Raw genomic sequence first — 54,626 nt, 5'->3', positions numbered from 1 at the left:
CCTGGTGCGGCACCTGCGCGAGCTACCGCGCCACGTTCGAGAACCTGGCCGCGCGCCACCCGGACAAGCACTTCATCTGGATCGACATCGAAGACCAGGCCGCCCTGGTCGGCGACCTCGATGTCGACAACTTCCCGACGCTGCTGCTGCAGCGCGGCGACACCGTGGCGTTCTTCGGCACGATGGTGCCCGATGGCGGCGTGGCCGACCGCCTGATCCAGGCCCAGGCCGATATCACGCCGGCCGAACTGGCGCGCCTGGCGCAATCGAGCGATGAACGCCGCGAATGGCAGCGCGACTGCAATCTGCGGCTGCTGCTGGGCAGCGCAGACTAACCCTGCCCGCCCCAGCGCGCCAGAATCTCATCCGCCGCCACCGGCTTCCCATACAAATACCCCTGCGCCAGATTGCAGCCATGGCGCAGCAGGAACGCCGCCTGGTCCTCACGTTCGACACCTTCAGCAATCACCGACAGGTTCATGCTCTTGCCAAGCTGGATGATGGCAACCGCGATCGCCTCGTCGTCCGGTCCGTGCGAGATATCCTTGATGAAGCTGCGGTCGATCTTGAGCGTCTGCACCGGCAACTGCTTCAGGTACGCCAGCGATGAATAGCCGGTGCCGAAATCGTCGATCGCCAGCCCCACGCCGATCGCATGCAGGTCCTTCACGTACTGCAGCGCGTCGCCCGTGTTCATGATGATCGACTCGGTTACTTCCAGCTGCAGGCGGTGCGGCGCGAGACCGGTCGATTCCAGCACCCCGGTCACGATTGCCGCCATGCCGCCACGCTCGAACTGGCGTACCGACAGGTTCACGGCGATCTTCGGCATGATCAAACCCTGCGCTTTCCACGCCATCATCTGGCGGCACGCTTCCTGCAGCACCCACTGGCCAAGCTGGCCGATAAAACCGGTGTCTTCTGCCAGCGGAATGAACTGGCACGGGCCGATCTGACCCAGCTCGGCACTGTGCCAGCGCACCAGCGCTTCTACGCCGGTCAGGCGGCCGGTGTCCATCTCGACCTGAGGCTGATACGCCAGATAAATCTCGTGCTTGTCGATCGCGCGGCGCAGCAGGCCTTCCATGCGCAGGCGCTCGACGCCGTCGCCGCTCATCGACGCCGCATAGAACTGGTAGCCGTTGCGCCCGCGCGCCTTGGCCTGGTACATCGCCACGTCGGCATTCCGGATCAGCATGTGCATGTCCTGCGCGTCTTGCGGATACAGGCTGATACCGACGCTGCCGGTGACGAACAGCTCGTAGCCGGACACCATGAACGGCTGCTCGAACATCGCAATCAGCTTGGCCGCCACACGGGTCGCGCCGGCGACGCCGCCAATATCCTCGAGCAACACGATGAATTCGTCGCCGCCCAGGCGCGCCAGCGTGTCGCCTTCGCGCAGGCAGCGGGCCAGCGCGAAGGCCGCCTGCTTGAGCAGTTCGTCGCCGACGTGGTGCCCCAGCGTGTCGTTGACGTTCTTGAAGCGATCGAGGTCGATGAACAGCACCGCGAGCTGCTGGCCGTCGCGCTGCGCGCGCGTCATCGCGTGGCGCAGGCGATCGTGGTACAGCAGGCGGTTGGGCAACGCGGTCAGGGGATCGTGGTGCGCAAGGTGATCGAGCTGGTTCTGCGATTCGCGCGCGCGCGTGATGTCGCTGAAGACCGACACATAATGCGTGATCGCGCCAGCGTCGCCCCGCACTGCGGTGACGGTCAGTGACTCAAGATATGCGTCGCCATCCCGGCGCGTGTCCCAGATCTCGCCGCGCCAGAAACCCGTTTCGTCCAGTTCGCGCCACAGCTTGTGATAGAAGGCGTCATCCTGGAGCCGCCCACGCATCATGCTCGATTCGCGCCCCACCGCCTCTTCTTCGCTGTAGCCGGTGATGCAGGTGAAGGCCGGGTTGACGGCGACGATCCGGCCCGACACGTCCAGCACCATCACGCCATCGGCGATGTGCTCGAGCACCGTGGCCGACAGGCGCAGCTTTTCTTCGGCCAGCTTGCGCTCGGTGATGTCGGCGAACACCCAGATGCTGCCTTCGTCCGGGTACGCCGGGTCGAGCGCCGAACCGCTCACCAGGCACCAGAACAGGCTGCCGTCGCGATGGCGCAGCTGGTGCTCCTCGCCCAGGTCCATGCGCCGCGCCAGCAGCGGGTATTGCGTCATGGCGGTCTGCTCGTAATCCTCCCGCGTGGGGTACAGAATCTCGGTCGACTGGCCGACCATCTGGCCCTCGTCATAGCCGAACAGCGTTTCGCCCCGCCGGTTGCTCGAGACGATGCGGCGCTGGCGCACGAACAGCACGCCGAACATCACGTTGTCGAGGATCGCGCCCTGCTCGGTGAGCAGCGCTTCGATGCGCATCTCGTTGTGCTTGCGCTCGCTGATATCCGAGATGATGCCATCGATCCGCACTGCGCCGTCCAGCGCGGCCACGCCCGATAATCCCTGCGGCTGGCCGCTTTCCTGCACCCAGCGCTCCACGCCGTGGGCATCGATGATCCGGTATTCCAGCTGATACGCATCGCCAACACGCGCGGCGTGGCGCACCGTGTGGCTGTACCTGCGCCGGTCTTCCGGATGCACGATATCGCTCCAGTCGTCGGTCGTGGCGCGCATCAGATGCTCTGCCGAGTGGCCGGTGATGTCTTCGATCGCATCACTCACGAATTCGATGGCCCCGCCGGCGCGCACGCGAAACACGGCGCCGGGGACCTGATTCACGATGCTGCGAAATTGCTCTTCACGCCGCGCGATATCGGCGAACAGATCGCGAATGGCCAGGCGCATGTGCTCCATCTGCCGGCCCAGGCGCCCCAGCTCGTCGGCCGCCGACAAGGCCAGCGGCGTATCGAAGTCGGCGCGCGCCAGCCGGTCGGAAAAACCCATCAGGCGGCGCAGCGGCGAGAGCAGCCGGCGCCGCAGCAGCAGCGCGATCAGCAGCAGCGAAACGGCAACCTGCCCCACGACCACCAGCGCGTAGTTGCGCTGCTTGCGGCGCAGCTCCTGCTGGCTGCGGTAGTCGTCCATCTCGAGACGCACGGTGCCGATCGTCTCGCCACGCACCACGACCGGCCGTTCGGCGCTGAACACACGGCCAAGGGGACGCGTGGGCGAGCGCACCCGCAGCACGACCTCGCCCTCCGGACCATGCAGCTCGACCATGACGACGGCCGGATCGCGCAGCATCGCATCGAGCAGCGGCCGCGCCGTGTCGGGATCCAGGTTCCAGAGCGGCTCCTGCACGCCGAGTGCGAGGATCTCTGCATTGCGCTGCAGGGAGTCGTCGAGCGCCGCCGCAACCGCAGCGCGCTCCTGCACCCCGATCAGAAGATAACTGCCCACGGCCGCCGGCCCCGCCAGCCCGACGAACACCACCAGCAACAAGGCGCGGTACAGCGAGCGGCCATACAGGCTGCCCAGGCGCGACAGGATAGTGGGAGTGGCGGATGACGATGTGGACATGGCGTTGGCGCCGCTGGCGCTGGTTTTACTGATTTGGTGTAAAAAACGCGATTATGCGCCGTCGCTTGCTAAGCGTCACTAGCTAACGGCGCATAACCAACCGTCGGCAACGCGCGACCAGACTTGCTATGATGGATTGTCATGAACGCGTTTCCAATCGAGGAGAATCTGATGAGTCATTCCCTGTACGCCGCTTCGGTGCCGGTGTTTCGCCAATTGCTCGACGCCCTGGCCGGCGTGCTCGAAAAAGCCGAGGCCCATGCGCTGGAGCGGCGCATCGAACCGGATGCCCTGCTACAGGCCCGGCTGTTTCCCGACATGTTCCCGCTGGCGCGCCAGATCCAGCTCGCCACGGATTTCGCCAAGGGCGCCGGGGCGCGCCTGGCCGGCATCGAATCGCCGCGCTATGAAGACGGCGAGCGCACCTTCACCGAACTGCAGCAGCGCATCACGCGTACCGTCGGCTTCCTGGACAGCCTGGAACAAGCCGACATCGACGCCGGCGCAACCCGTCCGATTACCCATGGCAGCGGCGAACGCGCACGCCACTTCGACACCGGCGCGGTCTACCTGACCCACTTCGCGATGCCGCAGTTCTGCTTCCACGTGACGACCGCGTACGCGATCCTGCGCCACAACGGTGTGCCGATCGGCAAGCGCGACTTTATTGGCAGCTATTGATAAGGCAATAAACCAGGTAACGGGCCACGGTCACTTGTTCCGGCGCGGGTAACCCTGCGCCAGGATGCGCTGCCAGACGAGCTCTTTGGCGTCGGCGCTCATCGACACCCAGTGGGCGACCTCGGCCACAGTGCGGCCGCAGCCGCGGCAGACTTCGTCGAAGGTGGTCGAGCATACCGCCACGCACGGCGTGTCCGGCCGGCCGGCCGGGGTTCCGGGTGTTACCGGTGTTACTGATGCAGGGCTGGCCCCGCCCGCTTCACGCTGGTCCGACATGGAGCTTGTCCCAACCGTCGTGTCCAAGCTGTTCCATCGTCTCGATATTCTTTTCGAAGATGTCTTCCGCCTGCGGGAAGGCTTCCACGGCGCGCTCGATGCTCTCTTCGCGCAGCAAGTGCAGGATCGGGTATGGCGCGCGGTTCGTGTAATTCGAGATATCGTTGATGTCGGTGTCGGCAAACTGATATAAGGGATGGAAGCTGGCGACCTGCAGCTCGCCATCCAGCTGCATGTCCTCGAGCGCGGCATCGGCCACGTCCAAAAACTCGTTGTAATCCTCGAAATCGCCCAGCACGAACGGGTGAATGATCAGCGTGGTGTCGATCCTGGCGGCATCGGTGTCGGACAGGTGCTGCAGCTCGTCCATTAACGTTTCAAGCAATTGCTCGGGCGTGGTCGCGGTGGCAACGACATAGCGCACCTGCTCCTTGACGTACACGGCCTTGGCAAACGGGCACAGATTCAGGCCGATTACCGCGCGTTCGAGCCAGTTGCGGGTCGCGCCGATGATGGCGTCATCGTCGGCGTTGAGGTTGGGAGTGCTCATAGAAGACTTTCAATAGCAATGCAGACTGCAAAAGCCGGATTGTACGCACTCTTTGCGTGTGCTCATAGATCGACCCCGCCCCGGGGGTAAGGTTGGCCCGATGCGGTCGTATGCGCAGTGGATAACGCCGCCAAATCTTGGTGCTGCTGACCAAAAATACCAGCGGTTCATTAATTTCGATGATCCTGATGGCATCTTCTGTTTTCATGATGTCAACGTACGCGATTCTAGAGGGCATTTTTATTGTAACGAAGGCGTCATACATCTTGACGCGCTCGACAATCCCTACGTACTATGCCTCCTTGTCCTCGGTCCGTTCGTTCCTGAACGCAACACTGGAAAGCTATGCACAACACGAAACGTCCTACCTTCGCACTGGCTGCATTGGCCCTCCTGGCCGCGTCACCCCTCAGTTTCGCGATGGATGCAGCCGCGCTGCCAACCATCCAGTCTGCCGCAATCGGCAGCCGCACCACTGCAGCACCGTCGCAAGTCCAGACCAAACTCGATGAATACCGCGAAACCGACGTCTGGGGCCGCATCCGCAGCGGCTACGCGATTCCCGACCTGAACAACGCGCTCGTCACCCGTCATACCCAGGCCTACGCCAATCATCCCGCCACGCTGTCCCGCATTTCCGGCCGCGCTTCCCCGTACCTGTACCACGTGGTGTCCGAGCTCGAAAAGCGCGGCATGCCGACCGAACTGGCGCTGCTGCCGGTGATCGAATCGGCCTTCAATCCGCAAGCCATGTCGAGCGCCAACGCCGCCGGCCTGTGGCAGTTCGTGCCGGGCACAGGCAAGGATTTCGACCTCAAGCAGAACATGTTCAAGGACGAGCGCCGCGGCGTCGTGACCTCCACCGATGCGGCGCTGACCTATCTGCAGCGCCTGTACACGATGTTCGGCGACTGGCCACTGGCCCTGGCTGCGTATAACTGGGGCGAAGGCAATGTGCAGCGCGCCATCAAGAAAAACCAGGCCGAAGGCAAGCCAACCGATTTCGAAAGCCTGGCCGACCTGATGCCGGCGGAAACGCGCAACTACGTGCCCAAACTGCAGGCGGTCAAGAACGTGATCGCCAATCCGGGCATGTATGGCGTCATGCTGCCAGCCATCGACAACCAGCCCTACTTCACCACGGTCGACAAGACCAGTGACATCGACCTGGCGGTTGCAGCCCAGCTGGCCGAAATGTCGCTCGACGAATTCAAGGCGCTCAATCCGCAGTTCAAGAAGCCGGTCATCATCGGCGGCGCCCAGACCCAGATCCTGCTGCCAAAAGAAAACGCCGAGAAATTCCACCTGAACCTCGCGCAGTGGGGACAGGCGTTGTCGACCTGGACCACGCACAAGATCACCGGTGCGCGCGTGAGCATCGCCTCGCTGGCGTCGAAATTCGGCACCACACCAGAGGTCATCCGCCAGGCCAATAACATCCCGGCGCAGTCGCTCCTGAAAGTGGGTTCGACGATCCTGGTGCCCAAAATCTCGACCTCGAGCCACAGCGACATCGCCGAGAACATCATCGACAATGCCGTTGTCGCGTTCGAAGCCGATCGTGGCATCGTCAAGCGCACTGCTGCGCGCTTCAAGACCAAGGCTGGCGCCAGCAAGAACACCAAGCGCATCGCCCGCAACACGTCGTCCAAGCGCAAACAGCGCTGATTGCGTGCCGGCGCCCTTGTCCGGAGGGCGCCGGCTGCCATCGACAGTCCCCGCAGTTATACGATTTTCAAAGGGTCCGTGCACGAAGGCCGAAAAACCTGTATAGTTCGGTTTGTGCACTGCGACATCGCGCCCTGCTCTGAAAACATTCAGGTCAGGCAGCAGCAAGGCAGTCATCCAAGCAGCACCGCAAACCCCAGGCAGCTCATTAGAGCGCCTTTCTAAAGCCCTCCCGCCCTGTGTGTCGCTTTCAGACACCGTCCCGGCGCAAAGCTTTTGTGCCGAAATTTCTTTCATTCTGAGTCATTTCGTTTGTTGGTTCGCGTTGCATTTTTTCGTTCGCGCCATCCGTGCGAGCGTATTTGATTTATTCCGAAAGTACAGATCACATGAGTTTTGAAGCCCTAGGCCTCCACGCGTCCCTCGTCCAGGCTGTTGCCGATACCGGTTACACCACCCCTACGCCAGTCCAGGCGCAAGCCATTCCTGCCGCGATCGCCGGCCGCGACCTGCTGGTCTCGTCGCAAACCGGTTCGGGCAAGACCGCCGCCTTCATGCTGCCAGCACTGAACAAGCTGGCCAACGCTGAAGAAACGCCAGCCGGCAAGACCGCTGCGCAAGAAGCGCAGGCTGCCCGCGCCAAAGGCGAGCGCGTCCGTTTCAAGGCCGCCCAGCCAAAAATGCTGGTGCTGACCCCGACCCGCGAACTGGCCCTGCAAGTCTCGGCTGCGACCGAACAGTACACGGCCCACATGCGCCGCCTGCGCTGCGTCTCGATCCTGGGCGGCATGCCGTATCCGAAGCAGATGCAACTGCTGGCCAAGAATCCTGAAATCCTGGTTGCTACCCCAGGCCGCCTGATCGACCACATGGAATCGGGCAAGATCGACTTCTCGCAGCTCGAAATCCTTGTGCTCGACGAAGCTGACCGCATGCTGGACATGGGCTTCATCGACGACATCGAGAAAATCGTTGCCGCGACCCCGTCGGCCCGTCAAACCATGCTGTTCTCGGCCACGCTGGATGGCGTCGTCGGCAACATGGCGCGCCGCATCACGACCGATCCGATGACGATCCAGATCGCCAGCGCGACCAATCGCCACGAGAACATCTCGCAGCGCGTCCACTTCGTCGACGACCTGTCGCACAAGAATCGCCTGCTGGACCACCTGCTGCGCGACGAATCGATGGACCAGGCCGTGGTCTTCACCGCCACCAAGCGTGACGCGGACACGATCGCTGACCGCCTGAACATCGCCGGTTTCGCTGCTGCCGCACTGCATGGCGACATGCACCAGGGCGCGCGTAACCGCACGCTGGACAGCATGCGTCGCGGCAGCATCAAGGTGCTGGTCGCAACCGACGTCGCTGCGCGCGGCATCGACGTGCCAAGCATCACGCACGTCGTCAACTACGACCTGCCGAAGTTCCCGGAAGACTACGTCCACCGCATCGGCCGTACCGGTCGCGCTGGCCGTAACGGTGTCGCCGTCTCACTGGTGAACCACGCCGAAAGCATGAACGTGCGCCGCATCGAGCGTTTCACCCGCCAGCCGATCCCGGTCGCTGTCGTGGAAGGTTTCGAGCCAAAGCGCGCTGCAGCACCAGCCCGCGCCGGCTGGAAGCCAGGCGACGGCCGCAGCCCGTCGGCCAAGCCGGCATCGCGCGGTTTTTCGAAGCCATCCGGCGCGCGTGAAGGCTATGCCGACCGCGCACCGAGCGGCGCCCGTGGCGCCCCGTCGGAAAGCCGTTACGCTGACCGTGGCCCGCGTGAGGCCGGCCCTGCGCGCGCACCAGGCGCCGCACCACGTGCGCCAAGCGCGCCACGTGACGGCAACCGTTTCAGCGCCCCGCGTGACGGCCAGCCGGCCCGTCGCGAAGGCGGCTACAAGGGTGCCCACCCACGTTCGGCGGACGGCGTGCGTCGTTCGTTCGGTGAGTAATCACCCTGCGTGAATCAAGAAACGGCTGCTTCGGCAGCCGTTTTTTTATGGGCGCTGTCCACGTGTTCAATCTCGCTTCGTGACATGCAATGGCCGGTTGAACGCGTGGGCGGGAAACCCGCCCACCCTACCCGGCAGCGGGTTTTCATGTGCGCCACTTCCATTTCAGGCACCCTGCCTGGCACGTCCACGCCACATGGTGGATAATCCAAGACGATCAACGATTACCGGACATCCCATGAGCACCAGCGACCAACCCATCAAACTCACTTCGTTCTCGCACGGCGGCGGCTGCGGCTGCAAGATCGCGCCCGGCGTGCTGGCCGAGATCCTGAAGTCGTCGCACGGCTTCCCCGTGCCCAAGGAGCTGATGGTTGGCATCGAGACGGCCGATGACGCCGCGGTCTACAAGCTCAATGATGAACAGGCCCTGATCGCCACCACCGACTTCTTCATGCCGATCGTCGACGACCCGTTCGACTTCGGCCGCATCGCCGCCACCAATGCCATCTCGGACGTGTATGCGATGGGCGGCACGCCGATCATGGCGCTGGCGCTGGTCGGCATGCCGATCAACAAGCTGCCGCTCGACACGATCGGGCAAATCCTGCGCGGCGGCGAGTCGATCTGCGCCGAAGCGGGCATTCCGATTGCCGGCGGCCACACGATCGACTCGGTCGAGCCGATCTATGGCCTGGTCGTGCTGGGCCTCGTGCATCCGTCGAAAGTCAAACGCAATGCCGATGCCCGCGATGGCGACGTGCTCATCCTCGGCAAGCCGCTGGGCGTGGGTGTACTGTCGGCCGCGCTCAAGAAAGACAAGCTGGGCGCCGACGGCTATGCGGCGATGATCGCCAACACGACTAAACTGAACAAGCCCGGGCGCCTGCTGGCCGACATGCCGGGCGTGCACGCGCTGACCGACGTCACCGGCTTTGGCCTCCTGGGTCACCTGCTGGAACTGTCGCGTGGCGCAAAGCTGCATGCCATGCTCGACATGCCGAACATTCCGCTGCTGCCGGGCGTGCTGCAACTGGCGCAGGATGGCTACTTCACGGGTGCTTCCGGGCGCAACTGGGAAGCGTATGGCAAGGACGTGCAGCTCGACGCGGCGATCCTGCCCGAGCAGCGCGCGCTGCTGACCGATCCGCAGACCTCGGGCGGGCTGCTGGTAGCCTGCGACCCGGCAGCCGCCGACGAGGTGCTGGCGCTGTTCGCGCGTGAAGGCTTTGCCGACGCGGCGATCATCGGCCGCATGACTGCCGGCGAGCCGGGTATCAGCGTCAAGCCGTAACCGCTGGAGTCAAACGAACAGCTTGTCGCGCGCCAGCGTACTGATCGCCACTGTCGCCGGATGACTCATCCGGCGCTCGGTGGTGATCGCATACACCTGCTCCACCACCCCATCGATCTGGCCCAGCGCCACCACCTGGTATTGCTGGCTCACCTGCGCCGCAATCACCGTCGGCACGAAGAACACCCCCGCCCCTGACTGGCCAAACGCATTCATCATCGCGCTGTCGTCGAATTCGCCGACGATGTGCGGATGCACCTCGGCCTGCTCCAGCCAGCGCAACAGGCGCTGGTGGATCGCGAAATCCTCGCCCGGCAACAGCATCGGCGCATTGTGCAGGCAGGCCGGAAACGGCTGGTCGAACGTGGCCGCCAGCGCCTGCGTGCACAGCGCCGTCATCGGACTCTGGCCCAGCAGGTGGTTATAGGCGCGCACGCTGAAATGCCCGGGGATCGGCCGGTCGGCAATGACCAGGTCGAGCCGGTGCACGGCGAGGTCGCCGATCAGGCTGTCAAGGCGCCCTTCGCGGCAGATCAGCCGCACCGGCTCCTTGAGCTTCAATGCCGGCTCCACCAGCTGGCAGGCAATGAGCTTCGACACCGAATCGGCGCAGCCAATCCGAAAAGACATCGTCGCAAAGCTTTTGTCGCGCACCAGTTCGAGCAATTCGTCGCCGGTGCTGAAGATCGTCTCGGCGTAGCTGACGATGCGGCGGCCGGTGTCGGTCAGCTCGAGGCTGCGGCCGGACTTGCGAAACAGCGCCACACCCAATACATCGGCGAATTCGGACAGTTGTCCGGAAATCGAATGGGGCGTCAGGTTCAGTTGCGAGGCGGCCTTGGCGATGCTGCCGGTCTTGGCCACCATCCAGAAGTAACGCAGGTGCTTGTAGTTCAGCGCGGACATGGTCTCTCCAATAACATGGACTGTTCAATACATCGTTAAATTCGATGTTATATGAAATTATATTCGATTTGTACGATGCTTCATGGTCCCCTATAGTCGAGTCCTCACCACAAACTATAGGTGCCATACCAATGACACATCCTGTCCACCATTCCTGCGCACGGGCGCAGGACAACCGGCTGCACTCGCTGCGCCATGAAGGGAGCAACCCATGAACGGTCTGGAAACCATTGCAAGCCCCATGATGTGGGCTGGCTTCGTCGGCTTCGTGCTGGTGATGCTGGCGCTCGACCTGTTCGTCTTTGGCGGTAACAAGGCGCACAAGGTCAGCGTCAAGGAAGCGGGTATCTGGTCGCTGGTCTGGGTCAGCATGGCCCTGCTGTTCAATGCCGGCCTCTGGTGGTATCTGAAAGGCAGCGTCGGTTCGGAAATCGCTGACCAGAAAGCGCTGGAGTTCTTCTCCGGCTACCTGATCGAGAAAGCCCTGTCGGTCGATAACGTGTTCGTGTTCCTGCTGATCTTTACCGCGTTCCAGGTGCCGCAGCAATACCAGCGCCGCGTCCTGATCTACGGCGTGCTCGGTGCGATCATCATGCGCGCCATCATGATCAGCGCCGGTGCGTGGGTCGTGAGCGAATTCAGCTGGGTGCTGTACCTGTTCGGCGCGTTCCTGCTGTTCACCGGTATCCGCATGCTGGTGGCCGTCGATGCCGAACCGGACGTGGTCAACAACCCGATCCTGAAGTTCGCCCGCAGGCACCTGAAAGTGTCCGAAGGCGACCACGGCGAGAAGTTCTTCGTGAGGATCAACGGCGTGCGCTATGTCACCCCGCTGTTCCTGGTGCTGATCCTGATCGAAGTGACCGACCTGGTGTTCGCGGTTGACTCGATCCCGGCCATCTTCGCGATCACGACCGATCCGTTCATCGTGTTCACGTCGAACATGTTCGCGATCCTGGGTCTGCGTGCGCTGTACTTCCTGCTGGTCGACGTGGCTGACCGCTTCCACCTGCTCAAGTATGGCCTGGCGATGGTCCTGACCTTCATCGGTGTCAAGATGCTGATCATGCCGTGGTACCACGTGCCAGTGCAGGCTTCGCTGACCGTCGTGGCTGTGCTGATCGCCGGTAGCTGTATCGCCAGCGTGTTCATCACCAAGAAGGACGACAAGTAAGCTAGTCGCCTGCCCGTAGCGTCCCCAACGGCGCCAGGAGCACCCGGAACTTACCGGGCTGCGTCTGGCGCCGTTGTCATTGGGTCTTGCGCCGCATCGTCAGGCACCAAGCCGACCCGCTCGTACTCCGCGATCACCTGCGCACCCAGGAGCAGCAGCGTGGCTGCGATCTCGAGCGAAAACATGACGACGATGGCCGTCGTCATCGAGCCATACACCAGGTTCACCTGCGACAGCGTCGAGAAATACCAGACCAGAATGTGGCGCGCCGCTTCCCACAGCAGTGCTGCCGTCACGCCACCGATGGCGGCGTGCCATATCGACAGCCGGCCCACCGGCATCACCAGGTAGATCGACGTGAGCACGAGAATCTCGCCGATCAGCCCCAGTAGATACAGCAGCGCACCGGACACGCCGTTCAGCGACCACTCATAGTTGAACAGCCACACGCTTTCGCGCCCCATGACCTGCAGCGCGCCCGCCACGAGCGTGACGACCATGATCCCCACGCCCAGCGCCAGGATGTAGCAGTACGGCAGCACGGCCGACACCAGGTAATGCCGGCGCCGGATCGCCACGCGGTGCACGAAGATCACGCTCATCGCGTTTTCCAGCACCGTGAAGGCAAGCGAACTGAAGAACAGCATCGTCACCGCCAGCACCCAGGTGATGAGTTGCCGGTCGTCCAGAAAGTGCGCCACCTCGGCCACGATCGGCGCCGACTGTCCCGGCACCAGCAGTTGCAGATAGCGGCTGAGCGTTTCCAGCAACTCGGCCGGGTTGATGAAATGCGACAGCACCACCATCACCAGCATCAAAAACGGCACGATCGACAGCAGCGCGTAATAGGCCACGGCGCCCGCCAGCAGCAAGCCCTGGTTGGCGCGGAACCCTTTCAGGACTTGCAGCGTGAACTTGAGCGGATGATTCAGGATATAGACATTGGCGCGCTGATCCTTCAGGCGCGCCGTCCAGTCACGCCGACGACTCATCGGGCGAGGCGAATGCCGGAAAATTGCCAGCGCGCGCCTGTCGGGAAGAAGTTGCGGTAGCTGGGCCGTGCGTGACCGCTTGGCGTGGCGCAGGACGAGCCGCGCAGGACATACTGGTTGATCATGAACTTGCCGTTGTATTCGCCGATGGCGCCCGGCGCCGGTGCGAAGCCGGGGTACGGTGCATAGCTGCTGCTGGTCCACTGCCAGCAGGCGCCGAACATCTGTTGCAGGCCGGCGCCGCTGGCAGCGTCCGGATGATGGGCCGGGCCGCTGCCCAGGCAGGCCTGGCGCGCCGCGAATTCCCATTCGAATTCGGTCGGCAGGCGCGCGCCGGACCAGCGCGCGAATGCATCGGCCTCGTACATCGAGACGTGCGTGACCGGCAGCTCGGGGTCCAGCGGCTGCAGGCCGTGCAGCGTGAACTCGTACCAGCCATCGGCCTTTTCTACCCAGTACAGCGGCTGGGTGATCTCGCCACTATTGACGCGGTCCCAGCCTTCGGCCAGCCACAGCGCCGGATCGCGGTAACCGCCGGCCTCGATGAACGCGCGGTATTCGCCGTTGGTCACCAGGCGCGAGGCCAGCGCAAACGGCGCGACATAGGTGCGGTGGCGCGGCAATTCGTTATCGAAGCAAAAGCCCTTGCCGCCATAGCCAGCTTCGGCCAGGCCACCTTCGAAATCGAGCCAGGCCAGCGGCTCGGCCGGTGCGGACGGCGCCATGGCATCCGTCGCATACGCCGGGTACAGCGGATTTTGCGCGAGCAGATGCTTGACGTCGGTGAGCATCAGTTCCTGGTGCTGCTGCTCGTGCTGCAGGCCCAGTTCGATCAGCGTGGCGAGCGTCTCGTCGATGCCGCCCGCCAGCAGGTCGGCGATGCGGCGGTCGACGTTCCCGCGGTAGTCCCTGACGACACTCATGGCCGGGCGCGTCAAGAGCCCGCGCTGGGCGCGCGGATGCTTGTTGCCCACGCCGTTGTAGTACGAGTTGAAGAACACCCGGAACGCCGGATGAAAAGGCGCAAAATTGGCCTCGCGCGGCTCGAGAATGAAGGTTTCAAAGAACCACGTCGTGTGCGCCAGGTGCCATTTCATCGGGCTCGCGTCCGGCATCGACTGCGCGCAGCAGTCTTCGTCGGACAAGCCCTCGGCCAGTTGCAGCGAACGGGTACGTACCTGCGCAAACGCGCGTGGCAGGCTGTCATCGCGCATCATGTTCATGATGCGATCGCCTGTGCGTGAATGACGGCGAACCAGCGCTGCGGATCGGTCCAGACGCGCGTGGCCTCGAAACCGGAGCGCTCCAGCAGGCCGATCGCGTCGGCCTGCTGGTATTTGTAGCTGTTCTCGGTGTGGATGCGCTCGCCGGACTCGAAGCGGCGTTCGCCGCCGCGCCAGTGCACGGTCTGAGCGCCGCGCGCCTCCAGGTGCATCTCGATGCGGCCCATGGCCGCGTTGTACGCACCCCGGTGCTGCCAGCCCTTGATGTCGAAGTCGCCGTCGATCAGGCGGTTCACGTGGCGCAGCAGGTTCAGGTTGAAGGCCGAGGTGACACCCAGCGCGTCATCGTACGCAGCGTCGAGCGTGGCGGCATCCTTGGCCAGGTCGATGCCGATCAGGACACCCCCATCGTTGCCGCACTGCGCGCGCAGGCGCGTGAGAAAACCTTGCGCTTCGTCTGGCGTGAAATTGCCGATCGACGAACCCGGATAAAAGAACAGGCGCCGGCCGGCATTGACCTGCGGCGGCAATTCAAAGCGAGATGAGAAATCCATGCCCAGCGCTTCCATCGCGATCTGCGGGAACCGCTGGCGCAGACGCGTCAGGGCGTCGTGCACGAAGTCGGTGGAGATGTCGATCGCCACGTACTGCGCCGGCTGCAGCAGTGGAAACAGGGCCGCCGCCTTGGCGCAGTTGCCGGCGCCGAGGTCGATCAGCGTCGCGCCCGTGCCGGCAGAGCGGGCGATTTCGGCGCCATAGCGCTCAAAAATCGACGCTTCGGTGCGCGTGGGGTAATACTCTGGCAGTTCGCAGATCGCTTCGAACAATTTCGAGCCGAGTGCGTCATACAGGTATTTGGGGGAGATCCAGGCGGCTGGCGCCTGCAGACCGGTGTGCAGTTCGTCGGCTTCGTGCGCGCTGTGACGGGGCGCCGCGACGTCTTCAGGTGTACAGGATGTCAGCATAGGGTTTATCATTCGTGCCGCCACGACGCACCATGCGAGATGGCCTGTGAGTTTTGCTTCGCGTAGTTCTGGTATTTCTCTGTGTATTGCTGTTTTAGCTATCATAGCGGATTCCCCGGATTCGCCTAGTCTGCCTCACGCCAAGCGTGCTGCCCCTCGGGTCAGCCTCGTTTCATTACTTTTTAGACAAGAGCCACCATGACCCTGTCCTTCCGCCGTCACGTTCTCAAAACCCTGTGCGCCGCCGCTGCCGGCACGATGCTGATCGCGGGCGCCGCCCACGCACAGAGCAACGGCGTGCTGCGCGTTTCGGCCATCCCCGACGAATCGCCGACCGAACTGCAGCGCAAGTTCAAGCCGCTGGGCGACTACCTGGCCAAGGCCACGGGTCTGAAGGTGGAATTCACCCCGGTGACCGACTACGCCGCGTCGGTGGAAGGCCTGGTCAACCGCAAGATCGACATGGTCTGGTTCGGCGGCTTTACGTTTGTCCAGGCGAATGTGCGCAGCAAGGGCCAGGTCACCCCGCTGGTGCAGCGCGTGGAAGACGAGAAATTCCGCTCGGTCTTCATCACCACCGTGCCAACCATCAACAAGCTGGAAGACCTGAAGGGCAAGACCCTGGCCTTCGGTTCGGAATCGTCGACCTCGGGTCACCTGATGCCGCGCTCGTTCCTGCTGGGCGCCAAGATCAATCCGGACACCGACCTCAAGCGCATCGCCTTCTCGGGCGCGCATGACGCAACCGTGGCTGCTGTTGCCGGCGGCAAGGTCGATGCGGGCGCGCTGAACATCTCGGTCTGGGAAAAACTGGTCGAGGCGAAAAAGGTCGATCCGAAGCAGGTGCGCGTGTTCTACACGACCCCTGGCTACTTCGACTACAACTGGACCGTGCGCACCGACATGGACCCGGCCCTCAAAAAGAAAATCACCGACGCTTTCCTGGCGCTGGACGAATCGACCCCACAGGGCAAGGAAATCCTCGAGCTGCAGCGCGCAACCCGCTTCGTGCCGACCAAGACCGCCAACTACGGCGCGATCGAAGCGGCGGCGAAAAACGCCGGTCTGCTGAAGTAATCGCACGATGGCGACCTTTCGCCTGCGCGGTGTGACCGTGCGCCACCTGACCGGCAGCCGCGCGGCTGCCCTGCACGCGCTCGACCTCACGATCGGCGCCGGTGAACAGGTCGCCCTGATCGGCCCATCCGGGGCTGGCAAGACCACGCTGCTGGCCACGCTGGCCTGCGCGCACGAACCCAGTGCGGGTGCGCTGGAGATCCTGGGCCAGGATCCGTGGCACCTGCCGCACGCCGCACGCCACCGGCTGCGCGCGCGCCTGTTTCTGGCGCCGCAGACACCGCCGCTGCCGGCGCGCCAGCGCGTCGTCACGGCCGTGCTGGCGGCGCGCTTGCCGCACTGGACGCTGTGGCAGGCTTTGAGGTCGCTCGTGCGCCCGCAAGACCCCGACGCGGCGCACGCCGCGCTGTCGCGCTTTTCGCTGGGCGACAAGCTGTATGCGCGCGTCGACCGCCTGTCCGGCGGCGAACGCCAGCGCTGCGGCCTGGCGCGCCTGCTGCTGTCCGATGCCCAAGCCTTGCTGGTCGACGAGCCGATTTCGGCGCTCGACCCTGCCCTTGCCCGTCACACACTGGCCACGCTGCGCCAGGAAGCCGCACAGCGCAACGCCACGCTGGTGTGCAGCCTGCACCAGGTGGATCTGGCGCGTGAACAGTTCGGCCGTCTGGTGGGCCTGCGCGACGGGCGCATCGTGTTCGACGCGCCGCGCGAGCAGGTCACCGACACCATGATCGCCGACCTGTACGCCAACGAACACGTCGAGCCGCACGTGGCGCCGCCACACGACACGCCCGCACAAATCGCCGTCGGCGCCTGTTTCTAGGCATGACGAGCAAGACCGTGCTGCATCCCGATCCGGCCTGGCGCGCGCGCCTGATGGGCGCCGTCGTCTTCGTCCTGCTGCTCTATCCGCTGCTGGTCGCGGCGGAATTCAAACCATGGCTGCTGTTCGACGCGCAAAGCCTGCGCGCGGCCGGCGGCTTCCTGCGTGATTTCCTGACGCCCGAAACCGATCCTGCCTTCCTGGCGATGGTGCTGCGCGAGACCTGGCAGACAGTGGCGATTGCTACATCGGGCCTGACGCTGGCGCTGATCGTCGCCATTCCCGCCACCTTCGTCATCAGCGAGCGCCTGTCGATCTCGCGCCTGGGCACCGGCCGCATCCGTCCGCTGGCGGGCGTCGTGCGCCAGGTCCTGCGCTGGATCCTGATGGTGCTGCGCTCCGTGCCCGAGCTGGTGTGGGCGCTGCTGTTCGTGCGCATCGTCGGCCTGGGGCCAACGGCCGGGGTGCTGGCGATCGCGCTGTCGTATTCAGGCATGCTGGCCAAGGTGTATGCCGAAATCCTCGAGTCGTCCGACGCGCATGCGACCGATGTCCTGCTGGCCAATGGCAGCGCACGCCTGCCGGCGCTGCTGTACGGCGCCCTGCCCGATGCGAGCGCCGAACTGGTGTCGTACACCGTGTACCGCTGGGAATGCGCGATTCGCGGCTCGGCCGTGATGGGCTTCGTCGGTGCCGGCGGCCTGGGCCAGCGGCTCGATGAATCGACCAAGATGATGGCTGGCGGTGAAGTGGCGACCATGCTCATCATGTTCGTGTTGCTGGTGGCCAGCGCCGATCTGGTGTCGAAACTGCTGCGCCGGAGGATCGGATGAAGGCAGACACTACGCCGCGCGCCGCGATCCCCGCGCCGCCACCACGCCAGGCCGGCACCTGGCTCATTCTCGGCGGCCTGCTGGCGCTGATCGTCGCCAGCTTTGCCTCGCTGCCGCTGCAGTGGCGCGCATTCTTCACCCGCGAAGCCATCGATTCGGCATCCGAATTCCTTGCCGGCTTCGCGCCGCCCGACACCGCGCCGGCTTTCCTGGCCAAGACGCTCATCGCGTTCTGGGAAACCCTGGCCATGTCGGCCATCGGCACCATCCTGGCGGCGCTCGTTGCCATGCCGCTGGCGCTGGCCGGCGCCGGACGCATGGGCCGCACCGCGCGCGCCGTAACGCGCCTGGTGCTCAATGTACTGCGCTCGATCCCCGAGCTCGTGTGGGCCGCGGTGCTGCTGGTGCTGGCGGGCCTGGGGCCGCTGGCCGGCACGCTGGCGCTGACCGCGCACACGGCCGGCGTGCTGGGGCGCCTGTTTGCCGATGCGCTGGAAAACATCGAGCCGCACGCCGAGCAGAGCCTGCGCACGAACGGCGCGCGGCCGCTGGCGGCATTCCTGTACGCGACGCTGCCCCAGGCGCTGCCGCAGATGCTGTCGTACACGCTGTACCGCTGGGAAAACAATATCCGCGCGGCGGCGGTGCTCGGTGTGGTCGGGGCCGGCGGCCTGGGCCAGATGCTCAAGTACCACCTGTCGCTGTTCCAGATGCCCAGCGCCGCCACGGTCGTGATTGCGATGCTGGTGCTGGTAGCACTGGTCGATGCGGCCAGTTATGCGCTGCGCCGCGCCCTGATGCGTTGATATCGACGCGCTAACCCTACTTGCGGACACCTCACCCGATGCTCGAACTCGACCAGCTCACCAAATCGTATGGCGGCCGCACCGTGCTGGCCGAACTCTCGCACGTGTTCAGGGCCGGCGAATTCGTCGCGATCATGGGCGAATCGGGCGTCGGCAAATCGACGCTGCTGAACCTGATCGCGGGCCTGGACACGCCTGACGGCGGGCGCGTGATCATCGACGGCACGCCGATCTCGAACCTGGACGACGACGCCGCCACCCGGCTGCGCCGCACCCGCATGGGCTTCATCTTCCAGGCCTTCCACGTACTGCCGCACCTGACGCTGCGCCAGAACGTCGCCCTGCCGCTGCTGCTGAACAAGGCGCCGCTCGAGCGTGCCGATGCGATGCTCGATGCGGTCGGGCTGCATGGGCGGGGCGGCGACTTTCCGCGCCAGCTGTCGGGCGGCGAGATGCAGCGCGTGGCGATTGCCCGCGCACTGGTGCACCGCCCGGCCCTGCTGCTGGCCGATGAGCCAACCGGCAACCTCGACCCCGAAACCGCCGGCAGCATCCTGCAACTGCTGCGCGACGAGACGCGCGCGCATGGCGCCGGCGCCATCATGGTCACCCACTCCCACGCTGCGGCTGCCATGGCCGACAAGGTTCTGCTGCTGACCCACGCAGGCCTGAAATTAGCGTAAATTCCGGGAAGAAACGCTCGGTTACGGCGAAATTAGTTAAATGAGCCGACGCGTGCGCGACGCAATCGTAGTAATATCGCAACGACCTGCCGCAAACAGCTGTTAAAACAGGCAAGGATTATCCAGAACGACCGGTCTGTCCTGAATCATGTTTCATCAGGGAGAACCGACATGAGCGTACGCCAGAAAAAACAGGAATTGCTCGATGCGATGCAACGAGCGCGCGAGCTGGAGCCGTCGAGCTTCGTGCCCAACAAGCTGCTCGACACACTGATCGAGCGCATGCAGTTGAAAAATGACGCGGAGCTGTGCCGCGTGCTGGAAGTGCAACCACCGATCATCAGCAAGATCCGCCATCGCAAGCTCAATGTCGGCGCGACGATCCTGTTGCGCATGCACGAAAAATCGAACATCCCGATCCGCGAGCTCAAGGAACTCAGCAGCGCCGCGGCGCTGCACTGACGGTGCACGACGCCCTGGCCGTTACGCCTGCGCCGGTGGCCGTCCGGTCTTGAGCTGCGGCAGCGCCGCCAGCACCCCTTGCAAGGTCGCCACGTCGAGCTGGCCCAGCAGGGCCACGCCAATGCGCAGCAGTTCGCTTTTCTTGACGTCGACACCGGCGCGCAGGCAAGCCTGTTTTACTTCCAGCAGCACGGCATACTCGTTTTCCGGCATCGTGAAGCTGTCGCGCACCAGTGCCGGACGCGCTTCTACTGCGGGAGCACGTTCGACGATCGGCACGACCGGTGATTTGGCGGCGACGCGTGGCGCGGCGGGTTTGCGGGCCGGGCTGCTGGCCAGCGCCTTGGCGGCCGACTTGACCACCGCCTTCACGCTGGTTTTTGCGGCGGGCTTGGCGGGCTTGGCGACAGCCTTCACGGGCTTGGCAACCCTTGTGGTTTTCGCGGCCGCAGGCGCGGCGCGGGATGCTGATTTGGCGGCAGGTGTGCGGGGCATGGGCCGCTCCGTCGTTGAGAAGGCAAACAATATAAACGATTTGGCAGTATGCTGTCGGACAAGAATGCACGCTGGGTAAAGACGCCCCGCCGGCAGCCGACGCCAATCCGGGTGACAATAGGGGCTTCATAGAGCGAGGTTTCTGTTTTTTCGAAGTAAAGCTTCGGCAAACTCCTCTTTTGCAGGAGATACACCTGAATTATCCTGCCAAGGCGACGACTCTGCTGTAAACTTGTCGGCGCCGCGAGCTTTGTCTCGCTGGCCCCTGCGCACCCCAGTAATTTATGAACCCGACCCAGGCCAGTATGCGCACCAAGACTCAATGGATCCTGCCGGTGCTGTTTGCCACCGCGCTGGCCCTGCTGCTCCAGCACTTTCTCGGCTCGATCGCGTGGGCCGGCCTGCTGGCCGTGATCACGTGGCCGCTGCACCAGCGCATGCTGCACCGCGGCTGGCCGCCGCTGGCCAGCGCCACCTTCATGCTCGTGCTGCTGATCGTCAGCTTCGTGGGCCCGTCCGTGCTGCTGTTCCATACACTCAGCAGCGAACTGGCCAGCCTGCAGCGCCTGCTCATCAGCTTCAACCAGACCGGCGTGCCGGTGCCGGCCTGGCTGACGGGCCTGCCGCTGGTGGCCGAACCGGCCGTCACCTGGTGGCTCGAACACCTGGCTGTGCCGGGCGGCCTGAACGCCCTCGTGCGCACGACCCTGGGCGACTTCATGCCGCACCTGACCGATACGGCGCGGGTCTGGGGCTCGACCATCCTGGCCAATGCGCTGTATCTGTTCCTGACGCTCCTGACGCTGTTCGTGCTGTACCTGCACGGCGCGGCCGTGATGCATTACATCGACGGCGCCGGCCAGCGCCTGGCGCCTGTCCAGTATGCCAAGCTGCGCCGCGTGCTGCCGCTGTCGGTGCGCGGCACCGCGCTCGGCCTGGGCTCGATTGCGATCCTCGAAGGCATCGTATTGGGCGTGGCCTACTGGATCGCCGGCGCGCCGGCCCCGGTGCTGCTGGGCGTGATTACCGGCTACCTGGCCCTGATCCCGGGCGGCGCGCCGCTGTCGTTCACGATGGTGTCGCTGCTGCTGTTTGGCCAGGGCAATTCGGCCGAGGCCCTGGGCCTGTTCACCTGGGGTGCGGTCGAGCTGTTCCTGGTCGATAAATTCATCCGCCCGAAGCTGATCGGCAAGCGCGTGAACCTGCCGTTCCTGGCGGTGCTGTTCGGCCTGCTGGGCGGCGTGTCCACGTTGGGCGTGATTGGCCTGTTCGTCGGCCCGTTGATGATGGCGATCCTGTTCGGCTGGCTGCGTGACAGCACGCCCGTGACGCCACTGATCGTCGATCCGGCGGCCGCCGACGCGTCAGGCGAGATTCAGCGGATCGGCTAGCCGGCCATTGAGCGCATCGGCACGCTGGCGCAGATCCCACAGCGCGCCGACGCGCAGGCCGGCAACCACCGGCGTGACTGCCGCAATCTCGAGTTCCTCCATCAAGCCACACAGCAGCGCCAGTCCGCCCGCCAGATGCACGTCCTGGCGGGTGGCGATGAAGGCATCGCGCAGACCCGCGAGATCGGCCCGTGTCAGCGGCGTGTCCACGTTCCGGCCCCGGTGCGCGTGGCCGGCCAGCGCGCGCACCGTCCCGCACGCCCCATACGCCATGTCCCAGCCGCGCGCGCCGAACCCCGCTTCGGCAAAGCGGCTGCGGCTCGAACGCACGGCGGCGTCGAAGCCCGCCGCGTCGATCCGCCCGTTCGCGAAAAAGGTCAGGCTCTGGCGCACCGCACCGAGCGCGAACGATTCGATGCGCCGGATCGTGGCGCCCTCCCCGATCACCAGCTCAGTCGACACGCTGCCGATGTCCAGCACGAGGCGCGGCGCAGGGTCGGCCGCGCCCAGTGTGTTGGCAACGCCCAGGTAGACCAGGCGCCCGGCTTCGTCGCCCGCGATGATGTCGACCGGGTGACCGAGCGCGCGCCCGGCTGCGGGCAAGAACAAGGCCGCGTTGCGCGCCATGCGCAGGGCCGCGGTGGCGACGACGCGCACGGCGTGCGGCTTCCATGCGTCGAGTGCGCCCCGAAACTGGGCCAGGCACGCCAGGGCACGCCGGAGCGCCGCGCTGTCGAGCATGCCGTCTTCGTCGAGCGACGCCGACAGCTCGACCTTCTCGCACATGGTCGCGACGAGCTCGAGCACGCCATCATTGAAACGGCCGATGTGCAGGCGAAAACTGTCCGAGCCAAGCTCGACAGCGGCATAGATGGGTGATTCCTGATCGATGGTCGGCATGGCTCATGAGCATAAGCGGCCACCGTGACGGGCGCGTTACATGAGCCTGCAAGCTCGCCTCTAAGCTAGATATCGGCGACCGCTTCGCTCGCAGGCGCCACACGGTTGCGACCAGCCTGCTTGGCGCGCTGCATGGCCTCGTCGGCGCGCTGGAACAGCGAGGTCGTGCTGTCTTCGGGCCGGATCGTCGTCACGCCAAAACTGGCCGTGAGCTTGATCATCGCCCGTTCGCTCTTGACCGGCGTCGTGTCGATCGCGGCGCGGATGCGCTCGGCCACCATCACGGCTTCATCAAGGCTCGTGCGCGGCAGCAGGACGGCAAATTCGACGCCCACCACGCGCCCCAGCTGGTCGCTGTCGCGCAACTGGCGCCGGCACAGCGCGACCATCTGGTGCAGCACCACGTCGCCGGCCGGATGGCCGTAGCTGTCATTGACCCGCTTGAAGCCATCCAGGTCGAACACGATCAGCGCCGTCGGCAGGCCGGGCCGGCGCGCAAGCGCCAGCCATGGCGCAAGCAGCTGGAAGAAGCCACGCCGGTTCGGCGCGTCGGTGAGAGGATCGATGGTCTCGAGCCGCTCCAGCGTATCTTGCAGGCGTTCGCGGCTCAGCAGCAGCACGCCAAAGGCATTGCCCAGCAGGAGCAGGTACAGGGCGCCGCTGGAGAATTGGCTCAGCAGGTCGTTCGAGAGCCAGCCCCAGCCACGTGGCAGCAGCAGCACCGACAAGCCGCGCGCCGCGACCACCAGCGCCAGCGCCCCTGTGGCGAGCGACAGGAAGCGCTGCAACAGGCTCGCATCACGCCAGCGCCAGCCAAGCGCCACCGCGCCAGACAGATAGAACGCGCCCAGCAGGAGTGATGCTGCCACGCTGCGCAAGCCCTCTTCGTCGACCAGGTAGCACAGGAAGAACACGAGGACGGCCACGCCGCCCAGAATCAGGGTCGGGGTGCGCCAGGCCGGCCGGCGCGCTGCTTCCCATGAGGCGCCGGCTTCGATCGCCACGCCGGCAAATAGCAGCGCATAGCCGCCGGGGATCGAGATCGGGGCCGGCACCACGCCAGCGTCGCCCAGCGCCAGCAGCAGCCAGGCACCGCCCTGGATCTGTTTCGACAGGCTCCAGAACGTCATCGCAGGGGCGCGCACGGGACCGTGATTGAAAAAGGTCAGCAGCGCGCACAGGGTCAGGTTGCCCAGGGCGAGCACCAGCACCATCGTCGACGCATCCAGCATAGGCATGTTGTTACTCATGTTCGGCGTTCCGGGGTGCCGGCACCAGGCTGGCGGGCCGGGGTGCGGGGTGATTGATTCGCGCCTGGAGGCCGGTAGACGGCGCACAGGCGGCTGCCGGCCAGCTTATCAGAAAGAGATGCCTTGCAACAAGTCAACCCTGCCGTCAGCCGATGAAGCGATTGACCAGTTCACGCACGGCCAGGCCACCACCGCCAATCAGCACGCCGAAATAGATGATCGTCACGACATTGCTGATGTGGCCCAGCAGGATGCAGACGCCGTCGCGCTGCAGCAGGCCGATGGCCAGGAACAGGATCGCCACGGCCGGGAACGTGTTGCTGAACGGGATCAGGCCGAACGGCATCATCAGCAGCACGGCGCCCAGGATCAGGGCCGCGTTGTTGAAGAAGGCGACCGCACCGGTAGCGACCAGCCACTGGATACGGTTGGGCTTGCTGACGCGCTCGAGCTTCTTGAGCCACGACAGCGCCTTGCGCAGCAGCGGGCGCAGCTTGCGCGTGCCAATGACACGGTGTTCGAGCCTGGACGGAATCCACAAGTCGCGCCCGATCAGGCGGCTGACGCTGATGAGCAGAATCGCGGCGCCAAACACGGTGCTCACGCCCGGAATCGAAATCGGGATCAGGAACACCAGCGTGAGCAGCGCCACGAGGATCAGGAGGCCGTCGTTGCCGACGCTGCGGATCAGTTCACTGAGGGTGATGCCGGTGCGCGGCATCGAGCGGACCAGCGCGCGCAGGCGCTGGGAAACGGGTGGTTCACTGTGCATGATGTGGTCGTGTGGTGCGTTCGGATAGCCGAACAGGGTGGCTTATTGGCCGACGCAAATGATCCGGGTCTCGTACTCGGCCGCTTTGTCTTTCTTGGTCGTGGCCCAGGCAATGACTTCGTCCGCCTGCGCGATCGTCATGATCGTCGCTTTCTCCTTGTTCTTGATGAAGGAGACGCCTTCGAACTTGCCTTCCTTGCTGCGCATGACCTTCGCGAAGACGGGTGGCTTCTTGCCGTCGTCCGACCGTTTGTCCTGGCGGACGAGATAACGCTGCTCTGCTGGTTCCATAAAATAGTCCGTGCTTGATCGATCAAACCGCTATTTTACGGTGCGCGGATTGCGGACACGTGAAAAGTTCACCGCCCCACGACCCCGATCACTTGTACGAGCACGATCTTGAGCACCGTCATCGACGGGAAAATCATCGCGTAACCGATGTCGGGGCGGTCCGTCGGCGCGATCCGGTTGGCGAATGCAAGGATGGCCGGATTGCCCGTGGTGCCGGCCACGATGCCGACCACGCTGTCGAACGGCAGGCGAAACACGAACAGGGCAATGACCATCGTGACGATGACGAGCGTGGCCGCGATCGCGCTGCCCAGCAGCAGGTACAGCAAGCCATCGTTGGCAATCGCCGCGGCAAACGTCGCGCCCGACGAAATGCCCACGACCGCCAGGAACAGCGTCAGGCCAAAATTGCGCAAGACCAGATTGGCCGGGATCGGCAACGCCCACTGGAACATCCCGCTGCGACGACGCCAGCCGAGCACCAGCGCGACCAGCAGCAGCCCCGCAAACCCGAACGAGAACTGCCCGATCAGCGGCAACGGCCAGACGATCGCGCCGAACGCCAGTCCCAGCGTCACGCCGACGCCGATCCCGATATAGCTCACCTCCCCCGTGCTGCGCACCGAGTCGCCGAACAGCTTGCGCAGCGCAGGAAAGCTGCTGCGCGGCGCGAGCACGCCGATGCGGTCACCCAGTTCGAGCAGGCGCCCCGGGTTCAGGACCAGGTCGGCATCCCCTCGCCGCAGGTGCAGGACACGGGCATTGAGTCCGGCCGGCAGCGCCAGCGCGCTCAGTGGCAAGCCGGCCATGCTGGCAGCGGAGATAAAAAAGCGGTCATAGTCGAGGTCGCTCCTGTCGTGCAGCATGCCGCCCGGATGCGCCGGGCCAAAGCGCGTGGCCACTTCGTGCAGTACCGCCTGGTCATTGCCTGCGACGAGCAAGCGGTCGCCCGGCTCGATGCGCATGGCGCTATCGGCGACCAGATTGTGCTCGCCGCGCCGCAGCGCAACGATAGCGACACCGTCGGGCAAGCGCGCTGCAGCCTCAAACAGGGTCATCCCCAGCACGGAAAATTCGGCCACGTCAATTTCTTCCAGGTGCAGCGCGGACGACGCCGGCGCCAGACTGGCCGGCTTGAACACGGCATTGTACAGCCCGAGCAGCAGGATGGGCACGGCCACGCCGACCGGGTACGCGACGGAATACCCGGTCGCAGCCGACGTGCCGAACACGGCCAGCGCCGCTTGCAGCGCAGCCGTGCTGGTGCCGGCGCCGGCGAAGGCGCCCAGCGCTTCGGGCAAGGCAAACACCGGGAACAGCCACGCCGCGCCAACCGCCAGCGCCAACGCCGTGATGACCGCCAGCAGCGCCGCCAGGTTCGCCTTGATGCCGTCAGGCGTCGTCAAGCCGCGAAAGAACTGGGCGCCATAGGCAATGCCAACGCCGTACAGGAACAGCAGCAGGCCCAGATTGCCGAGCATCCCGGGCAAGACCAGGTCAGGCACAGCGGCACCGACCGCGAGGCCGACGAACAGCACCGCGCCGGAACCGAGCGACAAGCCTTTCACGCTGACCGCCCCCAGCAGGTAGCCCGCGGCGATGGTGAAGAACAGCGCAAACATCGGCTGGTGGCTGAAGAACGTGGTGATGGCGGTCATCGACTTTGCCTGGTTGCATGTGTGTAATGCAGTCTACGGCATGGGGAGATGGTTGCTTGGTGTTAATGCGATATAAACCAAGACTTCATGCCGATGATCGGCGCGGCGTTGAAGGATCGCCGCGTCGACAGGCTCGGTACAGACTTACGCTTGACGCTCGCCGCACTCGGTACAAAACTTTGTTCCCGGCTGTAGCGTCGTCGAGCAGGCGCGACAAGCAACCTGCTGGGCAGTTCGATGGCCGCACTCCGGGCAGAACTTCGCACCATGGGTTTCGGCCCGGCATTGCGTACACACCAGTTGCATGTTCTGCGTGACGTCCAGGCGTCCACCGCGCGTCTGGCCCTCTGCGTTTGCCTTTTCGGACGCGGCCGACACTTCGCCCTGGGCGCGTGCCTGCGTGATCTTCACCTTCACATTGGGTGCGCAGTTGAAGCAAAGGCCGTTCGCATTGTCGAAGCACTGGTTGCAGACGTAGTCGTGACAGTTTCCGCACCGGTTGAAGTGCATCTTGCCAGCGGCTACTGCCTCAGTAAAAGCTTCGTCGCGCGCCGAATGCCAGCCTGCCTGGGCCATGCTGTCGATCACGCTGCCTGCATTGCCGAGCAGGCCACCGAACATGCTTGCCCCCTTTTGCAGCCAACCCGAGGCCTGGGCGCTGCGGTACGGCTTGAAGTGCGTGCGCCAGCGGTCACTACAGCGCTCGCAGGAAAATTCGAACTGGAACCCTGCATCGACGCCTGTCGAGTTGCTCAGATCGCGATAGTTGTCAGCAAACTGCATTTCGGACATAGGCTGCTATTCCCAGGGTTATAAAATGTAGAGTTTATCTGGGCTGAGGACGCGCAATATCACGCAATCTCACGCCAAGCGCTTCCGGACATCGATTTGCTGGCTGCTTCATTAAAATATCGACGCCTTTCGTGAAGCCGGCGAACAATCGCGTCGACACTAAGCTTCGTTGTCGCAGAAGCGGTCACGTCCTGCTGACTTCGCCTGATAAAGACGGCGATCTATCCGCTCGAGGAACGCCTTGGCGTCATCCTGGGCACCTGGCACGATGGTGCCGATACCCATGCTCACGGTGACGAGCCGGCTAGCGCCGGAGCGGGCGTGCAAAATCTCTTGCGACGCGAGCAGCTTGCGGCAGCGCTCAGCCTTGCTCCACGCTGCCTCCCGGTCTGTGCCAGGCAACAGCAAGACGAATTCCTCGCCACCGAGACGGGCACACAGGTCGTCCGGATCGGATGCCGCTGCATCGAACACTTGGGCCACGCGTCGCAGGCACTCGTCACCTTGCACGTGACCATAGTGATCGTTGTACTGCTTGAAGTGATCGATATCGATGATCACGAGAGACAGCGGGTGACCGCTTTCGCGTGCTTTCACCCATTCCACGGGATAGACAGCGTCGAACATGCGTCGGTTGGCAACACCCGTGAGGCTGTCGCGGTATGACAAAAGCTCGAGTTCGCGCTGCAACTGAACGATCTTGTCTTCGGCCTCTTTTCGCGCCGAGATGTCAAACATGAAGCCGACCAACGACTCCACACTGCCGTCAGGGCGACGCACGACGTGAACCACATCCCGGATCCAGACATGCTCGCCCTGGCGCGTAATGGCGCGGTAGTCAGCCTCATGGTCAACGCCTTTTTGCGACTGCGCCACACAGAACTCGACCGTGTTCTGACGCTCTTCCTCATGGATGCGATCGGCCCAGTCGTTCACGGTGAGCCAGCTTGCCTGGCTCCATCCCAGAAGTTCTTCGATCTGTGGACCAATGTAGGTAAACCGCATCGTGGCCCAGTCTATTCGCCATGGAATTGCCTTGGTGGATTCCAATAGCGTCCGGTACACGCCGGGATCTTCGCAAATAACCGACGGAGGAATTACGGGTGGTAAAGTCATAAGCAAGTGGGCTCAAATGGTCTGTACTGTGTATTGCGCATGCCGTCTTCCGTCAAAGAAAAACGATAAAAATAACGCCGATCTGACAGCAATCCGATTGATTGATGCGATGTAGAGCACGTGCCCTCTGATTGGCGGACCTAGGACGCGCTGACGTCAGATGAACTTCCGTAGAAGACAAGCAATCGGGCACTGTCTTCGCTCATCCTCACACCATTCACGACCACCCAGTTCCCGTCGATACCGAGCGGGTAGAACTCTTGCTGCCCACTTGTTCCGTATACGGCCTCCTGAAGGAGTGATACAGCGAAATCGTACATCGCACGACGGGTTGAGAAATTGAGAGCGACGTCACCACTGCCAGAGTCAGTCTCCACACGCAAACGGTGGTGGTTCCCTCTCTGAACATCGAGCGAACTTACCTCTTCGCCGTCAGGAGTTACAACAATTGCCGGTGGCAGTTCCGCACGCATTGATATCCTTGACAGTCAGTCAGCTTCTGGCCCGCACGAGGGCCTCATGCCAGCATGATAGGTTGCCGTTGTAAAAAAGTCACGTACTGTCAATACCGCCAGCTGCGGGACAGAAGCGACCTTCAGCTGGCGATGACAGACGTGATGGCGGGCTGTGGAGCAGGCTGACGGCGCTGCGCACGCATCACTGCCGGAATCGTACTCAAGGGTATGAACACGTGAATGAGGATCAACCACCACAGACTCTGTGTCCAGGCATATGCAATGGTGAAAAAGAACGCCGAGATGATCGAGCCAGCAAGCTGCTTTGGATTTGCATAGCCATGCCCGATACCATAGGCAAGCGCAGATGCGGCAATCGCCAATGGAAGGCCAATGACAGGCGTGAGTAGCAATAGTAAAAAGCCGCGATAGAGTGCTTCCCACCCGCCCGTCACGATCAGCATACTCGTGGCGAATGCGAACGCTTCAGCCAGGTTGCGCGGCCACATGGACGAAGACGCCAGCATCTTGCGTTCGTCCTCCGCACGCGCTCGCGGTGTTTTACGACGTTCGATCACGCTGCCGATCGCCCACAAGCCGCACAGCAGCAAGACTGCACACCCGAGGCCCCAGGCGCCGGCGCTCGACAGCGGCATCTCGAAGCCGAGCTGGTCCAGCGTGTACCCTGACTGCAATGAACCTGCCCACAAGACGCCCAGCAAGGCCAGCGAATGCGCGCTCATCGAACAGGACTGGCGCATCAGTGAACGGGGCGGCTTGCCACGCTTGGGACGCAGGCTATGCCAGAGATTCCACGCCGGGAAGATGACAAGCAGGTACGCCGCAAGTAGATGATTCAGCATGTACAGGCAAGCGCCAACTACGAGCGCCGGGAAAAAGATCAGGGCAGCATAGCACCGCGACGTGCACAGAAAATGCAACAATTCCCACGCCGGGCCAGAGTGGAGATCGACCATCTCTGGCATCGGCGCCTGGTGCGTACAAGAAGCGCTGCCCGAAGACCTACGGCTCCCTCAGCAGCTTGAACTGCCGCGCCTGCCGGTGATACGTATCCACCGACTGCTTGACATACCGCGTGAGCGCATCGCCCGTCAGCGCAAACGGATACAACCCGGCCTGCGCCCGCATTTCGGCGAACGCGGGCGAGCTCTCGACGCCGTCGAATGCCTTCACCCAGCGCCGGTAATCCGCCTCGCGCACGTCCGGCCCCATCCAGACGCCGCGAATCACCGGCCACACCACGTCGTACCCCTGCTCGCGCGCCGTGCGCACGCCGGCCAGCGCGCCGGGCAAACGCCCTTCGGACAGCACCGCCAGCACGCGCACATTGCCGGCTCTGGCTGCCAGCAGCGCTTCGGACGTGTCGCCCGACACCGCCTGCACATGCCCTGCCCCCATCGCGATGAATTGCTCGCCGCCGCCTTCGAGGGCGACAAAGCGCAGCTTGCGCGGGTCCACGCCGGCCATCCGGGCGAGCAGCGCCATCTTGATCCAGTCCTGGCTGCCGACGGTGCCGGACATGCCGATCAAGACCTGCTTCGGATTGCGCTTGATCGCGCCCAGCAAGTCGGACAGTGTCTTGTAGGGGGAATCGGCGCGTACGGCGACCATGCCGTAGTCGGCGCCGAAGGCCGCGACCCAGCGCACGTCGTCGACGTCGGCCTTGCCGAATTTGCCCAGCGCGAGATTCAGTACCGAGCCGCCTGAAAACGTGACGAGCGTGTCGGGCTCACTGCGGCGCTGCGAAACGACCGAGTGCCAGGCCACGGCGCCGACGCCGCCCGGCAGGTAGCTGAGCGTCAGTTCAGGCGCGCCCGGTTGATCGTGCAGCGCTTTTTGCGCCAGCTTGCAGGTAAGGTCCATGCCGCCACCGGGTTTCGACGGAATCAGGCATTCGGCGGCGCCGGCGTGCGGCAGGCCGCCGAACGCCAGGATGGTCAACAGGAGAACGTGCGAGGATTTCATGCCTCATGATACCGCCGCACGATGCCGCGTGGCGGTACTAGAAGCGGTGCTGCATGCCCGCGGTGATGCCGCTCTGGGTCGACCCGAACCCCGGATCGTCGCGCGACAGGCCAATCAGCTGGCCGTTGTCCGCCTTTGCGTGCGCCAGCGACAGGTACAGGTCCGTGCGCTTGGACAGCGCCAGCATGGCGCGCGCGACGAACATCGTCGGGTCGGCGTCCAGATTCGAAGGCAGGTTCTTCGTGTTGATGTGATATACCGCGCCGGTCAGCGTGACCGCGTCGATTGTGCGCGTGATGCCGCCCCAGTAGGTGTCGCCGCGCAGGTCGGCCAGGTTGGTGCGGCCCTGCGCCATCTTGTAGCCGCGCTTGCCGGCCGAGTAGCGCCACGGGCCGGTGCGGTAGTCGACCGCCACGTGGTACGCCGTCGTTTCGTCGAGCGCATTCGTGGCCACGCCCTCGATGGGCGTGCCGTCGATCCGCTCCCACGAGGCCATCACGCCCAGGCCATCGCCGAACCATGAGCCGCCCAGCGCCAGCTTGCGCCCTTCGCGCGAGCTGCCCGAACGTTCGCCCAGGCCGACCGTGGCGCCGTACGTGAAGCCGCCCGTGCGCCCCGTGTACTTGATCAGGTTATCGAACTGGGTCGTCATGCCGTAGCGCGATGGCCGGGTGGCGCTGCCGCCCGTGGCCCATGAATAGTTGGGCGCAAAGCCCATCGGATCGAACTTGATCACCAGTTCATATACGGTGGTAAACGAGCGGCCGATGACGATCCGGCCCAGATCGTTCTCCAGTCCCACGTAGGCCTGGCGCTTGAAGATCGCGCCGTCACTGGCGCCCGTATCGAGCAGGATGCCGCCTTCGAGGTTGAAGACGGCTTTCAGGCCGCCGCCCAGGTCTTCGCTGCCGCGAAAGCCCCAGCGCGACGTGTTCTTGCCGCCCGAAATGACTCGCACTGCGTTGCCGCCGTCCTCGCCGGCATGGTTGACGAATTCCGCGCCGGCGTCGATCAGGCCATAGACCTGGACGTTGCTCTGGGCGAGGACAGGTGCGGAAAGGGACAGCGCTGCCAGGACGGCAAGCGCGAGGGCCGATTGTTTCATGTGTCTCCGAACGTTGTTATGGGTATCTGCTGCAGCTGGGTCGCTGCTTGTGGGCCGACTATATGTGCGCCAGCCTTTCAGTTCGCTTTCAGTGGTGCTTTTCGGGAAAGCCGCTTTGCGTTTACACTGGCGCGATGAGAATCCTGCTCGTTGAAGACCATGTCGAACTGTCCCACTGGGTATCCAAGGCCCTGCGCGACGCGAAGCTGACCGTCGAATGCGCCGCCACCGGCGCCGATGCCGACGCCCTGCTCCACACCCAGGACTACGCCCTGGTGATCCTGGACCTGACGCTGCCCAAGATGGACGGCCTGGACGTGCTGCGCCGGCTGCGTGCGCGCGGCGGCGCGCGGGGCGGCACGCCGGTGCTGATCCTGACCGCGCGCGGCGGCCTCGAAGACCGCGTGCAGGGCCTGAACCTGGGCGCCGACGACTACCTGCCCAAGCCGTTCGAACTGGCCGAACTCGAAGCGCGCGTCAAAGCGCTGCTGCGCCGCCGCAGCGGCAACGAAGCGCTGGTGCACGAATGCGGCGGCCTGCGCTTCGACACCGTCTCGCGCATGTTTACCATTTGCGGCGAAGCGCTCGCACTCACGCCGCGCGAGCACGCCGTGCTCGAAGCGCTGATTGCACGCCCGGGCCGCGCGCTGTCGAAAGAAAAACTGTTCGACGAAGTGTTCGCGCTGGCCGACGACGTCAACCTCGACGCCATCGAACTGTATATTCACCGCATCCGCAAGAAGCTCGAAAAGTTCCCGGATGCCCGCGCGATGATCGTCACGTTGCGGGGCATCGGTTACCTGATGCAGCAACGGCCCGATTGAGCCCCCGCACGCGATGACCCTGCGCGCGTCCCTGCTCCAGATCACCGCCGGCCGCCCACTGGGCAGCCTGCGCGGGCAACTGCTGCGCTGGCTGATCCTGCCGCTGGTGCTGCTCGTCGCGCTCAATGCGGTCTCGCTGTACCGCGATGCCCTCGAGGCCGCCGATGTCGCCTACGACCGCTCGCTGCTCTCGTCCACGCGCGCGCTGGCCGAGCGGGTCTCGGTCCAGGGCGGCAAGGTTGTCGCCAACGTGCCCTACGTGGCGCTCGACAGTTTTGAGACCGACACGCTGGGCCGCATCTATTACAAGGTCACGGGCCTGCACGGCGAAACCGTGTCGGGTTACGACGACCTGCCGCCGGTGCCGAAGAACGTGCCGCGCACCGACCTGTATCCGGCGCTGGTGCGGTTCTATCACGCCACCTACAACGGCGAGCGGGTGCGCATCGCCGCGCTGCTGCAACCGGTCTACGACGACTCGATGCGCGGCATCGCGCTGATCCAGGTGGGCGAGACGCTCGACGCGCGCCAGGCGCTGTCGCGCGATATCCTGATCAGCACCCTGCTGCGCCAGGCCCTGCTCGTGCTGGCGGTGGCGGCGATGGTGTGGTTTGCCGTGCGCCTGGTGCTGCGGCCCCTGATGCTGCTGAAGAACGAGGTCGAAACACGCGCGCTGTCCGACCTGTCGAACATCGACCCGGCGCTCGTGCACAAGGAAGTGCGGCCGCTGGTGGCGGCAATGAACGGCGCAATGGCGCGCACGCAGGACCTGATCGCCAGCCAGCGCCGCTTCATCGCCGACGCCTCTCACCAGTTGCGCACCCCGCTGGCGGTCCTTAAGACCCAGGCAGAACTGGCCCTGCGCGAAAACGATCCGGCCGCAATGCGCGCCATTGTCGGCTCGATTGCCGGCACCACCGACGGGGCGATCCACCTGGCCAACCGCCTGCTGACGCTCGCGCGCATCGAGCATGGCAGCGGCAGCACGCCCGATGCGCCGGTCTCGCTGTCAGAGGTGGCGCGCCAGGTCGGGCTGGAACTGGCGCTGCCGGCGGTACAGAAAGGGATCGACCTGGCGCTCGAAGCCGATGCTGACGATCAGACCACGGTTCCGGGCCAAGCATTGCTGCTGCACGAACTGGTGTCGAACCTGGTCGACAATGCCATCCGCTATACGCCCGCCGGCGGCAGCGTGCTGCTGCAGGTCCGGCGCGAAGGCGACCAGGTGGCGCTCACGGTCAGCGACAGCGGGCCGGGCATCGCAGCCGTCGATGTCGATAAAGTGTTCATGCCGTTCTACCGCGCCCAGGCGACGCTCGAAGCCAATCCGGGCGGCACCGGGCTGGGACTGGCCATCGTGCGCGATATCGCCAACCTGCACGGCGCCGGCATCACGCTGGGCCAGTCCGGCGACGGGCCTGGCCTGAGCGTGCGCGTGGTATTCCCCGCGGCGGCGATCGTTGAAGCGTCAAGTGCACTGAAAGCCAATTGAAAGGCACGCACGCCTATAGTTGGTGCAAACAGCAGCACACCAACGACAACGATCGGAGACACCATGCACTTCCCTGCCCCCGCGCGCGCCGCCCTGGCCGCGCTTTCCCCCGTTTGAACCGCGCCTGAAAAAAACGGCGCGCGATCGACCGTGCATCGGTCTGCATGAAGCAGCTGTGCACCACAACCCCACGCGCCACCTGCACCAACACCCCGGGCCCCAGCGGCCCACACACCGCGTGCGGCAAGCGCACCGGCAAGGAGAATGATGATGATGTTGACCATCCTGGCGTATTCCATGGTCGTCGTGTTCATGTACCTGATCATGACCAAGCGCCTGCCGGCGCTCGTGGCCCTGATCGTGGTGCCCATCGGGTTCGGCGTGATCGGCGGCTTCGGCCCGCAGCTCGGCCCGATGATGCTCGACGGGATCCGCAACCTGGCCCCGACCGGCGTCATGCTGATGTTCGCCATCCTGTACTTCGGCATCATGATCGATTCGGGCCTGTTCGACCCGGTCGTGCGCCTGATCCTGAAGCTCGTCGGCGGTGACCCCTTCAAGATCGTCGTCGGCACCGCCGTGCTGGCGATGTTCATCTCGCTCGACGGCGATGGCGCGACGACCTACATGATCACCGTTGCCGCCATGCTGCCGCTGTACGTGCGCCTCGGCATGAGCCGCCTGGTGCTCGCCTGCGTGATCATGCTGGCCGGCGGCGTCTTCAACATCCTGCCGTGGGGCGGCCCGACGGCGCGCGCCGCCACCGCCCTCGGCGTGGACGTCAGCGACATCTTCGTGCCGATGATCCTGCCGATGGCCGTCACCTGCATCTGGGTCGTGTTCGTGGCCTGCGTGCTGGGCATGAAGGAGCGCAAGCGCCTGGGCATCATGACGCTGCCGACGCAAGCCGAAAAAGCGGAAAAAGCTGCCCAGGCAGCGCAGAATGTCGCCGTGCTGCAGCCGGCCTTGGCCGCTGAAATGAACGGCACCACCGGCCACTGGAGCCCTGCCGCCGCTGCCTCGGCGCGCGATGGCAATGTGCACCAGCTGGCGGGCGGTCGGGTTGAATCGACCGTAGCATCGTCGGGCGAACCGGCGCTGGCCACCGGTGGTGGCAATGGTGGCGGTGGTGACGACAATGACGTCTCGAACGCCGCGATCAAGCGCCCGCGGCTGATCTGGATCAACTTCGCGATGACGACCCTGTTGATGGTATTCCTGATCATGGGCGTGCTGCCGTTGCCCGTGCTGTTCATGATCTTCTTCGCCGTCGCGATCATGATCAACTACCCGGGCCTCGAAGAGCAGAAAGAGCGCATTGCGCACCATGCAGCCAACGTGCTGCCGGTGGTGTCGCTGATCTTCGCTGCCGGCATCTTCGTCGGCATCCTGCAAGGCACCAAGATGGTCGATGCGATTGCGCTGTCCGTCATCGCGGGCGTGCCCGACTGGATGGGGCCGTACCTGGCGGTTGTCACGGGCCTCTTGAGCATCCCGTTCACGTTCTTCATCTCGAACGACGCGTTCTACTTCGGCATCGTGCCGGTGCTGGCCAAGGCGGCCGAAGTGTACGGCATCACGGCGGCAGAAATCGGCCGCGCCTCGGTGATCGGCCAGCCGGTTCACCTGCTCAGCCCACTGGTCGCCTCGACCTATCTGCTGGTCGGCATGTGCAAGGTGGAGTTTGGCGACCACCAGCGCTTCACGCTGATCTGGTCGATCTCAGCGGCACTGGTCATGCTGGCGGCGGCGCTGGTGTTCGGCGTCGTCCCGCTGATGGGCAGCGCCGCGTAATACGGCGGGGCGGCGGGGCGCGGCGGCATATACTTGCCAGATGCCCGCGCCCCACGATCTTCCTGAACCACCTGCCGTCGCCGCGCCCCTGGTCGTGAGCGACGGCAAGCGCCGCACCCTCGCATTCACACCTGGCGATGTCCAAAGCGAGATGCTGCTGGCGCAGCCCGACGCCCTCGTCCTCGATTACACCCGCGCCATGATGTGCTTTGCGCTGTTCGCGCCGCGCCCGCGCCACATCGTGATGGTGGGCCTGGGCGGCGGTTCGCTCGCCAAGTTCTGCTACCGGCACTTTCCACAGGCCCGCATCACGGTGCTCGAGATCCGCGCCGATGTGATCGCGCTGCGCGACCTGTTCTGCCTGCCGCCGGATGATGAACGCCTGCGGGTGCTGCATTGCGACGCAGCCGACTATCTGGCGCGCACGCCCGGGGACGCCGATGTGCTGCTGGTCGATGGCTTCGACCGGGGCGGCTTGCCGCCGGCGCTGGCCAGCCGCGCGTTCTACGCCGCCGGCCGCCGCGCGCTGCGTCCCGGCGGCGTAATGGTGGCCAATATTTTCACCTACGATCCGGATTATGTGTCTTTCTTACAACGGCTGGGGGATGCCTTCGACGGGCGCGTAATCTGGTTCCGGCACATCGCCGGCAACAACCGGATCCTGTTCGCCATGCGCCCCACCACCCTGCCTTTACGCGGCGAACGCCTGCTGCTACGCCTCGCACGGCGCGGCCGGGACCGCAGCGGCATCGGCTTCGGCTGGGCCAACCGGCTGCTCGCGCGCGGCGTGGTGGCCTGGCTGGCGCGGCGCCGGGGCTAACACGGTTTTACCCACGACGGGCAGATTGTCCCTCACAATACGATAAGTTTGCGGCGCCAGCCTCTTGTATGACACACTGGCGCGCATTCATGCTCGTCGGCAAGAACCGTCTGCCACGTGCGCTCCTGACTCATTTGTACGGATTGACCTGGACCTTTCGATAACATGCCGCGCCGACTGCCCCGTTCACTGACTCTCGCGGCAGCCCTCACGCTCGGGGGCGGCATGGCCGCCTCCTTCGGCCTGTTCATCGGTGTCAGTCACCTCGAATATGACAATATGGCGCTCGCGTTCGGCCAGCGCGCCGACCAGCGCGTGGCGGCAGTGCGCCAGGGCATGGGCCAGGCGTTTGAAGTCCTGGCCGTCACCAACCAGCTGTTTTCCAGGGGCGAGCCGGTGAGCCGCGAACGGTTTGCCGACTTCACGGCCGCCCTGCTCGAGCGCCACCGCTTCATCCAGGCGTTCAATTTCCACCGCGTCGTGCCGGGCAATGAACGCGCGTTAATCGAAGCCGAGCTGCAGCATGTGCGGCCCGGCACGATCCTGACCGAGATGACGCCGGGTGGCCAGGTGCCCGCGCCGCTGCGCACCCGCTATCACGTCATCGAATACGTCGAACCGATGGCTGGCAACGAAGCGGCCCTGGGCCTGAACCTGTCCCACAACGCTGCCGTCATGGACGCACTCGAGCTGGCACGCAGCACGGGCCAGCCGGCTGCCAGCAGCCTGTTCGCGCTGGCCCAGGCGCCGACAAGCCAGGCCAGCTTCGATCTCGTGCAGCCGGTAGTCGACAAGCAAGGCGTCATGCGCGGCAACACGGCCGTTGTCCTGCGGGGCAAGGAACTGGTGCGCGAATCGCTTGCCACTGCCGGCCTGCTGGGTGGCGGCGACATCTTCGTGTCGGTGTACGCCGGCGACCATGCCGACCCTGCCGCCCTGCTGTTCTCGAACGGCCCTACCTCAAGCGCCTCGCGCCACGAATTTGCCGGCTGGCTGCGCCCCGACCACGGCATGCAGAACACCATACTGCATGCGGGCGGCCGGGCCTGGCGCGTTGAGGTCGCCGCGGCGCCCCGGCCGTTTCTGGCCGATCATCTCGCCTCGCTGTCGCTGCTGTGCGGGGGCATCCTCGTCACGCTGATGGGCGCCGCGTTCGTGCAGTCGGCCGGCGAGCGGGCGCGCAAAGTGCAGCAACTGGTGCGCCAGCGCACGTCGGAACTGCGCCGCAGCAACCGCCAGCTGATCGACGACATGGTCGCGCGCGAACGCGCCGAAAAAGCGCTGCTGCACAGCGAGCAGCGTTTCCGCCAGCTGGTGTCGATGTCGTCGGACTGGTACTGGGAACAGGACGCCGAGCTGCGCTTCACGATGATCACCGGTGGCTTCACCGAAAAGTCGGGCGTCGCCGTGCAGGGCCTGATCGGCAAGACGCGCTGGGAATACGTGCCGGGCCTGCTCGACAGCGAAAGCGGCCGTACCCACCTGGCCAAGATGCAGGCGCGCGAAGCGTTCAACAACCTCGAGTACCAGATCGTCGATGACGATGGCAACGCGCGCTGGTTCTGCGTCAATGGCGAGCCCGTGTTCGACGAGGCGGGCGTGCTCACAGGCTACCGCGGTACCGGCAGCGACATCACCGAGCGCAAGCTGACCGAACAGCGCGTGCACCACGTGGCCCAGCACGACGTGCTCACCGGCCTGCCCAACCGCTCGCTGCTGCAGGATCGCCTGAGCCAGTCGATTGCGTTTGCCAGCCGCAGCGAGCGGCCGGTGTGGGTCATGCTGATCGACCTGGACCGCTTCAAGTTCGTCAACGACAGCATGGGCCACAAGGCCGGCGACGTGCTGCTGGTAACGGTGGCAGCGCGCCTGCGCGCGGCGCTGCGCGACGCCGATACCGTGGCGCGCCTGTCGGGCGACGAGTTCGTCGTGATCCTCAACGAGCATGCCGACGAGCCGCTCTCCCCTGCCGTCGTGCAGCGGATCATGGATGCCGTTGCCCAGCCGGTCATGCTCGGCAACAAGGAATTCTTCGTGACCTGCTCGGTCGGCGTGGCAGTGTTCCCGACCGAAGGCACGCTGAGCGAAAACCTGATCGAGCACGCCGACATTGCCATGTACCGGGCCAAGAAGCTGGGGCGCAACAACTTCCAGTTCTTCACGCCGAGCATGAACGACGAGGCGATGGAACGGGTGCGCATCGAAGGCGCGCTGCGCAATGCGCTCGAACGCGACGAATTCGTGCTGCACTACCAGCCGCAGGTGGACATGAAGACGGGCCAGATCGTCGGCATGGAAGCGCTGATCCGCTGGAACCATCCCGAACTGGGCATGGTGCCGCCAGGGCGCTTTGTCGGCGTGGCCGAAGAAACCGGCCTGATTGTCCCGATCGGTGCCTGGGTCATGCGCACTGCCTGCGCGCAGAACAAGGCCTGGCAAGTTGCCGGCTACCCGCGCCTGCGGGTGGCAGTGAATTTGTCGGCGCGCCAGTTCGGCGCGGCCAACCTGATGGCCAGCCTGGAAGCGACGCTGCAAGAGACCGGGCTCGATGCGGCCTGCCTGGAGATCGAGCTGACCGAAAGCCTGTTCATGAGCGACGTCACGCCGGCGGTGGAATTGCTGCACCGGATGAAGGCGCTCGGGGTCAATCTGTCCATCGACGACTTCGGCACCGGGTATTCGAGCTTCTCGTACCTGTCGCGTTTCCCGATCGACGTGCTCAAGATCGACCGCTCGTTCGTGGCCGACATCACGCACGACGCCAACGACGCAGCCATCGTCTCGTCCATCATCGCGCTGGCCCACAACCTGAAGCTGGCCGTGATCGCCGAAGGCGTCGAGACGCTCGCGCAGCTCGATTACCTGCGCAGCCACGGCTGCGATGAAATGCAGGGCTATTACTTCAGCAAACCGGTGCCGGCGGACCAATTCGAGGCCTTGCTGGCCGAAGGCCGCTGCCTGCCAGCGCCAACGCCGTCACCAGCGCCCGAGACGCTACCCGCCTAGCGTACTTTCAGTTGCATGCCCGCCACGCGTCGCGGTACGAAGCGGTGTCATTACATGGCCGGCAAAACATTTATATAGCTAAATAAACATTATTGGTCGTACAATCATCGGGCCGATGGCGCAACCCCAATACCTGGACCCAATAATGAACATGAATGACATGCCCGACATGGCCATGACACCCACTACGCCCACGACCCGCCACCAGCGCGTTGACGGCCGCACGTCCGATCTGGTCAACCAGGCGATCGCCTCCATTCCGACCCTCGGCCTGCAGCGCGCAGCCGAATTTCTCGCGACGATGAACGTGCCGGCCGAAGTGGCAGTGCGGGCGCTGGTGTATCCAGCCCGCCGCCGCGCGCACTAGCCAGGCGCAATGCTGCGGGCCAGCTGCTGCTGAGGACTCAGAAAAGAGCAAAGAGGTAGTACAGTGGCCGTCCGCGATGGACGGCCAGCGCGGTCAGCGGCGCTCTTCATTCAGGGCGATATCGGCCAGCGATTCGCGGCCCTTGTCGCTCAGGCCATGGCCACCGCCTTCGAGCGGCACGATATGCGATTTGCGGTTCAGGAAACGCAGTACGTCTTCGTCGAGCGCCACCTGCGGATCTGCCGCCAGGGCGCGCAGGCCCGTCACGCAGCGGCGCAGGAACAGCACTTCTTCACCCTTGTCGGTCAGCGTCAGCCGCTTGTCGCGGCCATAGGACATCAGCTTGATGCCACACAGGCGCTTCGAATTGCGCCCGACACAGGCACTGGCCATCTCTTGTTTACCGCCGCGACGCACCATGTCGAGTGCGTCGTATTCGTCCGTCGTGAGCTTTTCGTTTTTCATTACCGCATTTCGTTGACCAAAGGGCGCATGGTACGCGTCACAGCGCGCCGGGGCAACCTTCAGCGCAGCGAACGCAGGATCAGCCAACCCAGTCCGGCACTGGCCAGTACGCCCAGCACGAGCGCGAGCTGCGCGCTACGCGAGCCCAGCACTGAGCTGCGCCCCAGATATATCTTGTTGTACAACGTCGAGCCCATGATCTCCTCCTGTTTTTCATGTTATCGACATTATAGAAAGCCCATTGTTGCCGTTCTGTGACAGGAAGCACACGTGCCCTGTACACGGACGAAAAAGCAACAGTTTTCACCATGGTCTGCCGCGCGACATCACCGCACCGGGGCTGTTAGGATCGTACAACATTGATAACGCTATTGGAGCCCAGCATGAATGACACGCCAAACAACGTCGACCCCAAAAACAAGGATCGCGCCATCTTCGATGAAGCCGACATCGGCAGCGGCGAACGCTCGCCCGGTCAGCACGACACCGAACAAATGATTCGCGAGATCCCGGGACTGCCGCCGGCAGGCAGCGATGACAAGCAGGAAGACAAGGAAGGTCAGCGCCAGGAACCTGGCGCTTGATCAGGTAATGCTGGTTTAGTGGGCCCGGATCGGTGGTTCGGGCATGCTCGGCTCTTCGACCGGAGCATTGACGGGATCGGGCACGTCGTCCGGCACCGGTGGCTGCGGCGGCGGCGCCAGCGGGTCGTTCGGCGCATCCGGATCGGGTGTCGTGTGCGCATGCAGAATGGTCGGTTCGCGCGAGGCGTCGTTGGCATGGAATTGAATCATGGTCGCCTTTCGGTAGGTGATGGAGTCATGGGCAGACTAGCATGGCTGTCACCCCGGGGCCGTACGATTGCCCCGCAACCGCCGGCCGCCATTGCCGCATGCTGCTGCGGCGTGGCGACTCGGCTATAGTGATGTTTTCACCACTCTCACCGCCCCGCCATGCGCTTTTCCAGCCTGCTGTTTGCCCTCGCGCTTGGCGCCGCCTCGAGCGCCCACGCCGCCCCGATGAAACTCGACGACTACCTGGCCCTGCGCGGCCCTGCCCCGACCACCAAACTTGCCTATGGCCCCGCGCCTTCGCAATACGCGGAACTGTTCGTGCCGTCCGGCGCTGGCCCGTTCCCCGTGGCAGTACTCGTGCACGGCGGCTGCTGGAACAGCAAGTTTGGCGGCATCACCCAGTTTCGCAATATGGCCGGTGCCCTGGCCGCGCGCGGCATCGCGGTCTGGAACGTCGAATACCGGCGCATCGATGAACCGGGCGGCGGCTATCCCGGCATGTACCTCGACATGCACGCCGCGCTCGACCTGCTGGCAAAGCATGCGCCTGCGCACAAGCTCGACTTGGCCCGCATCGTCGCCGTCGGCCACTCGGCCGGGGGGCAACTGGTGCAATGGATCGCGGGCCGCGCGCGGATCCCGGCGGACAGCCTGCTACACCATGCCAACCCACTCAAAGTCGATCGTATCGTGAGCCTGGGCGGTCTGGCCGACCTGCGCCACGAAGCGGCGCTGATCAAGTCGAGCTGCGACCGCGATCTGGCGCAGCTGGCCGGCACCCCGAGCGCCGCGCGGCCGGATGTATTGGTCGATACCAATGCCGCCGACCTGATGCCCAATGGCAGCCGCACCTGGCTCGTGACAGGGGCGCTCGATACGATTTCGCCGCCGCGCGTGGCGCACGACTACGCGGCGCGGGCAAACAAGCTGGGGGATGTGGCGGACGTCGTGATCCTGCCGGAGGCCAGCCATTACGATGAGGTGGCAACGAGTTCGCCGGCGTGGCCGACGGTGCTGAACGTGATCGAGGGAGCGCTGGGCCTCTCTACAGAAACGCCGTAGGACAGGCGGTGCGCGTCGCCGGCAGGCGACGCGGTGATGCAGGGTCAAGCTGAGGTTATTGCGTGTGCTTAACTGCTGGTTTACTGCTGGCTTACTGCTGGCTTACTGCTGGCTTACTGCTGGCGCGACTTTTCTTCTTTCTTGACCTTCTTGGCTTCCTTCTTTTCCTTCATGGTCTTGGCCGGTTCCTTCTTGGTCGTCTTCTTTGCATCCTGACTTTTGCTCATGGTCGTGCTCCATTCATGGTGGTTGCTGCGGATGTCATCAGAACGTGCCGGACAGCGCGTCGGGCATCAAGCGGATAGTACCACCATGCTAATCGCGCCCGGTAGCGATGCGCCGCGCCAGTGGGACGTCCAGCACCAGATCGTCGCGCGCCAGCGCCACGCAGGGCAATATATCGCCGTCCCGCCGCTCATCGACCGACAGGCCCGGCCACTCGACCGTGTACGCCACCTTGCCGGCGCGCAGGCGGCACAGGCAGGTACGGCAGGTTCCGTTGCGACATGAGCTGGGCAACTCGATGCCGGCAGCCTCGAGCGCGTGCAGCAAGGTCGTGGCCACGCCGACGGCGACATTGGCGCCGAGCGGCATGACGGTAACGGTGTAGACAGGCTGATCCATAGTGCAATTGTAGCCTCAATGAAACAGTTGACCGGCTGTGAGTACGCTGACGCACAGACCCGGACGATGCATTTCACTACTCTACAGTTTTCCAGAAGCAAACCCGGAGACCGCATGAACAAGATGACCGCCCTGACCCTGATCGCCGCCCTTGGAGGCACGCTGACCCACGCCATCGCGCAACAGCCTGCCCCGCTGCCGCCAGCCGCCCAACCGGCGACGACAGCCCAGAATACGACGATGTCGACGGCGGTAACCGCTGCGCCCGGCGCTGTGCAGGATCCGGCCATTGCCGAGCAGGCAGAATTCGAAAAACTGCTGCGCGCCCAGGTGCTGCTCGAGCGCGCCTACCTGTCGCCAGGCGAACTGGACGGCGCCTACGGCTCGAACATGCGCCAGGCCCTGAACACGTTCCAGACCGTGCGCAAGCTGCCGGTCACCGGCAAGCTCGATGACGCAACCTGGAACGCCCTCGCCACCGACACCACGCCCACGCTGGCCGAATACGCGCTGATCGCCGAAGACGTCGAAGGCCCGTTCCAGCCAGTGCCCGACACGATGATGGAAAAGGCCAAGCTCGCGCAGCTGGGCTATGCCAACGTGCTCGAAGGCCTGGGCGAGAAATTCCACGCCAGCCCGGAACTGCTGCAGCGCCTCAATCCAGGCAAGACCTTCGCCCGCGCGGGTGAACGCATCATGGTGCCGAACGTGAGCGGCAAGGAACCACTGGCACAGGCGACCAAGGTCGTCGTGCGCGATAGCACCAAGACGCTGCAACTGTTTGACGCAGCGGGCCGCCTGCTGGCCCAGTATCCGGCCTCGACCGGCAGCAGCCGCGATCCGCTGCCGATCGGCACCTGGAAGATCGAGGGCGTGCACGCCAATCCGGTCTACAACTACAACCCGAAACTGTTCTGGGATGCCAAGCCGGGCGACAAGGCAACCCCTGTCAAGCCAGGCCCGAACAACCCGGTCGGCGTGATGTGGATCGACCTGTCCAAGCCGCACTACGGTATCCACGGCACGCCAGTGCCGGGCCACGTGGGCAAGACCGAATCGCATGGCTGCATCCGCCTGACCAACTGGAGCGCCGCTGAAGTGGGCGCCGCCGTCTCGGCTGGCACCGAAGTGATCCTGCAAAAATAACGAGCGCCCCAGGCACACACGCGGCGCCCGTGGCGCCGCACGGAGAACAAGATGAAATGGTTGATCACGTTTGTCCTTGGCGTGCTGGTCGGCGCCGCGATCCTGTTCGTGGCACTGCAAGACGTGCCTGACAAGCCGGCGACCGAGGTTGCCGCCGCAGCGCCGGCAGCCCCCGGCATTCCGGCATCGCAGATCGAGAGCCAGCTGCCGCCCGCGCCAATCGTGGTGCCGAATCTGGAAGATGCCGACCTGCCACTGCGCCCGACGCCTGACGCCACTGCCGCAGCAGGTTCCACTGCTCCGACGACGATGCCGGGCAAGCTGCTGGTGCCGGTGCAAGGCATCAAGTCGGCCCAGCTGACCGATACCTTCTACCAGCCGCGCGGTGAACAACGCCAGCACGAGGCGCTCGACATCATGGCCCCGACCGGCACGCCCGTCGTCGCGGTGGCCGACGGCAAGGTTGCCAAGCTGTTTCACAGCAAGCCGGGCGGCCTGACCGTCTACCAGTTCGATCCGACCGGGCAGTTTGCGTACTACTACGCCCACCTGGACCGCTACGCCGACGGCATCGCCGAAGGCATGGAGGTCAAGCGCGGCACGTTGATCGGTTATGTCGGCGTGACCGGCAATTCCGATCCGAACGCACCGCACCTGCACTTCGCCGTCGTCGCCCTGACGCCGGAGAAGCAGTGGTGGAAAGGCACGCCGCTCAATCCATTTCCACTGATGAGCGATCAGTAACTACTGCGGTGATCGCTGCGGCGGCCGGCCCGGTAACGGACGCGGTCGCCAACTCGTCGATGTCTGCCCCGACATTGATCGCTGCATAGGCGCGCGTGACCGCCACCACTTCGCGGCTGCCCGTCCCGTACAACTCTCCCGCCGACTCGATCATCTTCGCCCGCGCATCGGCGTAATTGGTGCTGGCCGTGAACTTGGTCGTGTTCGCACGGAACCAGATCCGGAACGCCTTGTCGATGCCGATGCCCGTCATCGCCAGCGGGCGCCGCTTCAGGTAGCCGCTCCACGCATCATTTGTCTTGTCGGCCACTGAACCCCGCGCCAGGAAATAGAACATCCGGTTGTTCGGGCCGCTGCTGTAATGCACGTCCAGGCGCTTGAGGCCCGTGCTCCACGCGTCGCGGCTATTGCCATCCTTGCTGGGCTTGATCATCCAGCGCAGCGGTTTGCCGTCGCGGGCGATCTCGCTGCCGAGCATCCAGTCGTTGCCCAGTGCGGGCACGACCTCTCCCTTGCCGCCGGCACGCGCATACGCCTCGACGACTTCGCCCGCGATGTCCGAACTCGACTCGTTCAGCCCGCCCGACTCGCCCGTGTAGACCAGGTTCGATGTAGCGGCCGTGATGCCGTGCCCCATTTCGTGGCCGACGACGTCGATCGCCGCGAGGTTCGTGAAGAACGTGCCGTCGCCGATGAACATGCAGCGGCAGGTGTCGCTGTAGTAGGCATTGTCGTAGCCGCGGTTGACATGCACGGCGATGTGCGACGCCGTATCCTGGCCGTCGAGCGCGCGCCAGCCCAGCACGTTCAGGTGCAGGTCATAGGTATTCATCAGGCCCCACATGGCGTTGACGGCCGCGGTCTGGCCGTTCGCGCCCGTCGTGCTGGCGCCTTCGACGAACTGCTTGCCGTCGCCCCAGGTGTTGTTGCTATTGGTGTAGACGCGCCCGCTGGTGGTGCCGTGGTTGGCGTTGGTGATTGCCATTGCACCGAACATGCCGCCCTTGCCGCGCTGCGGATCGAGCAGCTGGTACACGTTGCCCGAAAATGTCGTGCTGAGCGGCACGTTGCCGCTGTACTGGCTCCGGCCGATGCCCTCCACCGTTTGCAGCGCGTTCCAGCGGTCGATCGTATCGCCCGTGCGCGCATCGACGATGACGTCATAGAAGATCGGTTGCTCGCCGCTGCGCATGCGCACGCGCACATGCCAGGCCAGCGCGTAGTGGTCGACCGTTTCGACCAGATCCAGTGCATTCAGGTCGCTATCGGGCTTGGCAATGGCGCTCGGCGCACGCTCGTCGCGCATCACGGGGTAGATCACCAGTTCGGCGGTGGGCAGCTTGACGTTGACGGCGCCGGACGGACTGCCCTTGGCGGCGGCGCTGATGGCAGCCTTGCGCTTGACGACCGGCGTGGTGTCGAAGCCGGTGGTGACGGGACTGAGCGCGCCGGCTGCGGTGCGCCCCAGCTGCAGGCGGCGGGGCGAGGCGCTTTCGGACACGATCTGCTGGCGTGCATCGAGCACGACCACGGATTCGGAGCCAAAGATGCGCACGCCCTTGTACAGGTGCGCCGCGCGCACCACGTGCGTGCCCTGAACGCCGGGGTGCTGCGCGACGACGCGGTAGCCGTGATCGGCATCCAGGCCGATGGCCGGCCGGCGCGCAGTGAGCTGGCCCAGGACCTGCGCCTGCGCCTGCGTGTCCAACTTCAGTGGCGCGCTCATCATCGGCGCGCCGTGGACGCCGGGCGCCAGCACGATGGCGGCACCCAGCAGAACTGCCCTGAACAACGGTTGAGGAATCATCTCGGCTCCATCCGGTAAGCCGGGCCAGGTGGCGCCGGTCATCGACCATGATGGACGTGCAAATAAACGAGTATTTGCTTGAGAACAATGTCCCCTACCTACGGCGCTTCATCAGATACACCGCCGTGCCAACGACGGCCACGCCCAGTGCAACTTTTTTCGCCAGGCCCGCCTTGTTGTGCTGGAACTCGGCCTTGATGCCCATCTCGGCCAGCACGTTCGGGATCTTGCCGCTGGCAAGATCCTCGCCGATGCCCTCGACCATGTTGACGCGGTCTGCCACCAGCAACAGCAGCCAGTGGCGCACGTCGTTCTCGGTCAGCTTGAAGGCCTGGCGCCGGATCATGCCAGAGAGGCCGGATGGCGGCTGGACCGTGCCAAACAGCGGCGTGCGGCCCGGGCGCTCGGTGGAGACGAGCACCTCGACGTGTTCTTCCTGCGGTTTGGGATCCCCGTCCGGCACGTTGATGAAGCGCGGCGGCGTGCGTTCCATCGGCACGCCGGGCCGGTCCTTGCGGTCGAGGTCGGCGCCCCAGCCCTGGATGTGCGCCAGTTGCGCGCGGGTGGGACGGCGTGGCGCAATTGCGCCGTGGACGTGGCCGACGTGGCCATCGTTGTCGTGTTCGCCTGGCGCGTGGTCGCCGTCGTGCTGGTCGTTGGCGCTCACGATGTCGTTACGTGTCTGCATAATGTGTCCTCGTAGTGATCTGCATGTCGGTTACGCTGCGATGCTGGCCTTGACGGCGCGTACTTCGTTCGCGCGCGGCGGAATCAGGATCGTCTTGATGCAGTTGTCGAGCTTGCTCGAGAAGATGTGATACGCATCCGACACTTCTTCCAGCGGCACGCGGTGCGTGATGATGGCTTTCGGATCGATGCGGCCGGCGCGGATGTGCTCGATCAAGCGTGGCAAATGGCGGCGCACGCTGGCCTGATTCATGCGCAGCGTTAAACCCTTGTTCAGCGCATTGCCGATCGGGACCGCATTGAAGGTCGGCCCATACACGCCGACGATCGACACATTGCCGCCCTTGCGCACCGAGTTGATGCACCAGTGCAGCACGGTCGCAGCCCCGGCCTGCATCATCGTGTAGACACCTGTGATGGTCTGCATTGTGTTGCCCGCTGCTTCGCAGCCCACTGCGTCGATGCAGACGTCGGCGCCCATCCAGTCGGTCATCTTCTTGATGTGCAGCGCCATGTCGCTCACTTCCTTGAAGTTCACGACTTCGCACTGCGCATAGTTCTTGACGAATTCGAGGCGGTATTCGATCTCGTCGACGACGATCACGCGGCCCGCACCCATCAGCCAGGCCGACTTGGCGGCGAAGATGCCGACCGGGCCCGCGCCGAACACGACGACCGTGTCGCCTTCCTTGATGTCGCCCATTTCGGCAGCCTGGTAGCCGGTGGGCAGCGCGTCCGTGAGCAGCACGGCGTCATCGTCGTGGATGTCTTCCGGGATGATCATCGGGCCGACGTCGGCCATCGGCACACGCACGTACTCGGCCTGGCCGCCGTCATAGCCACCGGCGGTGTGCGAGTAACCATAGATCGCGCCAACGGCGGTTGCTTGCGCATTCGTGTTGTGGCAATTGCCATACAACTCGTGCTGGCAAAAGAAGCAGGAGCCGCAAAAGACGTTGAACGGCACCAGGACCTTGTCGCCTACCTTCAGCTTGTGGACATCCGACCCGACTTCTTCGACGATGCCGATGAATTCGTGGCCGAAGGTGTGACCGACCCGCGTATCGGGCACCAGACCGTGATACAGGTGCAGGTCGGAGCCGCAGATGCAGGCGCGGGTGACGCGCACGATGGCGTCGCCCGGGTGTTCGATGACGGGTTCAGGCTTCTGGTCGGCGCGGACACGGTATGGCCCGCGGTAGTTCATGGCAAGCATAAGCACTCCTTGGCAAATTCAGTGAGGTTATGTCGGCGCGCTCTGAATAGCGTGCTGATCTAACACTAACTTATGTCAAGTTACCAAGGATTGCCATACGCGCACGGTAACGGACACGCATTTTTACGCAACTACCCCGAATTAATGTCCGCCTTTATACCCATCAGGAAACTTTTTAGTGCCTTTTATAGATTTTTGGCATCAAAAGTATTGCACGAGGCCACTTCACCACTCTCCAGGCCACGCTCGAACCAGCGGACGCGCTGCGCCGATGTGCCGTGCGTGAATGAGTCTGGCACCACCACGCCGCGCGACTGCTTTTGCAGCGCATCGTCGCCGATGGCGCTCGCCGCGTTCAGGGCGGCTTCGACATCGCCCTGCTCCAGGATCTTCGCACGCTGATCGGTGCGCTTGGCCCAGACACCGGCGAAGCAGTCGGCTTGCAGTTCGAGCTTGACCGACAGGATATTGCCCTGTTTTTCCGACGCGTTCTGCTGGGCCGCATGCACCTTGTCGGAGATGCCGAGCAGGTTCTGGACGTGGTGGCCGACCTCATGGGCAATCACGTACGCCTGGGCGAATTCACCGCCGGCATTGAACCGCTGCTGCATCGTGCGGAAGAAATCGAGATCGATGTACACCGATGCATCGGCCGGGCAATAGAACGGCCCGGTCGCGCTCTGGCCGACACCGCACGAGGTATTCGTGCGGCCGTCGAACAGCACGAGTTTCGCTGGCTGGTATTGCGCATTCTGTTCAGTGAAGATCTGGGTCCAGGCATCTTCGGTGTAGGCCAGCGTGGTGCGCACGAACTTGCTCTCGCGGTCGTCGGCCGGCGCCGCGCGCGGCTGCGACGATTGCTGGACCTGCGGCGCGCCGCCACCCGACAGCAGGCTCAGGATCGTGGCCGGCGAGACGCCCAAAAAGTAGGAACCCACCAGTGCGATGACGATGGTGCCGATACCGATCGAGCGCCCGCCAATCCCGAAGCCACCACCTCCCCCGCCACTGTCGCCCCGACGGTCTTCGACATTGCTGCTTTCACGGTCACCATCCCAACGCATACGTTCTCCTAGTCGTCCAGTTGTTGATTCAGCGGGTATTGCGCTTGATGCTGGAGGTATCGGCGCGCTCACGCGCATCCTTGCCGCGCAGGTCGTCGGCAGGCGCCAGGCCAGCACGCTGCTCGTCGTTCAGCGCGCGCTCGCGGCGTTCGCGGGCGATTTCGCGGTCCATGCGGCCGCGCGGAACGTCGTCCATGTCAAAGCTTTTCATTGTGCGTGTTCTCTCTCGTTGTCGTTGTCATTTGACTATGCTGATGAGTATGGTTCGTCGCCGTCATCCCGTATGTTCGAGTGATCACATAATGCATCAAATTCCATCGGCATATGACCCGATTCGTGCGCGCCGCTCTGCGCGATTCATGCGATGCTTGCGCCATGACATCTATCCAAGCCACTGCCCTGATCGCCCTTGGCACGACCCTGCGCCAGGCCAATTACCGCTTCATGACGGTCACGCCGTCGACACACCGGCGCATCAACGGCCGGGCCGGCAACGAACAGGCGCGCGACCTGCGCGACGTGTTCGGCTGGAGCCGGCCGTTTGCCCCCGCCGTGCTGCCACCTGGCATGCTCGAATTGATGGCGAATGCCGGGGTGCTGGCCGGCGAAGGCGACGCGCTGCGCTCGACCGTGCGCGCCTCGACGCTGGACGACCTTCTGCTGTTTCACTCGGCCTTTCCAACGCACGACGACGATGCGGTGTTCTTCGGGCCGGACACCTACCGCTTCATCGGCGCCATGCGGCGCGCATTCGCGTCAGCCGACCCCGCACCCATGCGCGCAATCGATGTCGGCTGCGGCAGCGGTGCCGGCGCGCTGACGATCGCGCGTGCCTTCCCGGCTGCCGACGCGATCGGCGCCGATGTCAACCTGGCCGCGCTGGCCCTGTCCCGGGTGAACGCACAACTGAACGACGTGACGGGGTTCACGGCCTGCGAGAGCGATCTGTTCAATGGTGTGGCGGGCGAGGTCGACCTGATTGTGTCGAATCCGCCATTCGTCGTCGATCCGGACGCTCGCCGCTACCGCCACGGCGGCGGCGAACGTGGCGCCGAGCTGTCGCGCCGCATCGTCGAAGAAGGCCTGGCGCGCCTGCGCCCCGGCGGGCGGCTGCTGCTGTACACGGGGGTGGCGATCACGGGAGCCAATGACCATTTCCTTGAAAGCCTGCGCGCGCGCCTCGATGCAGAATGCGCATCGTGGTCGTACGAAGAACTCGATCCCGACATCTTCGGCGGGCAGCTCGGCGAGCCCGGGTACGAAGAAGTCGAGCGGATTGCCGCGGTATGGTTGCAGGCGCGCAAGCGCTGAGGCCCGGTCAGCCCGGATTGTTCCTGCGCCGCCGCCAAAAAAGCCGATTTGCAGTCAATGGACCGTAGGGTGGGCGGGGTTTTCCGCCCACGCGTTCAACGCACCGTTGCACCGTCGCACCGCGGAGCGAAAAGCGGGGGGTCAGGTCTGACATTCGGACACGACCTCGACGATCGGGTAGTCGGAACCAGCTGGCACCGGGCCATGCCAATACTGGTCAACACACGATTGGAAGTGGATAAGGCTGAGGTCGGAAAAGCGGGGGGTCAGGTCTGACATTCGGACACGACCTCGACGATCGGGTAGTCGGAACCAGCTGGCACCGGGCCATGCCAATACTGGTCAACACACGATCGGAAGTGGATAAGGCTGAGGTCGTGTCCGAATGTCAGACCTGACCCCGGCTGCTCCCTGATACACCGCGGAATGAAAAAAGCCACCTTTCGGTGGCTTTTTTTTGCTACTTGGCGGAGAGGGTGGGATTCGCCTACATGCTGCAGGCCGCGCCATCGCGAATACGCGCTGGCCTTCTCATCCCACACGCAGGGCGCGCAGGCGCCCTGCTCCTCTGATACGCCGCGGAATGAAAAAAGCCACCTTTCGGTGGCTTTTTTTTTGCTACTTGGCGGAGAGGGTGGGATTCGAACCCACGGTACGCTCGCGCGTACGCCTGATTTCGAGTCAGGTACATTCGACCACTCTGCCACCTCTCCAGATTCGGTCGTCTCGCATCGCTGCGAGAGGCCGCATTATACCGACAGCTTGGCGAATCTTGCAAGTAATGCCGTGCAACTTATTTTCATGATGGCGACTTGCTGTCCAGGGTAGCTCACGCACGGATCGCCAGGGCGGTGATCGCCGGGCCGTCGAGACTGAAATCGAAGACGATGCGCGCGGGGCTGCCGGGGAAGTTTCCCGTGACCTCGGCCTGGACGATACAACCGGGCGGCGTGGTTTTGCACGATACCGGATGCGCTGTCGCGCCATAGCGGGCGCTGGTCGCGCGCTTCCAGGCGCGGATCGCGTCGCGCCCGCGATACGCGTGCCCCTCGTCGCGTACCTCGGCATCCTGGCTGAAGCAGCCTGCCACCGCATCGGCATCGTGAGCGTTCGCCTGCAGGAAGTATTCTGCGACCGGGGTGGGCATTGGGATTGTCATGGTGTCTCCTGAAGGTCAATGGAAGTCCACATCCTGCCAGCCTTGATTACCTGGCGATACACACAGTTAGCCGATAGACTATCAACTCCAAGTTCATGATCGCGGCGATGAAAAATACTTCCCTGGACGCCATCCGCATCTTTCTCGCCGTTGCCGAAATGAAGAGTTTTACCGCCGCCGCCATCCGCATCGGCGTGACCCCTGCCGCCGCCAGCAAGGCCGTAAAACTGCTCGAAGCGCAGCACGGCGTCATTCTCCTGACGCGCAACACGCGCCGGGTCATGCTGACCGAGACGGGCAGCGCGCTGTACGCCGACCTGCTGGCGGCGACGTGCCAGATCGACGACGCCTTTTCGAGCCTGGCGCGCTTTCGCGACCGCCCGGCCGGCACCTTGCGGCTGACCGTCCCGCGCGCACTGGGCGCGCTGGTGCTCAAGAGGCTGGCGCCGCAGTTCCGGCGCGCGCATCCCGACGTGGCGCTCGATATCTCGCTCGACGATGGCGAGGTCGATTTGCTGGAACGGGGGTACGACGCAGGCATCCGCCTTGGCCAGTCGGTCGCGCAAGGCATGGTGGCGGTGCGGCTGACGCCCGAACTGCGCTGGTCGGTCGTCGGCGCCCCCGCCTACTTCGCCGATGCCGGCCGGCCGCGCATACCCGAAGACCTCGTGCGCCACGCGACGATCCGCTACCGCTTCCATACATCAAAGCTGCTCGCGCGCTGGCAGTTCACGCGCGATGGCGGCGCATTCCACGTCGAGACCGGGCATGCGCTCGTCGTCAACGACACGGGCCTGATTGCCGACTTTGCCCGCTCGGGCCTGGGCCTGGCCTATTTGCCCGACATCGAGATCGCACACGACCTCGCCAACGGCCAGCTCGAACGGGTCCTTGCACCGTTCGTGCCAAACACGTCAGGCCTCTACCTGTACTTCGGCGCGAAAGCGCAAGGCCAGCCCAAGTTGCGCGCCTTCATCGACATGGCCACCGCGCTGCGCGACGCCGCCGCCTGATCGCGCGCTGCGCATCCAGGCCGCGTATACATGGCATTGACGGATGCACCCGCCTCTTTTGCCCCGTTTTTACGGTCGCGTCGCTACGCTGGATACATCGAATCCGGCTTGGAGGCCTGCATGATCATCGCCATCGTCAATCAACACAGCAGCCCGGAGCGCACGATCGTCGCGCGCAACCTGGCCGTGCTGCGTGCGCGTGCAGGGCGTCGCGTGTGCCTGATGACCACCGCCGGGAATGGCGACAGCGGCTGGGCCGAAGAACGCAGCCATGCCGGCGTCCAGCCGTGGATCGAGACGCACCAGGTGGGTAGCCGCGCGGTCAAGACGCGCCTGGCCGCACTGCGCCCGCTGTTCGACGACATCCTGATCGACGCCGGCACGCGCGACACCGACGGCTGCCGCTGCGTGCTGGCCGAGAGCCGGCTGGTGGTGGTGCCGGTGCGCGGCGGCGCGCTCGAACTCGACTTGCAATACCGCCTGCTGGCGCGCCTGAATGGCGCGCGCACGTTCAACCCCGCCATGCGGGTGCTGTTCGTCGCCGTCAGTGGCGCCGCCGGCCCGGGCGTCAGCGAGCGCGCCGCCGTGCTCGCACACGTGGCGCGGGTCGACGATGCCACGCTGGCCGAGACGGTCCTGCATGCGCCGGCCGCACGCGACTACGGGCCTGGCCGCTGCGTCTCGGACGCTACAACCTGCGATCCCGATGCGGCCGCCGAACTGCGCGCGCTGTACGACGAGGTCTATCCGGCGGCAGTGCCGATGGCATGCGTCGTGCAGGCGCAGATCAGTCGCCAGGAATCGTTGACACGCCGGATGTCACGGTAACCGAAGGAGAAATCACGGTGAAACACGTTACGCTTGACAGCCCCGCCCTGCGACGCCAGCTGCCGGCCGATCACACGATGCTCGTCTGGCTGCAGGTCGACACGGCATCGGCAACGAGCTTGCGCCAGGCAGTGATCCGCGCGGGTCTGGATGCAGTGCGATTTCTGCGCATCGACGCCTGCCCGAGCGGGTGCAGCGTACGTGCATTGCTGTGTGTCGAGCGCGACGCCGCCCCGGCACTGCAGGCGCAGCTGTTGCAACGCCTGCCCGGCTGCCAGTGGCACGCCGCACCACGGCGCCACGCTTAAGCGATATCGAGGCGCTCGTGCGGCGCGAACTCGTGATAGATGTCGGGCTGGTGCGT

56 protein-coding genes and 1 tRNA gene (2 of these 57 running past the window's edge) are annotated in these 54,626 nt (G+C 64.5%); 27 read left to right on the top strand and 30 right to left on the bottom strand.

The window, feature by feature from the left end; translation table 11 throughout:
* Positions 1–335: the 3' portion of a thioredoxin family protein gene (locus AC56LV_RS02790; protein ID WP_499556771.1), read on the top strand. Its footprint begins 91 nt before the window's first position; 335 of the gene's 426 nt are visible here — the last part of the coding sequence; its start codon lies beyond the left edge, outside the window; its stop codon occupies positions 333–335.
* Here the strand turns inward: AC56LV_RS02790 and AC56LV_RS02785 are convergent.
* On the bottom strand, positions 332–3,472 hold the full coding sequence (locus AC56LV_RS02785; protein WP_499555866.1) for a sensor domain-containing protein: 3,141 nt from the start codon (positions 3,470–3,472) through the stop codon (positions 332–334). The two genes, AC56LV_RS02790 and AC56LV_RS02785, sit on opposite strands and share 4 nt — an antisense overlap.
* A gap of 171 nt (positions 3,473–3,643) precedes the next feature.
* Between AC56LV_RS02785 and AC56LV_RS02780 the strand changes: the two genes are divergently transcribed.
* On the top strand, positions 3,644–4,153 hold the full coding sequence (locus AC56LV_RS02780; protein ID WP_183551053.1) for a DUF1993 domain-containing protein: 510 nt from the start codon (positions 3,644–3,646) through the stop codon (positions 4,151–4,153).
* A 30-nt stretch (positions 4,154–4,183) separates the two neighbouring features.
* On the opposite strand, the gene AC56LV_RS02775 is transcribed toward AC56LV_RS02780, so the two are convergent.
* Both AC56LV_RS02775 and AC56LV_RS02770 read right to left on the bottom strand, forming a co-directional pair.
* Positions 4,184–4,429, bottom strand: a complete 246-nt coding sequence (locus tag AC56LV_RS02775) for a DUF1289 domain-containing protein (protein ID WP_499453094.1) — start codon at positions 4,427–4,429, stop codon at positions 4,184–4,186.
* Complete coding sequence (locus AC56LV_RS02770; RefSeq protein WP_499555864.1) at positions 4,413–4,979, bottom strand: DUF1415 domain-containing protein; 567 nt, start codon at positions 4,977–4,979, stop codon at positions 4,413–4,415. The genes AC56LV_RS02775 and AC56LV_RS02770 overlap by 17 nt, the downstream gene beginning before the upstream one ends.
* 345 nt (positions 4,980–5,324) lie before the next feature.
* Here AC56LV_RS02770 and AC56LV_RS02765 point away from each other — a divergent pair, with 345 nt between their 5' ends.
* The 3 genes from AC56LV_RS02765 (at position 5,325) to selD (ending at position 9,884) form a co-directional block, all read left to right on the top strand.
* A complete protein-coding gene (locus tag AC56LV_RS02765) occupies positions 5,325–6,647 on the top strand; it encodes a transglycosylase SLT domain-containing protein (protein WP_499555862.1) in 1,323 nt (440 codons plus the stop codon).
* 389 nt (positions 6,648–7,036) lie between these two features.
* Positions 7,037–8,590: a DEAD/DEAH box helicase gene (locus AC56LV_RS02760; protein ID WP_499555860.1), complete on the top strand. Its 1,554-nt coding sequence runs from the start codon at positions 7,037–7,039 to the stop codon at positions 8,588–8,590.
* Between the two features lie 238 nt (positions 8,591–8,828).
* Complete coding sequence (gene selD / locus AC56LV_RS02755) at positions 8,829–9,884, top strand: selenide, water dikinase SelD (protein ID WP_499555858.1); 1,056 nt, start codon at positions 8,829–8,831, stop codon at positions 9,882–9,884.
* Positions 9,885–9,893: 9 nt separating this feature from the next.
* On the opposite strand, the gene nhaR is transcribed toward selD, so the two are convergent.
* Complete coding sequence (gene nhaR / locus AC56LV_RS02750; RefSeq protein WP_499454185.1) at positions 9,894–10,790, bottom strand: transcriptional activator NhaR; 897 nt, start codon at positions 10,788–10,790, stop codon at positions 9,894–9,896.
* 211 nt (positions 10,791–11,001) lie between these two features.
* Here nhaR and AC56LV_RS02745 point away from each other — a divergent pair, with 211 nt between their 5' ends.
* Positions 11,002–11,964, top strand: coding sequence for a TerC family protein (locus tag AC56LV_RS02745; RefSeq protein ID WP_499555856.1), 963 nt, complete (start codon positions 11,002–11,004; stop codon positions 11,962–11,964).
* Between the two features lie 50 nt (positions 11,965–12,014).
* Here the strand turns inward: AC56LV_RS02745 and AC56LV_RS02740 are convergent, their stop codons facing one another.
* From AC56LV_RS02740 to egtD, 3 genes are read right to left on the bottom strand one after another with little or no spacing between them, the layout of a single operon-like run.
* Positions 12,015–12,956 (bottom strand): YihY/virulence factor BrkB family protein, encoded by a 942-nt coding sequence (locus AC56LV_RS02740; protein ID WP_499555854.1) that lies wholly within the window; start codon positions 12,954–12,956, stop codon positions 12,015–12,017.
* Positions 12,953–14,179 (bottom strand): ergothioneine biosynthesis protein EgtB, encoded by a 1,227-nt coding sequence (gene egtB / locus AC56LV_RS02735; protein ID WP_499555852.1) that lies wholly within the window; start codon positions 14,177–14,179, stop codon positions 12,953–12,955. Before egtB ends, AC56LV_RS02740 begins: the two co-directional genes overlap by 4 nt.
* On the bottom strand, positions 14,176–15,144 hold the full coding sequence (gene egtD / locus AC56LV_RS02730; protein ID WP_499555850.1) for an L-histidine N(alpha)-methyltransferase: 969 nt from the start codon (positions 15,142–15,144) through the stop codon (positions 14,176–14,178). The genes egtB and egtD overlap by 4 nt, the downstream gene beginning before the upstream one ends.
* A gap of 198 nt (positions 15,145–15,342) precedes the next feature.
* Between egtD and AC56LV_RS02725 the strand changes: the two genes are divergently transcribed.
* The 6 genes from AC56LV_RS02725 to AC56LV_RS02700 all read left to right on the top strand — a co-directional run bounded on the left by AC56LV_RS02725 (position 15,343) and on the right by AC56LV_RS02700 (position 19,828).
* Positions 15,343–16,221 carry a putative selenate ABC transporter substrate-binding protein gene (locus AC56LV_RS02725; protein ID WP_499555848.1) on the top strand — a complete coding sequence of 293 codons (879 nt, stop codon included), beginning with the start codon at positions 15,343–15,345 and terminating at the stop codon, positions 16,219–16,221.
* 7 nt (positions 16,222–16,228) lie between these two features.
* Complete coding sequence (locus tag AC56LV_RS02720) at positions 16,229–17,044, top strand: phosphonate ABC transporter ATP-binding protein (protein WP_499555846.1); 816 nt, start codon at positions 16,229–16,231, stop codon at positions 17,042–17,044.
* 2 nt (positions 17,045–17,046) lie between these two features.
* Entirely contained in the window at positions 17,047–17,877 is an 831-nt protein-coding gene (locus AC56LV_RS02715; protein WP_499555844.1) for a PhnE/PtxC family ABC transporter permease, read from the top strand.
* Positions 17,874–18,683, top strand: a complete 810-nt coding sequence (gene phnE, locus AC56LV_RS02710) for a phosphonate ABC transporter, permease protein PhnE (RefSeq protein WP_499555842.1) — start codon at positions 17,874–17,876, stop codon at positions 18,681–18,683. The genes AC56LV_RS02715 and phnE overlap by 4 nt, the downstream gene beginning before the upstream one ends.
* Positions 18,684–18,721: 38 nt before the next feature.
* On the top strand, positions 18,722–19,366 hold the full coding sequence (locus tag AC56LV_RS02705) for an ABC transporter ATP-binding protein (protein ID WP_499555840.1): 645 nt from the start codon (positions 18,722–18,724) through the stop codon (positions 19,364–19,366).
* A gap of 171 nt (positions 19,367–19,537) precedes the next feature.
* Entirely contained in the window at positions 19,538–19,828 is a 291-nt protein-coding gene (locus AC56LV_RS02700) for a hypothetical protein (RefSeq protein ID WP_499555838.1), read from the top strand.
* A 21-nt stretch (positions 19,829–19,849) separates the two neighbouring features.
* Here AC56LV_RS02700 and AC56LV_RS02695 read toward each other — a convergent pair whose 3' ends face one another.
* Positions 19,850–20,323 carry a hypothetical protein gene (locus AC56LV_RS02695; protein ID WP_499555836.1) on the bottom strand — a complete coding sequence of 158 codons (474 nt, stop codon included), beginning with the start codon at positions 20,321–20,323 and terminating at the stop codon, positions 19,850–19,852.
* Positions 20,324–20,628: 305 nt separating this feature from the next.
* Here AC56LV_RS02695 and AC56LV_RS02690 point away from each other — a divergent pair, with 305 nt between their 5' ends.
* Positions 20,629–21,714 (top strand): AI-2E family transporter, encoded by a 1,086-nt coding sequence (locus AC56LV_RS02690; protein WP_499555834.1) that lies wholly within the window; start codon positions 20,629–20,631, stop codon positions 21,712–21,714.
* Here the strand turns inward: AC56LV_RS02690 and AC56LV_RS02685 are convergent.
* The 10 genes from AC56LV_RS02685 to AC56LV_RS02640 all read right to left on the bottom strand — a co-directional run bounded on the left by AC56LV_RS02685 (position 21,688) and on the right by AC56LV_RS02640 (position 32,039).
* Positions 21,688–22,614 carry a Ppx/GppA phosphatase family protein gene (locus AC56LV_RS02685; RefSeq protein ID WP_499555832.1) on the bottom strand — a complete coding sequence of 309 codons (927 nt, stop codon included), beginning with the start codon at positions 22,612–22,614 and terminating at the stop codon, positions 21,688–21,690. The genes AC56LV_RS02690 and AC56LV_RS02685 overlap by 27 nt on opposite strands.
* 65 nt (positions 22,615–22,679) lie before the next feature.
* On the bottom strand, positions 22,680–23,852 hold the full coding sequence (locus tag AC56LV_RS02680) for a GGDEF domain-containing protein (RefSeq protein WP_499555830.1): 1,173 nt from the start codon (positions 23,850–23,852) through the stop codon (positions 22,680–22,682).
* Between the two features lie 157 nt (positions 23,853–24,009).
* Positions 24,010–24,636, bottom strand: a complete 627-nt coding sequence (locus AC56LV_RS02675) for an exopolysaccharide biosynthesis protein (protein ID WP_499555828.1) — start codon at positions 24,634–24,636, stop codon at positions 24,010–24,012.
* Positions 24,637–24,678: 42 nt separating this feature from the next.
* Positions 24,679–24,927, bottom strand: coding sequence for a hypothetical protein (locus AC56LV_RS02670; RefSeq protein WP_183551000.1), 249 nt, complete (start codon positions 24,925–24,927; stop codon positions 24,679–24,681).
* A gap of 68 nt (positions 24,928–24,995) precedes the next feature.
* The gene (locus AC56LV_RS02665; RefSeq protein WP_499555826.1) at positions 24,996–26,585 is read right to left on the bottom strand and encodes an aspartate-alanine antiporter-like transporter; all 1,590 of its coding nucleotides are present in this window, start codon (positions 26,583–26,585) and stop codon (positions 24,996–24,998) included.
* 144 nt (positions 26,586–26,729) lie between these two features.
* Complete coding sequence (locus tag AC56LV_RS02660; protein WP_499555824.1) at positions 26,730–27,377, bottom strand: double zinc ribbon domain-containing protein; 648 nt, start codon at positions 27,375–27,377, stop codon at positions 26,730–26,732.
* A 159-nt stretch (positions 27,378–27,536) separates the two neighbouring features.
* Complete coding sequence (locus tag AC56LV_RS02655; RefSeq protein ID WP_499555822.1) at positions 27,537–28,493, bottom strand: GGDEF domain-containing protein; 957 nt, start codon at positions 28,491–28,493, stop codon at positions 27,537–27,539.
* A 595-nt stretch (positions 28,494–29,088) separates the two neighbouring features.
* Complete coding sequence (locus tag AC56LV_RS02650) at positions 29,089–29,925, bottom strand: CPBP family intramembrane glutamic endopeptidase (protein WP_499555820.1); 837 nt, start codon at positions 29,923–29,925, stop codon at positions 29,089–29,091.
* Between the two features lie 46 nt (positions 29,926–29,971).
* Positions 29,972–30,934, bottom strand: coding sequence for a tripartite tricarboxylate transporter substrate binding protein (locus tag AC56LV_RS02645; RefSeq protein WP_499555818.1), 963 nt, complete (start codon positions 30,932–30,934; stop codon positions 29,972–29,974).
* Between the two features lie 37 nt (positions 30,935–30,971).
* Positions 30,972–32,039: a porin gene (locus tag AC56LV_RS02640; RefSeq protein ID WP_499555816.1), complete on the bottom strand. Its 1,068-nt coding sequence runs from the start codon at positions 32,037–32,039 to the stop codon at positions 30,972–30,974.
* Between the two features lie 134 nt (positions 32,040–32,173).
* Between AC56LV_RS02640 and AC56LV_RS02635 the strand changes: the two genes are divergently transcribed.
* The 6 genes from AC56LV_RS02635 (at position 32,174) to AC56LV_RS02610 (ending at position 40,342) form a co-directional block, all read left to right on the top strand.
* Positions 32,174–32,863: a response regulator gene (locus AC56LV_RS02635; protein WP_332529995.1), complete on the top strand. Its 690-nt coding sequence runs from the start codon at positions 32,174–32,176 to the stop codon at positions 32,861–32,863.
* 13 nt (positions 32,864–32,876) lie between these two features.
* Positions 32,877–34,355 (top strand): sensor histidine kinase, encoded by a 1,479-nt coding sequence (locus AC56LV_RS02630; RefSeq protein ID WP_499555814.1) that lies wholly within the window; start codon positions 32,877–32,879, stop codon positions 34,353–34,355.
* Between the two features lie 273 nt (positions 34,356–34,628).
* Positions 34,629–36,149, top strand: coding sequence for a CitMHS family transporter (locus tag AC56LV_RS02625; RefSeq protein WP_499556770.1), 1,521 nt, complete (start codon positions 34,629–34,631; stop codon positions 36,147–36,149).
* 40 nt (positions 36,150–36,189) lie between these two features.
* Positions 36,190–36,969 (top strand): fused MFS/spermidine synthase, encoded by a 780-nt coding sequence (locus AC56LV_RS02620; protein WP_499555812.1) that lies wholly within the window; start codon positions 36,190–36,192, stop codon positions 36,967–36,969.
* Positions 36,970–37,134: 165 nt separating this feature from the next.
* Positions 37,135–39,975, top strand: coding sequence for a bifunctional diguanylate cyclase/phosphodiesterase (locus AC56LV_RS02615; protein ID WP_499555810.1), 2,841 nt, complete (start codon positions 37,135–37,137; stop codon positions 39,973–39,975).
* A gap of 145 nt (positions 39,976–40,120) precedes the next feature.
* On the top strand, positions 40,121–40,342 hold the full coding sequence (locus AC56LV_RS02610) for a hypothetical protein (protein ID WP_499555808.1): 222 nt from the start codon (positions 40,121–40,123) through the stop codon (positions 40,340–40,342).
* 93 nt (positions 40,343–40,435) lie between these two features.
* Here AC56LV_RS02610 and AC56LV_RS02605 read toward each other — a convergent pair whose 3' ends face one another.
* Positions 40,436–40,807 (bottom strand): hypothetical protein, encoded by a 372-nt coding sequence (locus AC56LV_RS02605; RefSeq protein WP_343027743.1) that lies wholly within the window; start codon positions 40,805–40,807, stop codon positions 40,436–40,438.
* Between the two features lie 59 nt (positions 40,808–40,866).
* Complete coding sequence (locus AC56LV_RS02600) at positions 40,867–41,004, bottom strand: hypothetical protein (RefSeq protein ID WP_499555806.1); 138 nt, start codon at positions 41,002–41,004, stop codon at positions 40,867–40,869.
* 186 nt (positions 41,005–41,190) lie between these two features.
* On the opposite strand from AC56LV_RS02600, the gene AC56LV_RS02595 reads away from it, so the two are divergent.
* Positions 41,191–41,391, top strand: a complete 201-nt coding sequence (locus AC56LV_RS02595; RefSeq protein ID WP_499555804.1) for a hypothetical protein — start codon at positions 41,191–41,193, stop codon at positions 41,389–41,391.
* Between the two features lie 15 nt (positions 41,392–41,406).
* On the opposite strand, the gene AC56LV_RS02590 is transcribed toward AC56LV_RS02595, so the two are convergent.
* Positions 41,407–41,601, bottom strand: a complete 195-nt coding sequence (locus AC56LV_RS02590; protein WP_499555802.1) for a hypothetical protein — start codon at positions 41,599–41,601, stop codon at positions 41,407–41,409.
* 159 nt (positions 41,602–41,760) lie between these two features.
* Between AC56LV_RS02590 and AC56LV_RS02585 the strand changes: the two genes are divergently transcribed.
* Positions 41,761–42,663, top strand: coding sequence for an alpha/beta hydrolase (locus AC56LV_RS02585; RefSeq protein WP_499555800.1), 903 nt, complete (start codon positions 41,761–41,763; stop codon positions 42,661–42,663).
* Positions 42,664–42,978: 315 nt separating this feature from the next.
* On the opposite strand, the gene AC56LV_RS02580 is transcribed toward AC56LV_RS02585, so the two are convergent.
* Entirely contained in the window at positions 42,979–43,287 is a 309-nt protein-coding gene (locus AC56LV_RS02580; protein ID WP_499555798.1) for a 2Fe-2S iron-sulfur cluster-binding protein, read from the bottom strand.
* Positions 43,288–43,401: 114 nt separating this feature from the next.
* Between AC56LV_RS02580 and AC56LV_RS02575 the strand changes: the two genes are divergently transcribed.
* A complete protein-coding gene (locus tag AC56LV_RS02575; protein WP_499555796.1) occupies positions 43,402–44,433 on the top strand; it encodes a L,D-transpeptidase family protein in 1,032 nt (343 codons plus the stop codon).
* A 51-nt stretch (positions 44,434–44,484) separates the two neighbouring features.
* Entirely contained in the window at positions 44,485–45,177 is a 693-nt protein-coding gene (locus tag AC56LV_RS02570) for a M23 family metallopeptidase (RefSeq protein WP_499555794.1), read from the top strand.
* Here the strand turns inward: AC56LV_RS02570 and AC56LV_RS02565 are convergent.
* The 5 genes from AC56LV_RS02565 to AC56LV_RS02545 all read right to left on the bottom strand — a co-directional run bounded on the left by AC56LV_RS02565 (position 45,146) and on the right by AC56LV_RS02545 (position 50,162).
* On the bottom strand, positions 45,146–46,984 hold the full coding sequence (locus AC56LV_RS02565) for a M4 family metallopeptidase (RefSeq protein WP_499555792.1): 1,839 nt from the start codon (positions 46,982–46,984) through the stop codon (positions 45,146–45,148). The two genes, AC56LV_RS02570 and AC56LV_RS02565, sit on opposite strands and share 32 nt — an antisense overlap.
* 94 nt (positions 46,985–47,078) lie before the next feature.
* Entirely contained in the window at positions 47,079–47,672 is a 594-nt protein-coding gene (locus tag AC56LV_RS02560; protein WP_258837530.1) for a hypothetical protein, read from the bottom strand.
* Between the two features lie 30 nt (positions 47,673–47,702).
* Complete coding sequence (locus AC56LV_RS02555; RefSeq protein WP_499555791.1) at positions 47,703–48,887, bottom strand: zinc-dependent alcohol dehydrogenase; 1,185 nt, start codon at positions 48,885–48,887, stop codon at positions 47,703–47,705.
* Between the two features lie 185 nt (positions 48,888–49,072).
* The gene (ypfJ, locus tag AC56LV_RS02550; protein ID WP_499555789.1) at positions 49,073–49,951 is read right to left on the bottom strand and encodes a KPN_02809 family neutral zinc metallopeptidase; all 879 of its coding nucleotides are present in this window, start codon (positions 49,949–49,951) and stop codon (positions 49,073–49,075) included.
* Between the two features lie 28 nt (positions 49,952–49,979).
* Positions 49,980–50,162 carry a hypothetical protein gene (locus tag AC56LV_RS02545; protein WP_499555787.1) on the bottom strand — a complete coding sequence of 61 codons (183 nt, stop codon included), beginning with the start codon at positions 50,160–50,162 and terminating at the stop codon, positions 49,980–49,982.
* Positions 50,163–50,326: 164 nt separating this feature from the next.
* Between AC56LV_RS02545 and AC56LV_RS02540 the strand changes: the two genes are divergently transcribed.
* Positions 50,327–51,262, top strand: a complete 936-nt coding sequence (locus AC56LV_RS02540) for a methyltransferase (RefSeq protein ID WP_499555785.1) — start codon at positions 50,327–50,329, stop codon at positions 51,260–51,262.
* A gap of 623 nt (positions 51,263–51,885) precedes the next feature.
* On the opposite strand, the gene AC56LV_RS02535 is transcribed toward AC56LV_RS02540, so the two are convergent.
* Both AC56LV_RS02535 and AC56LV_RS02530 read right to left on the bottom strand, forming a co-directional pair.
* A tRNA-Ser gene (locus tag AC56LV_RS02535) sits at positions 51,886–51,975 on the bottom strand.
* Positions 51,976–52,091: 116 nt separating this feature from the next.
* On the bottom strand, positions 52,092–52,421 hold the full coding sequence (locus AC56LV_RS02530; protein ID WP_499555783.1) for a nuclear transport factor 2 family protein: 330 nt from the start codon (positions 52,419–52,421) through the stop codon (positions 52,092–52,094).
* A gap of 107 nt (positions 52,422–52,528) precedes the next feature.
* Here AC56LV_RS02530 and AC56LV_RS02525 point away from each other — a divergent pair, with 107 nt between their 5' ends.
* The 3 genes from AC56LV_RS02525 (at position 52,529) to AC56LV_RS02515 (ending at position 54,570) form a co-directional block, all read left to right on the top strand.
* Positions 52,529–53,434 carry a LysR family transcriptional regulator gene (locus tag AC56LV_RS02525; RefSeq protein WP_499555781.1) on the top strand — a complete coding sequence of 302 codons (906 nt, stop codon included), beginning with the start codon at positions 52,529–52,531 and terminating at the stop codon, positions 53,432–53,434.
* A 120-nt stretch (positions 53,435–53,554) separates the two neighbouring features.
* Positions 53,555–54,262 carry a hypothetical protein gene (locus AC56LV_RS02520; RefSeq protein ID WP_499555779.1) on the top strand — a complete coding sequence of 236 codons (708 nt, stop codon included), beginning with the start codon at positions 53,555–53,557 and terminating at the stop codon, positions 54,260–54,262.
* Positions 54,263–54,279: 17 nt separating this feature from the next.
* On the top strand, positions 54,280–54,570 hold the full coding sequence (locus tag AC56LV_RS02515; protein WP_499555777.1) for a hypothetical protein: 291 nt from the start codon (positions 54,280–54,282) through the stop codon (positions 54,568–54,570).
* Here the strand turns inward: AC56LV_RS02515 and AC56LV_RS02510 are convergent.
* Positions 54,567–54,626 carry the final stretch of an RNA recognition motif domain-containing protein gene (locus AC56LV_RS02510; protein WP_499555775.1) on the bottom strand. 228 nt of this gene lie beyond the right edge of the window, so only the last 60 of its 288 coding nucleotides appear in the window; the start codon falls outside the window, past its right edge; the stop codon is at positions 54,567–54,569. The two genes, AC56LV_RS02515 and AC56LV_RS02510, sit on opposite strands and share 4 nt — an antisense overlap.

This window comes from Telluria sp. RB2R28 (assembly GCF_059685835.1).
This window is presented reverse-complemented; position numbering and strand designations above follow the sequence as displayed.

Bases quoted from the DNA above. Each gene is read 5' to 3' on its own strand.
- AC56LV_RS02785 (WP_499555866.1), bottom strand. From the start codon at position 3,472: ATGTCCACATCGTCATCCGCCACTCCCACTATCCTGTCGCGCCTGGGC.
- AC56LV_RS02780 (WP_183551053.1), top strand. From the start codon at position 3,644: ATGAGTCATTCCCTGTACGCCGCTTCGGTGCCGGTGTTTCGCCAATTG.
- AC56LV_RS02775 (WP_499453094.1), bottom strand. From the start codon at position 4,429: ATGTCGGACCAGCGTGAAGCGGGCGGGGCCAGCCCTGCATCAGTAACA.
- AC56LV_RS02770 (WP_499555864.1), bottom strand. From the start codon at position 4,979: ATGAGCACTCCCAACCTCAACGCCGACGATGACGCCATCATCGGCGCG.
- AC56LV_RS02765 (WP_499555862.1), top strand. From the start codon at position 5,325: ATGCACAACACGAAACGTCCTACCTTCGCACTGGCTGCATTGGCCCTC.
- AC56LV_RS02760 (WP_499555860.1), top strand. From the start codon at position 7,037: ATGAGTTTTGAAGCCCTAGGCCTCCACGCGTCCCTCGTCCAGGCTGTT.
- selD (WP_499555858.1), top strand. From the start codon at position 8,829: ATGAGCACCAGCGACCAACCCATCAAACTCACTTCGTTCTCGCACGGC.
- nhaR (WP_499454185.1), bottom strand. From the start codon at position 10,790: ATGTCCGCGCTGAACTACAAGCACCTGCGTTACTTCTGGATGGTGGCC.
- AC56LV_RS02745 (WP_499555856.1), top strand. From the start codon at position 11,002: ATGAACGGTCTGGAAACCATTGCAAGCCCCATGATGTGGGCTGGCTTC.
- AC56LV_RS02740 (WP_499555854.1), bottom strand. From the start codon at position 12,956: ATGAGTCGTCGGCGTGACTGGACGGCGCGCCTGAAGGATCAGCGCGCC.
- egtB (WP_499555852.1), bottom strand. From the start codon at position 14,179: ATGAACATGATGCGCGATGACAGCCTGCCACGCGCGTTTGCGCAGGTA.
- egtD (WP_499555850.1), bottom strand. From the start codon at position 15,144: ATGCTGACATCCTGTACACCTGAAGACGTCGCGGCGCCCCGTCACAGC.
- AC56LV_RS02725 (WP_499555848.1), top strand. From the start codon at position 15,343: ATGACCCTGTCCTTCCGCCGTCACGTTCTCAAAACCCTGTGCGCCGCC.
- AC56LV_RS02720 (WP_499555846.1), top strand. From the start codon at position 16,229: ATGGCGACCTTTCGCCTGCGCGGTGTGACCGTGCGCCACCTGACCGGC.
- AC56LV_RS02715 (WP_499555844.1), top strand. From the start codon at position 17,047: ATGACGAGCAAGACCGTGCTGCATCCCGATCCGGCCTGGCGCGCGCGC.
- phnE (WP_499555842.1), top strand. From the start codon at position 17,874: ATGAAGGCAGACACTACGCCGCGCGCCGCGATCCCCGCGCCGCCACCA.
- AC56LV_RS02705 (WP_499555840.1), top strand. From the start codon at position 18,722: ATGCTCGAACTCGACCAGCTCACCAAATCGTATGGCGGCCGCACCGTG.
- AC56LV_RS02700 (WP_499555838.1), top strand. From the start codon at position 19,538: ATGAGCGTACGCCAGAAAAAACAGGAATTGCTCGATGCGATGCAACGA.
- AC56LV_RS02695 (WP_499555836.1), bottom strand. From the start codon at position 20,323: ATGCCCCGCACACCTGCCGCCAAATCAGCATCCCGCGCCGCGCCTGCG.
- AC56LV_RS02690 (WP_499555834.1), top strand. From the start codon at position 20,629: ATGCGCACCAAGACTCAATGGATCCTGCCGGTGCTGTTTGCCACCGCG.
- AC56LV_RS02685 (WP_499555832.1), bottom strand. From the start codon at position 22,614: ATGCCGACCATCGATCAGGAATCACCCATCTATGCCGCTGTCGAGCTT.
- AC56LV_RS02680 (WP_499555830.1), bottom strand. From the start codon at position 23,852: ATGCCTATGCTGGATGCGTCGACGATGGTGCTGGTGCTCGCCCTGGGC.
- AC56LV_RS02675 (WP_499555828.1), bottom strand. From the start codon at position 24,636: ATGCACAGTGAACCACCCGTTTCCCAGCGCCTGCGCGCGCTGGTCCGC.
- AC56LV_RS02670 (WP_183551000.1), bottom strand. From the start codon at position 24,927: ATGGAACCAGCAGAGCAGCGTTATCTCGTCCGCCAGGACAAACGGTCG.
- AC56LV_RS02665 (WP_499555826.1), bottom strand. From the start codon at position 26,585: ATGACCGCCATCACCACGTTCTTCAGCCACCAGCCGATGTTTGCGCTG.
- AC56LV_RS02660 (WP_499555824.1), bottom strand. From the start codon at position 27,377: ATGTCCGAAATGCAGTTTGCTGACAACTATCGCGATCTGAGCAACTCG.
- AC56LV_RS02655 (WP_499555822.1), bottom strand. From the start codon at position 28,493: ATGACTTTACCACCCGTAATTCCTCCGTCGGTTATTTGCGAAGATCCC.
- AC56LV_RS02650 (WP_499555820.1), bottom strand. From the start codon at position 29,925: ATGGTCGATCTCCACTCTGGCCCGGCGTGGGAATTGTTGCATTTTCTG.
- AC56LV_RS02645 (WP_499555818.1), bottom strand. From the start codon at position 30,934: ATGAAATCCTCGCACGTTCTCCTGTTGACCATCCTGGCGTTCGGCGGC.
- AC56LV_RS02640 (WP_499555816.1), bottom strand. From the start codon at position 32,039: ATGAAACAATCGGCCCTCGCGCTTGCCGTCCTGGCAGCGCTGTCCCTT.
- AC56LV_RS02635 (WP_332529995.1), top strand. From the start codon at position 32,174: ATGAGAATCCTGCTCGTTGAAGACCATGTCGAACTGTCCCACTGGGTA.
- AC56LV_RS02630 (WP_499555814.1), top strand. From the start codon at position 32,877: ATGACCCTGCGCGCGTCCCTGCTCCAGATCACCGCCGGCCGCCCACTG.
- AC56LV_RS02625 (WP_499556770.1), top strand. From the start codon at position 34,629: ATGTTGACCATCCTGGCGTATTCCATGGTCGTCGTGTTCATGTACCTG.
- AC56LV_RS02620 (WP_499555812.1), top strand. From the start codon at position 36,190: ATGCCCGCGCCCCACGATCTTCCTGAACCACCTGCCGTCGCCGCGCCC.
- AC56LV_RS02615 (WP_499555810.1), top strand. From the start codon at position 37,135: ATGCCGCGCCGACTGCCCCGTTCACTGACTCTCGCGGCAGCCCTCACG.
- AC56LV_RS02610 (WP_499555808.1), top strand. From the start codon at position 40,121: ATGAACATGAATGACATGCCCGACATGGCCATGACACCCACTACGCCC.
- AC56LV_RS02605 (WP_343027743.1), bottom strand. From the start codon at position 40,807: ATGAAAAACGAAAAGCTCACGACGGACGAATACGACGCACTCGACATG.
- AC56LV_RS02600 (WP_499555806.1), bottom strand. From the start codon at position 41,004: ATGGGCTCGACGTTGTACAACAAGATATATCTGGGGCGCAGCTCAGTG.
- AC56LV_RS02595 (WP_499555804.1), top strand. From the start codon at position 41,191: ATGAATGACACGCCAAACAACGTCGACCCCAAAAACAAGGATCGCGCC.
- AC56LV_RS02590 (WP_499555802.1), bottom strand. From the start codon at position 41,601: ATGATTCAATTCCATGCCAACGACGCCTCGCGCGAACCGACCATTCTG.
- AC56LV_RS02585 (WP_499555800.1), top strand. From the start codon at position 41,761: ATGCGCTTTTCCAGCCTGCTGTTTGCCCTCGCGCTTGGCGCCGCCTCG.
- AC56LV_RS02580 (WP_499555798.1), bottom strand. From the start codon at position 43,287: ATGGATCAGCCTGTCTACACCGTTACCGTCATGCCGCTCGGCGCCAAT.
- AC56LV_RS02575 (WP_499555796.1), top strand. From the start codon at position 43,402: ATGAACAAGATGACCGCCCTGACCCTGATCGCCGCCCTTGGAGGCACG.
- AC56LV_RS02570 (WP_499555794.1), top strand. From the start codon at position 44,485: ATGAAATGGTTGATCACGTTTGTCCTTGGCGTGCTGGTCGGCGCCGCG.
- AC56LV_RS02565 (WP_499555792.1), bottom strand. From the start codon at position 46,984: ATGATTCCTCAACCGTTGTTCAGGGCAGTTCTGCTGGGTGCCGCCATC.
- AC56LV_RS02560 (WP_258837530.1), bottom strand. From the start codon at position 47,672: ATGCAGACACGTAACGACATCGTGAGCGCCAACGACCAGCACGACGGC.
- AC56LV_RS02555 (WP_499555791.1), bottom strand. From the start codon at position 48,887: ATGCTTGCCATGAACTACCGCGGGCCATACCGTGTCCGCGCCGACCAG.
- ypfJ (WP_499555789.1), bottom strand. From the start codon at position 49,951: ATGCGTTGGGATGGTGACCGTGAAAGCAGCAATGTCGAAGACCGTCGG.
- AC56LV_RS02545 (WP_499555787.1), bottom strand. From the start codon at position 50,162: ATGAAAAGCTTTGACATGGACGACGTTCCGCGCGGCCGCATGGACCGC.
- AC56LV_RS02540 (WP_499555785.1), top strand. From the start codon at position 50,327: ATGACATCTATCCAAGCCACTGCCCTGATCGCCCTTGGCACGACCCTG.
- AC56LV_RS02530 (WP_499555783.1), bottom strand. From the start codon at position 52,421: ATGACAATCCCAATGCCCACCCCGGTCGCAGAATACTTCCTGCAGGCG.
- AC56LV_RS02525 (WP_499555781.1), top strand. From the start codon at position 52,529: ATGAAAAATACTTCCCTGGACGCCATCCGCATCTTTCTCGCCGTTGCC.
- AC56LV_RS02520 (WP_499555779.1), top strand. From the start codon at position 53,555: ATGATCATCGCCATCGTCAATCAACACAGCAGCCCGGAGCGCACGATC.